General features: G+C 67.0%; 55 protein-coding genes and 1 pseudogene (2 of these 56 only partly in view). 28 read left to right on the top strand and 28 right to left on the bottom strand.

Features of this window, described 5'->3' with window-relative positions:
• On the top strand, positions 1-1,701 hold the 3' portion of the coding sequence (locus AB0I14_RS22670; RefSeq protein WP_358026159.1) for a DNA polymerase III subunits gamma/tau. 333 nt of this gene lie to the left of the window's left edge; the window shows 1,701 of its 2,034 coding nt (coding positions 334-2,034); its start codon lies beyond the left edge, outside the window; the stop codon is at positions 1,699-1,701.
• A 6-nt stretch (positions 1,702-1,707) separates the two neighbouring features.
• On the opposite strand, the gene AB0I14_RS22665 is transcribed toward AB0I14_RS22670, so the two are convergent.
• From AB0I14_RS22665 to AB0I14_RS22650, 4 genes are all read right to left on the bottom strand, one after another.
• Positions 1,708-2,637, bottom strand: a complete 930-nt coding sequence (locus AB0I14_RS22665; protein WP_358026157.1) for an AraC family transcriptional regulator — start codon at positions 2,635-2,637, stop codon at positions 1,708-1,710.
• Between the two features lie 34 nt (positions 2,638-2,671).
• Complete coding sequence (locus AB0I14_RS22660; RefSeq protein ID WP_358026155.1) at positions 2,672-3,421, bottom strand: SDR family oxidoreductase; 750 nt, start codon at positions 3,419-3,421, stop codon at positions 2,672-2,674.
• A gap of 86 nt (positions 3,422-3,507) precedes the next feature.
• On the bottom strand, positions 3,508-4,821 hold the full coding sequence (locus AB0I14_RS22655; protein ID WP_358026153.1) for a class I SAM-dependent methyltransferase: 1,314 nt from the start codon (positions 4,819-4,821) through the stop codon (positions 3,508-3,510).
• Between the two features lie 13 nt (positions 4,822-4,834).
• Complete coding sequence (locus tag AB0I14_RS22650) at positions 4,835-6,226, bottom strand: FAD-binding oxidoreductase (protein ID WP_358026151.1); 1,392 nt, start codon at positions 6,224-6,226, stop codon at positions 4,835-4,837.
• A gap of 65 nt (positions 6,227-6,291) precedes the next feature.
• On the opposite strand from AB0I14_RS22650, the gene AB0I14_RS22645 reads away from it, so the two are divergent.
• Positions 6,292-6,729 (top strand): SRPBCC family protein, encoded by a 438-nt coding sequence (locus tag AB0I14_RS22645; RefSeq protein ID WP_358026149.1) that lies wholly within the window; start codon positions 6,292-6,294, stop codon positions 6,727-6,729.
• Here AB0I14_RS22645 and AB0I14_RS22640 read toward each other — a convergent pair.
• A complete protein-coding gene (locus tag AB0I14_RS22640; RefSeq protein ID WP_358026147.1) occupies positions 6,726-7,511 on the bottom strand; it encodes an Rv3717 family N-acetylmuramoyl-L-alanine amidase in 786 nt (261 codons plus the stop codon). The two genes, AB0I14_RS22645 and AB0I14_RS22640, sit on opposite strands and share 4 nt — an antisense overlap.
• Before the next feature lie 105 nt (positions 7,512-7,616).
• Between AB0I14_RS22640 and AB0I14_RS22635 the strand changes: the two are divergent.
• The 3 genes and pseudogenes from AB0I14_RS22635 to AB0I14_RS22625 all read left to right on the top strand — a co-directional run.
• Positions 7,617-7,922, top strand: a pseudogene (locus AB0I14_RS22635) (YbaB/EbfC family nucleoid-associated protein); the annotation flags it as partial.
• Positions 7,923-7,949: 27 nt separating this feature from the next.
• Entirely contained in the window at positions 7,950-8,561 is a 612-nt protein-coding gene (gene recR, locus AB0I14_RS22630) for a recombination mediator RecR (RefSeq protein WP_358026145.1), read from the top strand.
• A 121-nt stretch (positions 8,562-8,682) separates the two neighbouring features.
• On the top strand, positions 8,683-9,393 hold the full coding sequence (locus AB0I14_RS22625) for an MBL fold metallo-hydrolase (RefSeq protein ID WP_358026143.1): 711 nt from the start codon (positions 8,683-8,685) through the stop codon (positions 9,391-9,393).
• Positions 9,394-9,396: 3 nt separating this feature from the next.
• Here the strand turns inward: AB0I14_RS22625 and AB0I14_RS22620 are convergent, their stop codons facing one another.
• Both AB0I14_RS22620 and AB0I14_RS22615 read right to left on the bottom strand, forming a co-directional pair.
• Positions 9,397-10,104, bottom strand: a complete 708-nt coding sequence (locus AB0I14_RS22620) for a type 1 glutamine amidotransferase (protein ID WP_358026141.1) — start codon at positions 10,102-10,104, stop codon at positions 9,397-9,399.
• The gene (locus AB0I14_RS22615; RefSeq protein ID WP_358026139.1) at positions 10,101-11,321 is read right to left on the bottom strand and encodes a Mur ligase family protein; all 1,221 of its coding nucleotides are present in this window, start codon (positions 11,319-11,321) and stop codon (positions 10,101-10,103) included. Before AB0I14_RS22615 ends, AB0I14_RS22620 begins: the two co-directional genes overlap by 4 nt.
• Before the next feature lie 74 nt (positions 11,322-11,395).
• Between AB0I14_RS22615 and AB0I14_RS22610 the strand changes: the two genes are divergently transcribed.
• Positions 11,396-12,385, top strand: a complete 990-nt coding sequence (locus tag AB0I14_RS22610) for a DEDDh family exonuclease (RefSeq protein ID WP_358026137.1) — start codon at positions 11,396-11,398, stop codon at positions 12,383-12,385.
• Between the two features lie 13 nt (positions 12,386-12,398).
• Here AB0I14_RS22610 and AB0I14_RS22605 read toward each other — a convergent pair whose 3' ends face one another.
• A complete protein-coding gene (locus AB0I14_RS22605; RefSeq protein ID WP_358026135.1) occupies positions 12,399-12,785 on the bottom strand; it encodes an SHOCT domain-containing protein in 387 nt (128 codons plus the stop codon).
• 141 nt (positions 12,786-12,926) lie between these two features.
• On the bottom strand, positions 12,927-14,756 hold the full coding sequence (gene leuA, locus AB0I14_RS22600; RefSeq protein WP_358026133.1) for a 2-isopropylmalate synthase: 1,830 nt from the start codon (positions 14,754-14,756) through the stop codon (positions 12,927-12,929).
• A gap of 261 nt (positions 14,757-15,017) precedes the next feature.
• Here leuA and AB0I14_RS22595 point away from each other — a divergent pair, with 261 nt between their 5' ends.
• Positions 15,018-15,293, top strand: a complete 276-nt coding sequence (locus AB0I14_RS22595) for a hypothetical protein (RefSeq protein WP_358026131.1) — start codon at positions 15,018-15,020, stop codon at positions 15,291-15,293.
• A gap of 16 nt (positions 15,294-15,309) precedes the next feature.
• Here AB0I14_RS22595 and AB0I14_RS22590 read toward each other — a convergent pair whose 3' ends face one another.
• The 7 genes from AB0I14_RS22590 to AB0I14_RS22560 form a co-directional block, all read right to left on the bottom strand.
• Complete coding sequence (locus tag AB0I14_RS22590) at positions 15,310-15,954, bottom strand: XRE family transcriptional regulator (RefSeq protein ID WP_358026129.1); 645 nt, start codon at positions 15,952-15,954, stop codon at positions 15,310-15,312.
• An 11-nt stretch (positions 15,955-15,965) separates the two neighbouring features.
• Complete coding sequence (locus AB0I14_RS22585) at positions 15,966-17,153, bottom strand: FAD-binding oxidoreductase (RefSeq protein ID WP_358026127.1); 1,188 nt, start codon at positions 17,151-17,153, stop codon at positions 15,966-15,968.
• Positions 17,150-18,442: an FMN-binding glutamate synthase family protein gene (locus tag AB0I14_RS22580; protein ID WP_358026125.1), complete on the bottom strand. Its 1,293-nt coding sequence runs from the start codon at positions 18,440-18,442 to the stop codon at positions 17,150-17,152. Before AB0I14_RS22580 ends, AB0I14_RS22585 begins: the two co-directional genes overlap by 4 nt.
• Positions 18,442-19,137, bottom strand: a complete 696-nt coding sequence (locus AB0I14_RS22575) for a protein glxC (protein WP_358026123.1) — start codon at positions 19,135-19,137, stop codon at positions 18,442-18,444. Before AB0I14_RS22575 ends, AB0I14_RS22580 begins: the two co-directional genes overlap by 1 nt.
• Entirely contained in the window at positions 19,125-20,003 is an 879-nt protein-coding gene (locus AB0I14_RS22570) for a glutamine amidotransferase (RefSeq protein WP_358026121.1), read from the bottom strand. Before AB0I14_RS22570 ends, AB0I14_RS22575 begins: the two co-directional genes overlap by 13 nt.
• A gap of 30 nt (positions 20,004-20,033) precedes the next feature.
• On the bottom strand, positions 20,034-21,338 hold the full coding sequence (glnT, locus tag AB0I14_RS22565) for a type III glutamate--ammonia ligase (protein WP_358026119.1): 1,305 nt from the start codon (positions 21,336-21,338) through the stop codon (positions 20,034-20,036).
• Between the two features lie 133 nt (positions 21,339-21,471).
• Complete coding sequence (locus tag AB0I14_RS22560; RefSeq protein WP_358026117.1) at positions 21,472-22,731, bottom strand: ammonium transporter; 1,260 nt, start codon at positions 22,729-22,731, stop codon at positions 21,472-21,474.
• A gap of 188 nt (positions 22,732-22,919) precedes the next feature.
• Here AB0I14_RS22560 and AB0I14_RS22555 point away from each other — a divergent pair, with 188 nt between their 5' ends.
• Genes AB0I14_RS22555 through AB0I14_RS22545 form a run of 3 tightly spaced genes read left to right on the top strand, consistent with a single transcriptional unit; the run spans position 22,920 to position 25,638 of the window.
• Positions 22,920-24,236, top strand: a complete 1,317-nt coding sequence (locus AB0I14_RS22555) for a cytosine permease (protein ID WP_358026115.1) — start codon at positions 22,920-22,922, stop codon at positions 24,234-24,236.
• Positions 24,236-24,919: an isochorismatase family cysteine hydrolase gene (locus tag AB0I14_RS22550; RefSeq protein ID WP_358026415.1), complete on the top strand. Its 684-nt coding sequence runs from the start codon at positions 24,236-24,238 to the stop codon at positions 24,917-24,919. Before AB0I14_RS22555 ends, AB0I14_RS22550 begins: the two co-directional genes overlap by 1 nt.
• Entirely contained in the window at positions 24,916-25,638 is a 723-nt protein-coding gene (locus AB0I14_RS22545) for a GntR family transcriptional regulator (RefSeq protein WP_358026113.1), read from the top strand. Before AB0I14_RS22550 ends, AB0I14_RS22545 begins: the two co-directional genes overlap by 4 nt.
• A 1-nt stretch (position 25,639) precedes the next feature.
• Here the strand turns inward: AB0I14_RS22545 and AB0I14_RS22540 are convergent, their stop codons facing one another.
• Genes AB0I14_RS22540 through AB0I14_RS22530 form a run of 3 tightly spaced genes read right to left on the bottom strand, consistent with a single transcriptional unit; the run spans position 25,640 to position 28,598 of the window.
• Complete coding sequence (locus AB0I14_RS22540; protein WP_358026111.1) at positions 25,640-27,010, bottom strand: alpha/beta hydrolase-fold protein; 1,371 nt, start codon at positions 27,008-27,010, stop codon at positions 25,640-25,642.
• Positions 27,007-27,954, bottom strand: a complete 948-nt coding sequence (locus AB0I14_RS22535; protein ID WP_358026109.1) for a UTP--glucose-1-phosphate uridylyltransferase — start codon at positions 27,952-27,954, stop codon at positions 27,007-27,009. The genes AB0I14_RS22540 and AB0I14_RS22535 overlap by 4 nt, the downstream gene beginning before the upstream one ends.
• A 44-nt stretch (positions 27,955-27,998) precedes the next feature.
• Entirely contained in the window at positions 27,999-28,598 is a 600-nt protein-coding gene (locus tag AB0I14_RS22530; RefSeq protein ID WP_358026107.1) for a nitroreductase family protein, read from the bottom strand.
• Positions 28,599-28,685: 87 nt separating this feature from the next.
• Between AB0I14_RS22530 and AB0I14_RS22525 the strand changes: the two genes are divergently transcribed.
• The 12 genes from AB0I14_RS22525 (at position 28,686) to egtE (ending at position 39,865) form a co-directional block, all read left to right on the top strand.
• Positions 28,686-29,951, top strand: coding sequence for an aspartate kinase (locus tag AB0I14_RS22525; protein ID WP_358026105.1), 1,266 nt, complete (start codon positions 28,686-28,688; stop codon positions 29,949-29,951).
• Position 29,952: 1 nt separating this feature from the next.
• Positions 29,953-30,987, top strand: a complete 1,035-nt coding sequence (locus tag AB0I14_RS22520; protein ID WP_358026102.1) for an aspartate-semialdehyde dehydrogenase — start codon at positions 29,953-29,955, stop codon at positions 30,985-30,987.
• A 40-nt stretch (positions 30,988-31,027) separates the two neighbouring features.
• Positions 31,028-32,119, top strand: a complete 1,092-nt coding sequence (locus AB0I14_RS22515) for a DUF4185 domain-containing protein (RefSeq protein WP_358026413.1) — start codon at positions 31,028-31,030, stop codon at positions 32,117-32,119.
• 99 nt (positions 32,120-32,218) lie between these two features.
• Positions 32,219-32,671: a hypothetical protein gene (locus tag AB0I14_RS22510; RefSeq protein ID WP_358026100.1), complete on the top strand. Its 453-nt coding sequence runs from the start codon at positions 32,219-32,221 to the stop codon at positions 32,669-32,671.
• Between the two features lie 50 nt (positions 32,672-32,721).
• Positions 32,722-33,162, top strand: coding sequence for a Fur family transcriptional regulator (locus tag AB0I14_RS22505; RefSeq protein WP_358026098.1), 441 nt, complete (start codon positions 32,722-32,724; stop codon positions 33,160-33,162).
• Between the two features lie 112 nt (positions 33,163-33,274).
• Positions 33,275-33,802, top strand: coding sequence for a hypothetical protein (locus AB0I14_RS22500; protein ID WP_358026096.1), 528 nt, complete (start codon positions 33,275-33,277; stop codon positions 33,800-33,802).
• Between the two features lie 17 nt (positions 33,803-33,819).
• On the top strand, positions 33,820-34,461 hold the full coding sequence (locus tag AB0I14_RS22495) for a sensor domain-containing protein (protein WP_358026094.1): 642 nt from the start codon (positions 33,820-33,822) through the stop codon (positions 34,459-34,461).
• 74 nt (positions 34,462-34,535) lie between these two features.
• Positions 34,536-35,816, top strand: a complete 1,281-nt coding sequence (gene egtA / locus AB0I14_RS22490) for an ergothioneine biosynthesis glutamate--cysteine ligase EgtA (RefSeq protein WP_358026092.1) — start codon at positions 34,536-34,538, stop codon at positions 35,814-35,816.
• Positions 35,813-37,099, top strand: coding sequence for an ergothioneine biosynthesis protein EgtB (gene egtB / locus AB0I14_RS22485; RefSeq protein WP_358026090.1), 1,287 nt, complete (start codon positions 35,813-35,815; stop codon positions 37,097-37,099). Before egtA ends, egtB begins: the two co-directional genes overlap by 4 nt.
• Positions 37,099-37,791, top strand: a complete 693-nt coding sequence (gene egtC / locus AB0I14_RS22480; protein ID WP_358026088.1) for an ergothioneine biosynthesis protein EgtC — start codon at positions 37,099-37,101, stop codon at positions 37,789-37,791. Before egtB ends, egtC begins: the two co-directional genes overlap by 1 nt.
• Entirely contained in the window at positions 37,788-38,753 is a 966-nt protein-coding gene (gene egtD, locus AB0I14_RS22475; protein ID WP_358026086.1) for an L-histidine N(alpha)-methyltransferase, read from the top strand. Before egtC ends, egtD begins: the two co-directional genes overlap by 4 nt.
• Positions 38,750-39,865 (top strand): ergothioneine biosynthesis PLP-dependent enzyme EgtE, encoded by a 1,116-nt coding sequence (gene egtE, locus AB0I14_RS22470; protein WP_358026084.1) that lies wholly within the window; start codon positions 38,750-38,752, stop codon positions 39,863-39,865. The genes egtD and egtE overlap by 4 nt, the downstream gene beginning before the upstream one ends.
• Here egtE and AB0I14_RS22465 read toward each other — a convergent pair.
• Complete coding sequence (locus AB0I14_RS22465; protein ID WP_358026082.1) at positions 39,862-40,359, bottom strand: hypothetical protein; 498 nt, start codon at positions 40,357-40,359, stop codon at positions 39,862-39,864. The two genes, egtE and AB0I14_RS22465, sit on opposite strands and share 4 nt — an antisense overlap.
• A gap of 55 nt (positions 40,360-40,414) precedes the next feature.
• Between AB0I14_RS22465 and AB0I14_RS22460 the strand changes: the two genes are divergently transcribed.
• The 3 genes from AB0I14_RS22460 to speB all read left to right on the top strand — a co-directional run bounded on the left by AB0I14_RS22460 (position 40,415) and on the right by speB (position 43,559).
• Entirely contained in the window at positions 40,415-40,723 is a 309-nt protein-coding gene (locus tag AB0I14_RS22460) for a hypothetical protein (RefSeq protein WP_358026080.1), read from the top strand.
• Between the two features lie 66 nt (positions 40,724-40,789).
• Positions 40,790-42,376, top strand: coding sequence for a DUF222 domain-containing protein (locus tag AB0I14_RS22455; protein WP_358026078.1), 1,587 nt, complete (start codon positions 40,790-40,792; stop codon positions 42,374-42,376).
• A gap of 148 nt (positions 42,377-42,524) precedes the next feature.
• Positions 42,525-43,559 carry an agmatinase gene (gene speB, locus AB0I14_RS22450; protein ID WP_358026076.1) on the top strand — a complete coding sequence of 345 codons (1,035 nt, stop codon included), beginning with the start codon at positions 42,525-42,527 and terminating at the stop codon, positions 43,557-43,559.
• A gap of 70 nt (positions 43,560-43,629) precedes the next feature.
• On the opposite strand, the gene AB0I14_RS22445 is transcribed toward speB, so the two are convergent.
• Positions 43,630-44,412: a nitrilase-related carbon-nitrogen hydrolase gene (locus tag AB0I14_RS22445; protein ID WP_358026074.1), complete on the bottom strand. Its 783-nt coding sequence runs from the start codon at positions 44,410-44,412 to the stop codon at positions 43,630-43,632.
• A gap of 165 nt (positions 44,413-44,577) precedes the next feature.
• Here AB0I14_RS22445 and AB0I14_RS22440 point away from each other — a divergent pair, with 165 nt between their 5' ends.
• Positions 44,578-46,107 (top strand): amino acid permease, encoded by a 1,530-nt coding sequence (locus AB0I14_RS22440; RefSeq protein ID WP_358026072.1) that lies wholly within the window; start codon positions 44,578-44,580, stop codon positions 46,105-46,107.
• A 13-nt stretch (positions 46,108-46,120) separates the two neighbouring features.
• On the opposite strand, the gene AB0I14_RS22435 is transcribed toward AB0I14_RS22440, so the two are convergent.
• The 4 genes from AB0I14_RS22435 to AB0I14_RS22420 all read right to left on the bottom strand — a co-directional run bounded on the left by AB0I14_RS22435 (position 46,121) and on the right by AB0I14_RS22420 (position 50,441).
• Positions 46,121-47,137 (bottom strand): LacI family DNA-binding transcriptional regulator, encoded by a 1,017-nt coding sequence (locus AB0I14_RS22435; protein WP_358026070.1) that lies wholly within the window; start codon positions 47,135-47,137, stop codon positions 46,121-46,123.
• Positions 47,134-48,153: a polyprenyl synthetase family protein gene (locus tag AB0I14_RS22430; protein ID WP_358026068.1), complete on the bottom strand. Its 1,020-nt coding sequence runs from the start codon at positions 48,151-48,153 to the stop codon at positions 47,134-47,136. Before AB0I14_RS22430 ends, AB0I14_RS22435 begins: the two co-directional genes overlap by 4 nt.
• A gap of 116 nt (positions 48,154-48,269) precedes the next feature.
• Entirely contained in the window at positions 48,270-48,953 is a 684-nt protein-coding gene (locus tag AB0I14_RS22425) for a class I SAM-dependent methyltransferase (protein ID WP_358026066.1), read from the bottom strand.
• A gap of 18 nt (positions 48,954-48,971) precedes the next feature.
• Complete coding sequence (locus AB0I14_RS22420; protein WP_358026064.1) at positions 48,972-50,441, bottom strand: glutamate--cysteine ligase; 1,470 nt, start codon at positions 50,439-50,441, stop codon at positions 48,972-48,974.
• A 72-nt stretch (positions 50,442-50,513) separates the two neighbouring features.
• On the opposite strand from AB0I14_RS22420, the gene AB0I14_RS22415 reads away from it, so the two are divergent.
• Positions 50,514-51,647 (top strand): acyltransferase, encoded by a 1,134-nt coding sequence (locus AB0I14_RS22415; protein ID WP_358026410.1) that lies wholly within the window; start codon positions 50,514-50,516, stop codon positions 51,645-51,647.
• On the opposite strand, the gene AB0I14_RS22410 is transcribed toward AB0I14_RS22415, so the two are convergent.
• A complete protein-coding gene (locus AB0I14_RS22410) occupies positions 51,621-52,340 on the bottom strand; it encodes a DUF5336 domain-containing protein (protein WP_358026062.1) in 720 nt (239 codons plus the stop codon). The genes AB0I14_RS22415 and AB0I14_RS22410 overlap by 27 nt on opposite strands.
• A 15-nt stretch (positions 52,341-52,355) precedes the next feature.
• Entirely contained in the window at positions 52,356-54,074 is a 1,719-nt protein-coding gene (gene eccE, locus AB0I14_RS22405; RefSeq protein ID WP_358026060.1) for a type VII secretion protein EccE, read from the bottom strand.
• A gap of 64 nt (positions 54,075-54,138) precedes the next feature.
• On the opposite strand from eccE, the gene eccB reads away from it, so the two are divergent.
• Positions 54,139-55,638, top strand: a complete 1,500-nt coding sequence (gene eccB, locus AB0I14_RS22400) for a type VII secretion protein EccB (RefSeq protein WP_358026058.1) — start codon at positions 54,139-54,141, stop codon at positions 55,636-55,638.
• Positions 55,639-55,647: 9 nt separating this feature from the next.
• Here eccB and eccD read toward each other — a convergent pair whose 3' ends face one another.
• Positions 55,648-56,636 carry the 3' portion of a type VII secretion integral membrane protein EccD gene (eccD, locus tag AB0I14_RS22395; RefSeq protein ID WP_358026056.1) on the bottom strand. 517 nt of this gene lie beyond the right edge of the window, so only the last 989 of its 1,506 coding nucleotides appear in the window; its start codon lies beyond the right edge, outside the window; the stop codon is at positions 55,648-55,650.

Raw genomic sequence — 56,636 nt, 5'->3', positions numbered from 1 at the left:
TTCACCCCCGCGCAATCCCGCTATCGCATCTTCATCATCGATGAAGCGCACATGGTCACCACAGCCGGTTTCAATGCGCTCCTCAAGATCGTCGAGGAGCCGCCCGAGCACCTGATCTTCGTGTTCGCCACCACCGAACCGGAGAAGGTGCTGCCGACCATCCGGTCGCGTACCCACCACTATCCGTTCCGGCTGTTGGCCCCGCGCACCATGCGCCCGCTGCTCGAGCGCATCTGCGCCGAGGAGAACGTCAACGTCGACGACGCGGTGTACCCGTTGGTCATCCGGGCGGGCGGCGGTTCACCCCGCGACACCCTCTCGGTGCTCGATCAGCTGCTGGCGGGATCCGAGCAGGGTGCCAACGGCAACCACATCACGTATCAGCGGGCGCTGGCCCTGCTCGGCGCCACCGACATGGCGCTCATCGACGACGCGGTCGAGGCGCTGGCCGCCGGGGACGCGGCCGCGCTGTTCGGTGCCGTCGAGGCCGTGATCGACGCCGGTCATGATCCACGGCGGTTCGCCACCGATCTGCTGGAGCGCTTCCGCGATCTGATCGTGCTGCAGGCCGTGCCCGACGCGGTCACCCGCGGTGTCGTGGATGCCCCGACCGACGTGCTGGAACGGATGCGGGAGCAGGCCGCCCATACGGGCGCGGCGACGCTGGCCCGGTATGCCGAGGTGGTGCACGCCGGCCTCGGCGAGATGCGGGGCGCGACCGCGCCGCGACTGCTGCTGGAAGTGGTGTGCGCCCGGCTGCTGCTGCCCTCGGCGCACGACACCGAATCGGCGCTGCTGCAGCGCATCGAACGCATCGAGACCCGGCTGGACATGTCGATCCCGGCAGGCGAGGCGTCGTCATCGGCGGCTCGGTCTGTCGAGTCCGCCGCCGAGCCGTCCAAGACCTTCACCCGCCGCAGCCAGGCTGCCCCGGCCCCCGCCGTCCCCGAAGCCCCCGCCGCTGAGGCACCTACGCCGCCCCCGCCCCCGGCCGCTCCTGAACCTGAGGCTGCGCCGCAACCGGTGGCCGACCCGGAACCGGTCTCCGCGCCGCCCCCGCCGCCCCCGCCGACCCCTGCTCCCGAACCCGAACCCGAGCCCGAGCCACCACTGCCGCCGGAGCCGGACTTCGAGCCCGAGCCGGCCCCGGAACCTGAGCCGGAACCCCAGCCGGCGCAAGCGTCGGCGGTTCCCGGTGGCGAGCCCAACGCCGCTGCGGTGCGCTCGATGTGGACGACGGTGCGGGAGAAGGTGCGCGAGCGCAGCCGTACCACCGAGGTCATGCTGTCGGGTGCCATCGTGCGGGCCGTCGAGGATAAAACCCTTGTGCTGTCCCATGACTCACCCCCGCTGGCCAAGCGGCTGACGGAGTCGCGCAATGCCGACGTGATCCGCGAGGCGTTGAAGGATGCGCTCGGGGTGGACTGGCAGATCCGGTGTGAGGTCGGCACTGCGGAGGCGGCCCCGCCGCCCCCGCCGAAAGCTGCGAAGCCTCCGCCGCGGGTGCCGACCCGGCCGGGCCGCGCCATTCCCGAACCTGAGCCGGTGCCGGATCCGGAACCGCCGTCGTCCCCCGAGGACGAGGAGGAAGAGATGCTCGCCGAGGCTTCACAGGGTGAGGCCGGGCCGCGTCGTGACCCCGAAGAAGTGGCGCTGGAACTGCTCCAGAACGAACTGGGTGCGCGGAAGATCGAGAGCTGACGCTGTTCAGTCCCCGCTGCCGCGGGCATATTCGCGTGGGGAGTGTCCGGTCACCCGGGTGAACGCGGTGGTGAACGCACTGGCTGACTGGTAGCCGGTCCTGGCCGCTATCTCGCCTATCGACAGTTGTTCGGATTGCAGCATGTCCTTGGCCACCGCTACCCGCCACTCCAGCACGTACTGCATGGGTGGCATCCCGATCGTGTTCGCGAAACGTTCCGCGAACACGGCGCGGGACATGGTCGCGGTGCGGGCGAGCTTCTCGACCGTCCAGCGCTCGGCGACGCCGTCGTGAATCTCTCGCAGGACACCGGCGAGCTGCGGATCGGAAAGCCCGGCGATAAGGCCGTGTTCGCCGGCGGTGGGACGTTCGGTTCGGAACCGGCAGGCCTCGATCAGCAGCACCTCGACGAGCCGCTCGAGAATCGGTTCGCGGCACGGACGTTGCGTGATCGCCTCGTCGGTGATGAGTTCGACGATCCGGTTCAGGCGGTCCGAGCCGGATTCGTCGTGGCGGATGAGAATCGTTGGTGGAAGAAGCTTTACCAGCAGCCTGGCGTTGGCCCGATCGAAGCGGAAGTATCCGCCGAGCATCCGCATCGGCTCGGGCCCATCGGCCGGCCCGTAGTGGGAATCGGCGGTCGGATGGAGCTCGACATCGGTCGGTGCCAACGCGGGGTCGCTGGCCATCACGAAACTCGGCGTCTCAGGCAGTAGCAGGAAGTCGCCCGCGAAGAGTTCGACGGGATCGATACCGTCCGGGCTGAGCCAGCAGTTGCCCGCCAACATCAAACAGAACGACGGGTCGGCATACCGCGGCTTGCGGATGCTCCAGTCGCCCGCTCCGCTGACGACCTTCGACAGCACGACCTGGGGGCGCAGCAACGGAATGACCGATTCGAGCGGATCAGCGACGCGGGCGATGTCTGCCGGCATGCCGCCAAGATATCGCCCGCGCCACGCTGATCGCCTAGCTTGCCGTGCTGGCGGCCAGCGCCACCGCGTCCGCGCCGGCCGGGAACCGCAGCCGGCCAGAGGTGTCGGTCGCGGCCTGGTAGACGGTCTCGGCGACATCGGACTCGGCGGTGAAGACGGTGGCCTGGCCGAACGCCGCCAGGATCGGCGCGGCGAACGCCCGATACGGCTCGGGAATCAGTCCGTCCATCCGCGTTGCACCGTTACTGGTGAAGCTCGTCGTCGGCCCGTAGCCCGGCTCGACAAGCTTGGCTGTCACGTTCACCGCGTCGAGCTCGAGTGCGAGGGATGCGGTGAACCCTTCGATCGCCATCTTGCTGGCGGTGTACACCGCGGCCAGCGGCATCGCCGTCAAGGTCACGCTCGATGTCACGTTGACCACCACCCCCGATCCGCGCGCCCGCATCTGCGGCAGCACGGCCTGTGTCATGGCCATCACACCGAATGTGTTGGTCTCGAACACTTCTCGAATCGTATCCATCGGCATGGGCTCGAAGGCGCCGACAACGCCGATGCCCGCATTGTTGACCAGCACGTCGATCGGGCCACTGGCCTCGATCGCCGCCGAGATGCTGTCGGGGTCGGTGACGTCCAATGCCACCAACTGGATTCGGTCCGAATCCGGCAGCAGCCCGGTGCGCGGTGTGCGCATCGTGGCGATGACGTTCCAACCGTTGGCGTGGAAGTGGCGGGCGCTTTCGAGTCCGTACCCTGATGAACAACCCGTGATGAGAACCGTTTTCATGGCTCAACGGTATGAGGCTCGGCGAAGACGATCAATAACGAATAGTCCGAAAAACATTACCAATCGTCTTGCCTGAGCTTACCCTCCTAGGGTGTCCACCACGGCCGCAGCGGCAGGCCGCCATCGTTCCCGCGGTCATCGAGCTTGACCGCCAGGACCTGGTGCAGCTGAACCACATTCGTCTCGAAGCCGAGCCGGGACCCGGCCATGTACAGGCCCCACACCTTGGCGGTGGGCAGCCCGACCTCGGCGACGGCGGAGTCCCAATGCTCGACGAGGTTGGCGCACCAGTCGCGCAGCGTCATCGCGTAGTGGTTGCGGAGGTTCTCCTCGTGCATGACCTCAAGGCCGGCATCCTGCACCTCGGCGATGATCCGCCCGGAGCCGGTCAGCTCCCCGTCCGGGAACACGTAGCGGTCGATGAACCCGCCGGCAACCGCGTTCGTTCGGTTGTCGTGGCGGGTGATGCAGTGGTTCAGCAACAGCGCGCCGGGCCGCATCTTCGACTTCAGGAAACCGAAGTACGACGGGTAGTTGTGTACACCGATGTGCTCGGTCAGGCCGATCGAGGACACCGCGTCGAACCCGGTCTCGGCGATGTCGCGGTAGTCGCCGTGGCGCACCTCCGCCAGGTCCTCGAGCCCCTCTTTGACGATGGCCTCCTGCGCCCAGCGGGCCTGTTCCCGCGACAGCGTCACCCCGAGCGCGTTGACCCCGTGGCGCGCCGCGTAACGCACCATGCCGCCCCAGCCGCATCCGACATCGAGCAGCCGGTCGCCGGGCTGCAGGCGCAGCTTCTCGAACACCAGCCGGTACTTGTTGTCCTGGGCCTCCTCCAGGCCGGCGTCGGCATCCGGGTAGCACGCGCACGTGTAGGTCATCGACGGCCCGAGCACCCATTCGTAGAAGGTGTTCGACACGTCGTAGTGATGGTGGATCGCCTCGGCGTCACGGGTCTTGCTGTGCCGCAATCCTTCTACCGCACGCCGCCACCGCGGCAGCGCTTCTTGCGGCGGAGGCGCGATCGGCTTGAGGTGTTCGATGCCGATGGATCGGACGATATTGGCCAGCACGCGGGCGGGCGGGCGCTTGAACGCCATCTTCTCGGCCAGTGCACACAGCAGCGGGTACGGGTCACCCGGATGTACCCCGTACATGTCCAGGTCGCCGGACACATATGCGCGGGCCAGGCCGAGATCCCCGGGGGCGGTGGCCAGATACGTGGTGCCGCGCGGGGTCTTGAGGTCCAGTCCGAGGGTGGCATCGCTGGGGCCGGAGGTGCTGCCGTCGTAGGCGGTGAATTTCAGGGGTTGGGACCCTGACGCGAAGATCTCCAGGATCTCGGCCAGGTTGAGCTTGTGGTCGGTACTGTGCGTCGAGTGGTCCTTGAAGGTGGTCATCGCTGTTCTCCATTCATCGGCGCAAGACGGCTTTCGAATACAGGTCAAACAGGCGTGAATCGGGGTCGTAGGACTTCTTGACGGTCTTGTAGGCCTCGCCGCCGTAGAGCTCGTCGAAATCCTCACGCGGATAATAAGAATCCGAATACAGGGACTTGTGCCCGTCGAGCTCGCTGACCTTGGTCTCGATCAGCTTGTTGGTGTGGCCTTCGACCGGGCCGACCGGCACCGAAGACCAGAATCCGACGTTGACGTACGTGTGGTGGGGCCGCAGGGGGTACAGGGGCCAGCCTGCGCCCTTGCGGTCGTCGTCGCGTAACCGCAGCGGGCACAGCCAGATCGGTTCGATCGGGACGTTCTCCAAGAACCAGTTCAAGAATGCCGCGCAGTTCTCCAGCGGCACCTCGATGTCCTGCACCACCCGCTCCCGCGGTGGGCGGCCGTGCCGTTTCTCGATCCGGTCGGCGATGTTGAACCGCTGGTCGTAGCCGACGAGCTTCCAGTAGAAGCTGCTGCGGCGCAGCTTGCGCGGCCAGAACCGCCGGATCGTCGGGTTCTGCGCTCCGAATGCCCGTGAACACCAGAACCAGTCGGTGTCCCATCGCCACAGGTAGTCGTGGATGGTCAGCCGGTCGTGCTTTTCACCCTGCGCGTGTTGGATCGAGCGGTAGTAGATGTCCTGGCCGGTGTAGTCGCTGACCGGGCCCGGTGTCGTCGTCTTGAAGCCGACGCACAGATAGCTTTCGTCGGCGCTGAACACGACGCCGTCGAGGTAATCGACCGGCTCGCCGTCGAGCCCGCCGGTCTCGATGATCCTATCCATCGCGGAGACAAGCTCGGTCAGTGAGTGAAAGCGCAGGTGGCGTAGTGCGACAAACGGTGTGACGGGCTCAAGTTCGATCCGCAATCGGGTCGAATAGCCCAGCGTGCCATAGGAATTGGGGAACGTCCGAAACAGTTCGGAGTGTTGGTCCGGTGTTGCGGTGACGATTTCGCCCGCCCCGGTGAGGATGTCCATCTCCAGCACCGATTCGTGCGGCAGACCGTTGCGGAATGACGTCGACTCGATGCCGAGTCCGGTGACCGCACCGCCCAGCGTGATGGTCTTGAGTTGCGGCACGACCAGTGGGGCCAGACCGTGCGGCAGCGTCGCAGCCACCAGGTCCTCGTAGGTGCACATGCCCGCCACGTCGGCGGTGCGGGCTTCGGCGTCGACCGCAATCACGTTGGTCAGACCCGTTACGTCCAAACCTGTGACATCGCTGCGATCGCGCGCGCGGAAGAGGTTCGACGTGGGCTTGGCAAGCCGCACCGTCGAATTGGGCGGTATGGCGCGGTAACTGTCCAGGAGGCGCTGCACGCCCAGGGCATGGGCAGCTTGTGCGTCAGTCGTAACAACAGACACACATATACGCTAGTCGGAGGTTGCCGACGATGCGACCGGAGACACGAGTTAAAGGAGTTTCAGTCATGGGACAGGTCAGTGCGGTCAGCACGGTTCTGATCAACGCCGAGCCGGCCGCTGTGTTCGCCGCGATCGCGGACTACCAGACCGTGCGCCCGAAGATCCTTTCCTCGCACTACCGCGATTACCAGGTGCTCGAAGGCGGTCAGGGCGCGGGCACCGTGGCCAGCTGGAAGCTGCAGGCCACCGAGTCGCGGGTGCGTGACATCAAGGCCTCGGTGGACGTGGCCGGCCACACGGTGATCGAGAAGGACGCCAACTCCAGCCTGGTGACCAACTGGACCGTCGCCCCGGCGGGCAGCGGATCGTCGGTCAACCTCAAGACCAGCTGGACCGGTGCCGGTGGGGTCAAGGGCTTCTTCGAGAAGACGTTCGCACCGCTGGGCCTGCGGAAGATCCAGGACGAGGTGCTGGCGAACCTGAAGAAGGAAGTCGAGAGCTAGCGCGCCGGACTTCCGGCCTGGGTGCCGAGATAGGCCACGACGCCCCGGGCGATGGCCTCGGCGTACTTCTGCTGGCCGTCCGGGGTCTTCATCAGGCTGGAGTCGACCGGGTTCTTCATGTTGCCGCACTCGACGAGGATCGACGGGAACTGCGCCAGGTTCAGCCCGGCGATGTCCGAGCGGGCGTCCAGGCCACCCGAACCGATGTAGGTGGCGGGCGGGATGCCCGACGCGGACAGCTGATCGCGCATGGTCTTGGCGAACTGCACCGACGGTCCGGCCTGCACGTTGTTCAGCGGCGGCGACGAGTAGAGCACGTGGAAGCCGCGACCGTTGGCCGGGCCGCCGTCGGCGTGGATGGAGACGATGGCGTTGGGGCGCAGTGCGTTGGCCATCGATGCGCGTTCGTCGACGCAGGGTCCCAGCGCGTTGTCGTTGCCGCGTGACATCGCGGTGCGCACGCCCATCTGGGTCAGGATGGCGCGGACCCGCAGGGTGGTGTCCCAGGTGAAGGTGTGCTCGGGGAATCCGTCCTCGGTGGACGTGCCGCTGGCCTGGCAGTCCTTGGTGCCGCCGCGGCCGGTCGGTACCTGACGGCTGATCGACCCGTCGTTGGCGCCGTTGTGGCCGGGATCGAGGAAGACGATCATGCCGGCGACGTTCGAGGGGGCGGCGGTGGCGTGGGGGGCGTCGACGGTCGCGGAGGCGGTCGCAGCGATGACCACGCTACTGACAACTGAGGCGCCGACACGCACGCAGACTGGAAGTCGCACGGGCGTCACGCTAGCCCGCGCGACGACTAGGCTGAAAGCTCAAATCGCCGCCGACAGGCGAGAGCAACCAAGTCGAGACCAAGACGCAATCAACACGGCAAGGGGATCCAGTCGATGCAACCCGGAGGCACGCCCGACATGTCGGCCCTGCTGGCGCAGGCGCAGCAGGTGCAGCAGCAGCTCATGGAGGCGCAGGAGGCGCTGGCCAATTCCGAGGTGCACGGCCAGGCCGGCGGCGGACTGGTGCAGGTCACGGTCAAGGGCAGCGGTGAGGTGGTCGCGGTGGCCATCGATCCCAAGGTGATCGATCCGTCCGACCCCGAGACCCTGCAGGACCTCATCGTCGGCGCCCTCGCCGATGCCTCCAATCAGGTGAACACCCTGGCCCAGAGCCGGCTGGGCCCGCTGGCCGGCGGTTTGGGCGGGCTCGGACTTCCGGGGCTGTAAGTGTTTGAAGGCCCGGTCCAGGATCTGATCGACGAGCTCGGCAAGCTGCCGGGTATCGGGCCCAAGAGCGCGCAGCGGATCGCTTTCCACCTGCTGAGCGTCGAACCGCCCGACATCGATCGGCTGACCGCGGTGTTGGGCCGCGTCCGTGACGGCGTCACCTTCTGCGCGGTGTGCGGCAATGTCTCGGATGAGGAACGCTGCCGGATCTGCAAGGACTCGCGCCGCGACGCCTCACTGGTGTGTGTGGTCGAGGAGCCCAAGGACGTGCAGGCCGTTGAGCGCACCCGCGAATTCCGGGGCCGCTATCACGTGCTGGGCGGGGCACTGGACCCGTTGTCGGGCGTCGGGCCCGATCAATTGCGCATCCGTGAACTGCTCAACCGGATCGGTGAACGCGTCGACGGCGTCGACGTGGCCGAGGTGATCATCGCCACCGACCCCAACACCGAGGGTGAGGCCACCGCCACCTACCTGGTGCGGATGCTGCGCGATATCCCCGGCCTCACCGTCACCCGCATCGCCTCGGGCCTGCCGATGGGCGGTGACCTGGAGTTCGCCGACGAGCTCACCCTGGGCCGCGCGTTGGCCGGCCGCCGCGCCATGGCCTGATTCGCGGCTCGCCGCGCCATGGCTTGATTCGCGGCTCGCCGCGGTGGCCTAGCGTTTCGCACCTTTGCGCCGTGAGCGAAGTCGGGACCTGTACGGGCTGCGGCGCCACTAGCGTCGAGTCATGCCCGACCTACTCCAGATCGCGGATTCGCTGTACCGGCTGCGGATTCCCGGCGGCCAGGCGCACCTGCTCAACAGCTATCTGTTTACCGAACCTGACGGCGTGACGCTGATCGACACCGGGTGGCCGGACAGCGCCGAGCTGATCGCCGAGGCGCTCACCGACCTGGGCCTGCGGCGTATTCACGTCAAGCGCATCGTGCTCACCCACTTTCACGAGGACCACTGCGGCGCGGCCGCCGAAATCGCGGACTGGTCCGATGTGGAGGTCATCGCCGGTGCGGGCGACGCCGACTTCGTCCGCGGCACACCGGGTCCGCTGCCGGTGTTGACCGCGGGGGAGCGCACGCTTCGCCCCGATATCGACGAGCCGCCGAACGGGCCGCCGTGTTCGGTGGACCGCGTGGTCGGTGACGGCGATGTCCTCGAATTCGCCGGCGGTGCCCGGGTTGTCGCCGTGCCCGGGCACACTCCGGGTAGCATCGCGCTCTACCTGCCGGCCGCCGATACCGTGCTCACCGGTGATGCGATAGCCGAGTTCAACGGACAGCTGATCCTCGGCGTTTTCAACACCGACCGGGCGGCCGCCTCGCGTGCGGTGGAGATTCTCGCCGCCACGGGCGCGCAGCGCGCCGGGTTCGGCCATGGCGAGCCGATTCTCGCCGACGCCGCAGCACAAATCGGCGCGGCGGTCGACGCTTTCGCGTCCTGACTCCTACACCCGGCGCGGGGCGGCCAGGCGTTCGCGGCGAAGCACATCAACCTCGGGCAGTTCCAGCGGCGGCAGGTCACCGACGACCTGCGAGAGCAGATGGTCGGCCAGCTCCGGATTGCGCGCCAGGCATGGTCCATGGAGGTAGGTGGCCATCACGCTGCCCTGCACGGCCCCGTCGAATCCATCGCCCAAGCGGTTGCCCGCACCCTTGGTCACCGCGGCCAGCGGCCTGGCATCGGGGCCGAGAACCGTTCCGCCACGGTGGTTTTCGAAGCCCGTCAACGGCTGCGAAAGCCCATCCAGGAGAGGCTTCGAGGCCACCTCGCCGATGGTGCGGGTCTCCTGTGGTGAGGTGGTGACGTCGAGCAGCCCGACACCCTCCACCCGTTCACCGGCCGAGGTCTCGTACCAGTGGCCGAGCACCTGGATCGCCGCGCAGATGGCCAGCACCGGCGCCCCCCGCGAAACCGCCTGTTGCAGACCGGGATACCGGATCAGATGCTTGGTCGCCAGCCGCTGCGCATAATCCTCGGCTCCGCCGAGGGTGTACAGATCCAGGGAGTCCGGCACGGGATCGTCCAGCGTGATCTCCACGATCTCGGCGTCGATGCCGCGCAGCCGCAACCGTTGTCGCAGCACCACCGCATTGCCGCTGTCGCCGTAGGTGCCCATCACGTCGGGCAGCACCAGCCCGATCCTCACCGTCATGAGATCCGTCGATTCAGTTGCAGGAATGCGGTGTAGTTGGCGATCACCTCGACGTGCCCGGGAGGGCAGGAGTCGATCGCGGCGACGGTGTCGTGCACCAGTGAGTGTTCGACGCCGGCGTACCCGAGCCGTACGGCCAGGTCGGTGCCGCGCTCACCGGCGGCGACGACGACCGTGTCGTCGAAGTGCTCGAAGCGAACGTCCCACAGCCACGAGAGGTCTTCACCGTCGGGTACCTGCCCGTTGACCGAGATGACAACACCGGCCCCGCGCTTGTCCACCATCGACAGCGCTTCCTGCCAGCCGGCGGGGTTCTTGGCCAGCAGGATCCGGGCGGTGTGCGAGCCGATCTGCACCGTGCGGTAGCGACCGGCGACTTCGTCGACGGTGGACACCGCGGCGACGGCGGCAGCCGGGTCCGCGCCGAGTGCCACCGCGGCGGCGACGGCCTGGGTGGCGTTGCCGCGGTTGACGGCCCCGGGCAGGGCCAGCGTCATCGGCAGCGTGAGACCGTCGGGCCCGTAGATGTGGGTGTCGTCGAACCACCACTGCGGGCTCGGACGCTTGAAGTCGGTGCCCGTCGAGTGCCAGTCCCGCCCGTCGCGCACGATGATCTCGCCGGACCGCGGGCAGCTCACCGAGTCGCCCGACCAACTGCCGCCGGCGGCCACCCACACCACGTTGGGGCTGTCGTAGGCGGCCGAGGTCATCAGCACGTCGTCGCAGTTGGCCACGATCACCGCGTCGCGGTGGCGGGCCAGCCCGCCGCGCAGGGTGCGTTCGATGTGGTTGATCTCACCAACCCGGTCGAGCTGGTCGCGGGACAGATTCAGCAGAACGATCACCGACGGGTCCACGGCGTCGGATACATGCGGGACATGCATCTCGTCGACTTCCAGGGCGGCCAGCTCGGCGTCGCGCGCCGAGGCCAGTGCCGCCACCAGCCCGGCGTCCATGTTGGCGCCCTCGGAATTACTGGCCACCGGGCCGAGTGTCGCCAGGGCGGCCGCGGTCATGCGGGTGGTGGTCGATTTGCCGTTTGTGCCGGTCACGACGACGCTGCGGCGGCCCTGGCCCAGCTGGCCCAGGATCGAGCGGTCCAGCGTCATGGCGACCAGTCCGCCGATCATCGCGCCCGCTCCGCGACCGGTGACCCGCGACGCCCAGCGTGCGGTTGCTCCGGCGGCCAGTGCGGCGCGCCCACGGATGGTCAGCATTCCGGCGATTTTAGGGGCACGACACGCAGGCGCGCCGGGCGACTCTGTCGGGCCTGCGTGCCATCCTGACGAATATGAGCAGCGCGTGGGGCAGGCCGGCGGAGGAGCCGGGAGCGGGCTGGGCGGTCGTCGACGTGGAGACCACGGGGTTCCGGCCCGGACAGGCACGCATCGTCAGCGTCGCCGCACTGGCGGTCGGGGACGACGGCAATGTCGAGCGCAGCGTCGCCTCCCTGTTGAACCCCGGCGTGGATCCCGGGCCCACCCATGTGCACGGGCTGACCACCGAGATGCTGGAAGGCCAGCCGACCTTTGGCGACGTCGTCGGGGAGCTGAGCGACATCCTGCGCGGACGCACGCTGGTCGCGCACAACGTGGGCTTCGACTACAGCTTCCTGGCCGCCGAGGCTGAACTGGTCGGTGCCGAGCTGCCGATCGACAGCGTGATGTGCACCGTCGAGTTGGCGCGTCGGCTGGCGCTGGGTACCGACAATCTGCGGCTGGAGACTTTGGCGGCGCACTGGGGCGTGAGCCAGATGCGGCCACACGATGCGCTCGACGACGCATTGGTGCTGGCACAGATCCTGAAGCCGACCCTGGCGAGGGCGCGTGACCGCAAGGTCTGGCTGCCGCTGCGGGAAGTGAGCCGGCGCCGCTGGCCCAACGGCCACATCACCCACGAAGAACTGCGCCCGTTGAAGGTGCTCGCCTCGCGGCTGCCGTGCGAATACGCGAACCCTGGCATCTTCGTGCCGGGGCGGCCGCTGGTGCAGGGCATGCGGGTGGCGCTGTCGGCAGAGGTGGTGCGTACCCACGAGGAACTCGTCGAGCGCATCCTGCACGCCGGGCTGTCCTACACCGACCTGGTGGACCAGCAGACCTCACTGGTGATCTGCAACGAGACCGCACCCAGTCAGGGCAAGGGCTACCAGGCAGCCGAGATGGGGGTGCCGCTACTCGACGACGAGACGTTCATGGGACTACTGACCCACGTCGTCGGTGGCGCCGATATCGAGGATTTCTGCGACACCCCCGCAGAGAGCGATCAGTACACGCTGTTCTGACTCAGCTCCGATTTCAGCCCAGTGCCTTTGCCTTCAGCCCGTCGAACTCTGCCTGGGTGATCGTGCCGGCATCCAGCAGAGACTTGGCGTCGGCGATCTCCTGAGCCGGGGATCGGCCTGCCGCCTGCTTGATGTAGTCGTCGGTCTCCTTCTTGGCCGCCAGCGCTGCCGCCTGGGCGCGTTCGGACATGCCCTTGCCCCGGGCGATCAGGTACACCAGCGCGGTGAGCCACGGAATCAGGATCAGGAAGATCACCCACACGGCTTTGACGAAGCCCGAGGTCTTGTGGTCACGCCAGAACAGGTCCGTGAGGATCTGGAACAGGACCAGCAGGTAGGCGATCCAGGCGAAGATGATCAGGAAATGCCAGAGGAAATCCCAAGTTGAGCCCCAGTCCATCACTGCTCCTTGCAGTCGAGGGTCACGTAGTGATCTACGTCAGCGTCAGCTAATCACGCCCAACGCCGTCGACAGCAGACACGAGTGCCCGAAGTGATGCACTTGTGATCTACCGCAGGCAGTGCCGAATCGGCGCAGGGTTCAGCGCTGCGCCGCTCGGTTCACCGCGGACACGACGGCCCGCAGTGACGCGGTGGTGATCGACGTCGCGATGCCGACGCCCCAGACGGTCTTGCCGCCGATGGACGCCTCGACGTAGGCCGCGGCCTGGGCTTCCTCACCCGAAGACATGGCGTGCTCGGAGTAGTCCAGCACGTTGATGTCGTAGCCGATCGCGCCCAGGGCGTCGACGAACGCCGCCAGCGGGCCGTTGCCGGCGCCGACGATCTCGCGCTCGACGCCGTCGATCTTCACGATCGCGGTGATGGTGTCGGTGCCACCGTCGACCTCGGAGGCCACCACCTTCTGGCGGATGCGCTCCAATGGGGTGATCGGGGCCAGGTACTCCTCGGAGAACGCGTCCCAGATCTCCTTGGGCGACACTTCGCCGCCCTCTCCATCGGTAATTTGTTGAATCGCCTGGCTGAACTCGATCTGCAGCCGACGCGGCAGCACCAGGCCGTGGTCGGCCTTCATGATGTAGGTGACGCCGCCCTTGCCGGACTGCGAGTTCACCCGGATCACGGCCTCATAGGTGCGGCCGACATCCTTGGGATCGATCGGCAGGTACGGGACCTGCCACAGGATGTCATCCATGTCGGCGTCCGCCTCGTCGGCATCCACCTTCATCTGGTCCAGGCCCTTGTTGATGGCGTCCTGGTGGCTGCCGGAGAACGCGGTGTAGACCAGGTCACCGCCGTAGGGGTGACGTTCGTGCACGGGCAGCTGGTTGCAGTACTCGACCGTGCGGCGAATTTCGTCGATGTTGGAGAAGTCGATCTGCGGATCGACCCCACGGCTGAACATGTTCAGCCCCAGCGTCACCAGGCAGACATTGCCGGTGCGCTCGCCGTTGCCGAACAGGCAGCCCTCGATCCGGTCGGCGCCGGCCTGGTAGCCCAATTCGGCTGCGGCAACACCGGTTCCGCGATCGTTGTGCGGGTGCAGGCTCAGGATGATCGAGTCGCGAGGGGCCAGATGCCGGCTCATCCACTCGATCGAGTCGGCGTAGACGTTCGGGGTGGCCATCTCGACGGTGGCAGGCAGGTTGACGATCAGCGGCCACTCGGGGGTGGGCTTGACGATGTCGGCGACGGCGTTGCACACCTCGACGGCGTACTCCAGCTCGGTGCCCGTGTAGGACTCGGGGGAGTATTCGAAGCGCCAGCGGGTCTGGGGGTACTTCTCGGCCTCCTCGACGCACATCTGGGCGCCGTCGGTGGCGATCTTCTTGACGGCATCGCGGTCGGCGCGGAACACGACGCGGCGCTGCAGGATGGACGTCGAGTTGTAGAAGTGCACGATGGCCTGAGGAGCTCCCGCGCAGGCCTCGAAGGTGCGCTCGATCAGCTCGGGCCGGCACTGGGTCAGCACCTGGATGGTCACGTCGTCGGGGATGGCGCCGTCCTCGATGATCTCGCGGACGAAGTCGTAGTCGGTCTGGCTGGCCGAGGGGAACCCGACCTCGATCTCCTTGTAGCCCATCCGTACCAGCAGGTCGAACATGCGGCGCTTGCGCGCCGGGCTCATGGGATCGATCAGGGCCTGGTTACCGTCGCGCAGGTCGACCGCACACCACATGGGGGCTTTGTCGATGACGCGGTCCGGCCAGGTGCGGTCGAACGGAACCCCGGTGCCGAAGGCCGGGCTGCCGCCCGGGACCTCGTCGGCGAAGCTGCGATAGCGGCTGACGGGCATGGACGATCCGCGCTGGGTGTTCCAGACGGGCTGACCAGGGTTGGGGGTGCCGGCCGGCGTATTGATCGCGCGCACCGAACTGTAGGCATCTGCCGAGATGTCGGGGGTGGTCATGAGTGTTTGCTCCGGGAGTTTGAGTGGGGACTCGACCGGCGCATCGCAAAAACCCGCGACGGGAAGCCGGTCTGGTCAGACCCCGTCGCGGCGTCCGAGAAGGAGCACCCGCTGCACGCGGTCAACTGTACTCCGCGTCAAACGCAGGCCAAAACCCACGGCTGACGTGCACTTCCCCCGATCGGGGGAACGCATCTTCACCCGCCTAGCGGCCCGATCGCCCGACAGACCGCCGGCGGTTTTGGCGGCACTCTTGTCTCAGTGGCCGAACAAGCCGCCAAGGAAATCGAAAAGCCAACTGAGACAGAAGGATTCACGATCATGACGAAGTTCACCAAGGCTCTGGCGCTGCCCATCCTGTCTGCGGGCGCCTTCGGCGCCGTCGCGCTCGGCCTGGCCGGCACGGCCGCCGCGCAGGAGCCGCATGGCTCGGGCAACCTCTACAGCCCCGACACCTACGCCACCCCGGCCCCCGGCATGAAGCCCGGCTGGCACAACCACCATGGCCCGCAGCGGGTGATGGGCATCTACGAGTAGTGACCGAAGAGGTGCCTTACACCTGCGAATCGGGGAAGGCGATCACCGACAGGAACCGGATCGGCAGTTCGATCAGGTCAACCGGTCCGTGAGCGCCTTCCCCGTCGATCTGCAGCGAGTCGCCCGGCTGCAGCCGGTACACCGAGCGGCTGTGGCTGTAGTCCATGACGCCGGAGAGCATGTAGATGAACTCGGTCCCGGGATGCTGGAACAGCGGGTAGGTCTGGCTCTTCTCGGTCAGAGTGACGTGCAGGCATTCGAGCCGCTTGTGTTCGCCGCGCAGGGAGCTGAGCAGCTGGTACTCGTGGCCCTGCTTGGTGCCGTTGCGCACGATCTCCGGACCGGTGCCCGCCTTGACGAACGCCGCCGGGCGTTCGACGTCGGCGCCGCGGAACAGGCTGGTCACCGGGACGTCGAGCCCCTTGGCCAGCAGCGCCAGGGTGGACAGGCTGCAGGAGGTCTGGGCGTTCTCGATCTTGGACAGCATCGCCTTGGAGATGCCCACCCGGTCCGCCATGTCGGCGACGGTGAGCCCGTGCTGCTGACGCAGTTGACGCACATTGCGCCCGATCGCCGCCTCGAACTCCAGTTCCTCGACCGGTGCGTGCGGATCGCGGTCGCGGGCTGTGCCGGCATTGCGGAGCAGCGGCAGGTCGCTCACAGCACTCCCCTCTAACGCATCTCCCCGGCACCGACGTACGGATACCGGCTCTTGAGCAAATTGTCCTCCGCGAACCGGGCCAGCCGGAAATCCGTCTCGGGTATCCGCGGGTCGGAACTGCGGCCCTCGGTGACCAGATCGGCGACGAGTTTCCCGACCGCCGGAGCGAGCTTGAAGCCGTGCCCGCTGAATCCGGCCGCCACGAGCAGGCCGTCGATACCGGTGGCGGAGATGACCGGGTTCCAGTCCGGCGTGACGTCGTAGCAGCCGGCATAGCTGCCCGTGATCGCCGCGTCAGAGAATCCGGGAAAGCGGGTACCCACCTTGTCGACGGTCAGGTCGATGAAGCCGTCGGTGGCCCGGTTCAGGTAGTCGTCCGGGTCGGCCTCCTCGCAGTGCGCCAGGTCGCTGTTGCCGAACAGGATCTCCCCGCCCAGCTCGGGGCGCACGTACTGCAGTGACACCAGGTCGGAGAACACCGGGACCGTTCCGATCGGCACTCCGGGGGCGATCGTGACGATCTGTTCGCGCACTACGCGGATCGGCACATCGACGCCGTAGGGGGCCAGGAACGGCCGGGTCCACGCGCCGGTGGCGACGACGACGGTGCCTGCCGAGATTTCCGTGCCGTCCGCCAGCCGGACGCCGGTGATCCGATCGCCGTCGAGCATCAGCCCGGTCACGTTGGCACCCTGGCGGATTCGCACTCCTGCGGCCCTCGCCGACACCGCGAACGCCTGCGCGGTCTGGTAGGCGTCGCCGTATCCGCCGCGAGACTCCCAGCCGAAGGCCGCGAACGGTTCCAGGTCCGCCCAGGGCCACAGCTCGGCCACCTCGGAGGCATCGATCTCCTCGGTCTGCACGCCGACCTCACGTTGGGCGGCCAGGCTCCTGCGGAGATTCCCGACGTTGTGTTCGCCGACGCCGACGACGTACCCGGTCTGCCGGAACCCGATATCGGTCCCGAAAATCTGCTCGGCTTTCTCGAACACCTCGAGTCCGACGGCGGCCATGGCGGCCAGCGAGCTGACCCCGTAGTGGCAGCGCACAATCCCGCTGGACTTGCCGGTCATGCCGGAACCGACGGTATTGCGCTCCAGGACAGTCACATTGGTGACACCGCGTTGGCTCAGCGCCCAGGCCGCCGCGGCCCCTTCCAGCCCACCGCCGATGATGACGACGTCCGCGGTCGCGCTCACTGGCCAGGGATCCAGTTCGTGCCGGCCAGCGGGACCCGGGCCATCGCGGCGGCCTCGATGGTGACCGCCACCAGGTCTTCGGGCTCCAGATGGCACACATGCGCCTTGCCGCAGGCCCGGGCGATGGTCTGGGCTTCCATGGTGAGCACCCGCAGGTAGTTGGCCAACCGCCGGCCGCCCTCGACCGGGTCGAACCGGGCCGCCAATTCGGGGTCCTGGGTGGTGATGCCGGCCGGGTCGCGTCCGTCCTGGAAATCGTCGTAGAAACCGGCCGCGCTGCCGAGCTTCTCGTATTCGGCGGCGTAACGGGGATGGTTGTCGCCGAGTGCGATGAGTGCGGCGGTGCCGATCGCGACCGCGTCGGCGCCCAGGGCCAGCGCCTTGGCCACGTCGGCCCCGGAACGGACACCACCGGACACGATCAACTGAACTTGTCTGTGAACGCCCAGTTCCTGCAGCGCCTGCACCGCCTGCGGCACGGCAGCCAGCGTCGGGATGCCGACGTGTTCGATGAACACCTCCTGGGTGGCAGCCGTACCGCCCTGCATCCCGTCGACCACCACCACGTCCGCGCCGGCGTGTACGGCCAGCTTCACGTCGTAGTACGTGCGGGTGGCCCCGACCTTGACGTAGATGGGTTTTTCCCAGTCGGTGATCTCCCGCAGTTCGTTGATCTTGATGGTGAGATCGTCGGGGCCGGTCCAGTCCGGGTGCCGGCATGCGCTGCGTTGGTCGATGCCCTCGGGCAGCGTGCGCATCTGGGCCACCCGCGGGGAGATCTTCTGCCCCAGCAGCATTCCGCCGCCGCCGGGTTTGGCGCCTTGCCCGAGCACCACCTCGATGGCGTCGGCCTTGCGCAGGTCGTCGGGGTTCATCCCGTAGCGCGAGGGCAGGTACTGATACACCAGGTTCTTGCTCTGCCCGCGTTCCTCGGGCGTCATGCCGCCGTCGCCGGTGGTGGTCGAGGTGCCCGCCTCGCTGGCCCCGCGGCCCAGTGCTTCTTTGGCCGGCCCGGACAGCGCTCCGAAGCTCATGCCGGCGATGGTGACCGGAATATCCAGGTGTAGTGGATATTTGGCGTTGCGGTCTCCGAGCACGACATCGGTGCCGCAACGCTCCCGGTAGCCCTCAAGCGGGTAACGCGACATCGACGCACCCAAGAACAGCAGGTCGTCGAAGTGCGGAAGCCGTCTCTTTGCCCCCCAACCGCGGATGTCGTAGATCCCGGTTTCGGCGGCCCGTTGGATGTCGGCGATCGTGGATCGATCGAAAGTGGCGGATTCGCGCATCAGTAGGCCCCCGCATGGTCGACGTGGAAGTGGTAGAGGTCTCGGGCCGAGCCGTAGCGGGTGTAGGCGGAGGTGTCGTCGTCAAATCCGCTGGCTGCCAACAGCTCAGCGAGTTCGGCGTGGTGCTCGGGGCGCATGGGCTTGGCGATGCAGTCCGCGCCGAGCGAGGCCACCTCGCCGCGCACGTAGAGGCGTGCCTCGTAGATCGAGTCGCCCAGTGCCTCCCCGGCGTCGCCGCGGACCACCAGGCGGCCGGCTTGAGCCATGAACGCGCTCATGTGACCGATGTTGCCGCCCACGACGATGTCCACGCCCTTCATCGAGATGCCGCAGCGCGCGGCCGCGTCTCCCTCGATGACCAGTAGCCCGCCGTGGGCGGTGGCGCCCGCGGACTGCGAGGCGTTGCCGGTGACGCGCACGGTGCCGCTCATCATGTTCTCGGCCAAGCCGGTTCCGGCATTGCCGTTGATCGTGACCTCGGCGAGTTGGTTCATTCCCGCGGCGTAGTAGCCGACGTGACCTTCAACGGTCACGCGTACCTGTGCGTTGAGCCCGACGGCCACATTGTGGGCGCCGTCGGGGTGGGCGATGACGTAGTCGCTCTCCACACCCGGCTGATGCAATGCCGCGTTGACCTCACGCAATGGTGTTGTGCGCAGGTCAAACCCAACTAACGTGGCTGTTATCTGGTCCATGCGTAAACCACCTCCGGTTCCGGTTCCCAAATGCGTGCCTGCTCGACCCCGGGTAGCCCGGCCAGGGCCCGGTACTCACTGGCCATCGCCACCCAGTCGGCGGTTTCGGCGATCACCGCGGGCTTGCAGGCGATGGCGTCGCGCACCACCGCGAACGAGTCGTGATCGGAGACCAGCAGTGTGTAGAAGCCGTCGAAGGTGGCGCACAGTTCCTTGAGCGCGGTCGCCACATCGCGGCCCGCGGCCAGTTGTTCGGCCACGAACCGGGCGCCCACCTCGGTGTCGTTCTCGCTGTCGAACGCCACACCGGCCCGGCGTAGCTCGCGGCGGATGGTGGCGTGGTTGGCGAAGGATCCGTTGTGCACCAGGCACTGTCCGGGGCCGACGGTGTAGGGGTGGCAGCCCGACGGGGTCACGGCCGACTCGGTGGCCATCCTGGTATGCCCGACGCCCTGCCAGCCCTGGGCCTTGGCCAGTCCCCAGGCCTCGGTGAGCGAGCGGGGATGGCCGACCCCCTTGAGCACGGCCAGATCGGCGCCGAACCCGGAGATCAGTGCGGTCGGATAGGCGGCCCGCGCCAGGCTCAGCAGTTCTTCGGAATCCATGTCGGCCGACAGCAGATAGGTCGAATCAACCTGCACCACATCCACATCCGGACCGATAGCGGATGCTTCCACCCCGAATTCGACGTCCGTCACCGACACGCAGCCCTGCCCGTACGGCGACCACTCCGGGTCCCCGTAGATCGCGATCCCCGCCGAGTCGGCGCCGCGGTCGGACATCTCGCCGAGCATGGCGGCGAGCAGTTCGCCGAGGCGCGGATACAGCTCCGGTGTGCGCAGGTGTAGCCCCACGATTCCGCACATGTTGTTCTCCTTTCCGTGAAAGCCGTTCGGCTAGAACGCCGTCAGGTATTGGTCGATTTCCCACGGCGTGACGGTGCCGTGGTAGGCGAAGAACTCCTCACGTTTGACGTCGGCGAAGTAGGAGGCGACGCCGTCGCCCGCGACGTCGAGTACGCCGGTGACGACGGGATCGGCCTCCAGCGATTCGACCGCGTGCAGCAGGGTGGGCGGCAGCGCGGCCGGGCCCTGGGCGCCCACTGCTCCCGGATCGAGGCTGCGCTTGACGCCGTCGAGTCCGGCGCCCAGCGACGCCGCGATGGCGAGATACGGATTGGCCGAGCCGTCGCCGCCGCGCAACTCGATACGCTGGCTGTCGGGTACCCGGATGTAGTGGGTGCGGTCGTTGCCGCCGTAGCTGGGCTTGCGCGGAGCCCACGAGGCCCCGGATGCGGTCGAGGTGGCGCCGGTTCGCTTGTAGGAGTTGACGGTTGGTGCGACGACGGACTGCAGTGCGCAGGCGTGGTCGAGGATGCCGCCGATGAATGCGTACGCCGTCTCGGACAGGCCGAGGCCCCGATCGTCGGCTTCGGCGGGGAAGACCGGCGTCCCGGCACTGGTCAGCGACATGTGCAGGTGTAGGCCGCTGCCGGTGCGATCGGCGAACGGTTTGGGCATGAAGGTGGCCACCATGTCGCGTTCGGCGGCGATCATCGACAGCAGGTAGCGCAGGGTGATCACCCGGTCGGCGGTGGTCAGTGCGTCGGCGAACTCGAAGTTCTGCTCGAACTGGCCGTTGCCGTCCTCGTGGTCGTTGGCGTAGTTGGACCATCCGAGCGTGTTCATCGCGGTGGAGATCGCGGTGAGGTGCTCATACATCCGGGTGACGCCGCGCGCGTCGTAACAGGGCTGGGCGGCGGTGTCTGCTGCGTCGGCGGTGACGAGAGCGCCATCGGCGTTGCGGCGCAACAGGAAGTACTCGACCTCGGCACCGATCCAGGGTTCGAATCCCGCGTCGGCGGCGCGCTGGATCAGACCCTTGAGGATGACCCGCGGTGCGTACGGCCACGGCGCACCCTGCACGTGGGGGTCGCAGTGCACAAGGGCGAGCCCCTCCTTGATGAACGGGATCGGGGTGAACGAGGCCGGGTCGGGAATGGCGACCAGATCCGGATCCTTGGGTTCCTGGCCCATCGCGCCGACGGCGTAGCCGGCGAAACCGACGCCCTCGGTGGCCAGCTGCTCGACGGATTGGACGGGAACCAGTTTGGCGCAGGGCTTTCCGCGCAGGTCTACGAACAGCGCGAGGATGAACTTGGTGCCGGATTGTTCGGCGAGGGTGGCGAGATCGGAGGGCATAGCACCAGCTCTTTCGTCTCTTGTTATGAATCACTGTATCACGATAGGAAACTTCGAAGGGCTGAAGAAACCCCGGTGACCGGCTGCCGCGAAATCGCTCCGCGGCGGCCGGGCCGGGGAATCATCGTCTCTGTCAGGCGAATTCGAGCTCGTAGGCCGAATCTCGGTGGAATGCGGTGTCGATACCCTTCTCCTCTTCCTCCGGCGAGATCCGGATACCCATGGTCTTCTTGATCACGTAGGCGATGGCGAACGCGACCGCGAACGAGTAGCCGGCCACCGCGCCCGCGGCGATCGCCTGCTTCCACAACTGGTCGAGACCTCCGCCGTAGAACAGGCCACTGACCTTGCTGGGCATGGCGTCGCTGGCCAGGAAGCCGATCAGCAGAGTGCCGATCACGCCGCCGACCAGGTGCACACCCACCACGTCCAGGGAGTCGTCGTAGCCGAGCTTCTCCTTGAGGCCGACAGCCAGGATGCACACGGCACCGGCGATGGCGCCCAGGGCGATCGCGCCGACGGGGGTGACCGCGCCGCAGGCCGGGGTGATGGCGACCAGGCCGGCAATGGCGCCCGACGCGGCGCCCACACCGGTGACGTGGCCGGTCTTGAGCTTCTCGACCGCGATCCAGGCCAGAGTGGCGGCGCAGGTGGCGACAAACGTGGTCACCATGACGATGGCCGCGGAATTGCCTGCGGCCAGGGCGGATCCGCCGTTGAAGGCGTACCAGCCGGCCCACAACATGCCCGCGCCCAGCAGGGTCAGCGGAACGTTGTGCGGTTTGCGCAACTGGCCGAACAGCGCCGACTTGCCGAGCACGATGGCCAGCGCCAGGGCTGCCGCACCTGCGTTGATGTGCACCGCGGTGCCACCGGCGAAGTCGATGGCGTGAAGTTTGTTGGCGACCCAGCCGCCGACGGAGTCCTCCGAGAACGTCTTGTCAAAGGCGAACACCCAGTGTGCGACAGGGAAATACACCAGCACCGCCCACACCCCGGCGAAGACCATCCAGGCGCCGAACTTCATCCGGTCGGCGACCGCACCCGAGATCAGCGCCACGGTGATGGCCGCGAACAACGCCTGGAACAGGGAGAACAGACTGACGGGCAGGCCGTTCACCGAGGTCATCGGCTCGACCAGATTCTTCATGCCGGCGAACTCGGTGATGCTGCCGAGCAGTCCGAGGTCGCCGTAGGAAGTCCCGAACGCCATCGAGAAGCCGAACAGCACCCACAGCACGCCTACCAGGGCGACTGCGCCGAACGTCATCATCATCATGTTGGTCGAGCTCTTCACCGAGACCATGCCGCCGTAGAACAGGGCGAGACCCGGGATCATCAGCGTGAGGCCGATGATGCAACACAGCATGAACGCCGTGGTTCCTGTATCCATCAACATCTCCTGGGGGTGGCGGCCCGGACGGGCCGATCACTGGGAGTTGACGATGTTTCTGTTACGTGGATTCGGTCGTTGTGTTGCGGCGCTGTAAACCTCGCTGCCGCTGAGCGGTGAGCACCCCGTTACGACATGTTCACGGACAGAAATGCCCGGGAAATTCGTATACCGCACGGTATACAGCCATGGATACAGTGCTCGCCGAACAGCATTCGGCGCTTGGTGAGGAGTACGAGAACCAGCCCGTCCCACTGTCCGCGCGCAAGTCACTGTTCTCGGTGTCGGCGGTGTGGGTCGGCTTCCCGATGATCATGACCTCGGCGGTGTTCGCGGGCATCGTGGTCTACAACCTCGGCTTCGTCATGGGCCTGGTCGCGATCGGAGTCGGTGACCTGATCCTGATGGGCTATGTGGGCACGCTGAGCTACCTGGCCGGACGATCGGGCAAGAACTTTGCGCTGACCGCGGCGGATACCTTCGGTACCAGGGGTTTCCGCATCGTCTCGGTCTTTCTCTCGGCACTGGTCATCGGCTGGTTCGCCTTCCAGACCGGCATGGTCGGATCCACACTCAACCTCTCGATGGGATGGAGCGCGCCGTGGCTAACCCTGCTTGCCGGGGTGCTGTTCGTCGCGCTGACCTTCGTCGGGATACGGGCGATCTCCTGGATCGGGGTAGTCGCTTCGGCGCTGTTCATCCCGCTCGGTGTGGTGGCGGTGATCCTGGCCGCCGGTAACGCCGGTGGGATCGGATCAGCCTTCAGCTACGGCGGCGGTGCCGGAGCAGGCGCCTTCGGCTTCGGTGTCGCGGTCACCATGGTGTTCGCCTGCTTCGCCGATTCGGGCACCATGACTGCCGACTTCACCCGGTGGGCCCGCAACGGCAGGGAAGGGGCACTGGCGGCGTTTGCCGCTTTCCCGGTCGCCTACCTGATCGCCCAACTGGCGGGTGCGTTCGTGGTCGCGCTCGGCGCCGCCGCGGCACCCGGCACGGCCGGCGGAGATTTCCTGCACGTCCTGGTGGGCGGCGGTGGCATCCTGGTGCCGCTGGCGATCGTCTTCGTCTTCGTCAACCTCGGCAGCGTGTGCGCACACTGCCTCTACAACGGGGCAGTCGGGTTCGGCAACATCACCGGAAAGACCATGCGTCAGTTGACGATCGTGTTGGGTGTCGTCGGAACCGTTGCCGCCGTCGCCGGGATCTGGTCGTACTTCGCGACGTGGTTGAACATCCTCGGGGTGCTGGTTCCCCCGATCGGCGTCGTGCTGATCCTCGACCAGCTGGTGTTCGCCGGTAGGCGGGCGCCCTCGGCAACGGGCTTGTATTGGAAACCGTTCGCCGCGTGGGGAATCGGGGCCGGGGGAGCGCTGCTGACCCACTTCTACGCCCCGCAACTGTCCGACGCGGTGGTGGCGATGGTGGTGGGCGGCCTGGCGTTCACCGCGCTGACCTATCTGCCGGTGCGCGTGGCGCAGCCCGCCCTGGCCGGTGAGACCGCATGATCACGATTGCGGCCGAGCCTTATGTCTGGCCGTATGACGGCGATATCCCGACCAGTCGAACCGCACTGATCAACATCGACTGGCAGGTGGACTTCTGCGGTGCCGGTGGATACGTCGACACCATGGGCTATGACCTGTCGCTGGTCCGGACTCCACTGCGCCCTGCGCAGGAGGTACTGGCCGCGGCCCGCGCGGCCGGGTTGCTCGTCATCCACACCCGCGAGGGCCACCGCCCGGACCTGTCCGATCTTCCGGCCAACAAACGGTGGCGCTCGGCCCAGATCGGTGCCGAGATTGGATCAACCGGTCCGTGCGGGCGGATCCTGACCCGCGGCGAACCGGGTTGGGAACTCGTGCCCGAGATGGCTGCGCTGCCCGGCGAACCCATCATCGACAAACCCGGAAAGGGCAGCTTCTACGCCACCGACCTGGAACTGGTGTTGCGTCGCAACGACATCAGCCACATCATCTTCACCGGGATCACCACCGACGTGTGCGTGCACACCACCATGCGCGACGCCAATGACCGTGGATATGAGTGCCTCGTCGTCTCGGATGCCACCGGCGCCACCGACTACGCCAATCACGTTGCGGCACTGAACATGATCACCATGCAGGGCGGTGTCTTCGGGGCGCATGCCCGCAGCGTCGACGTCATCGCGGCGCTCAAGGAGCTGCAGTGACCGGCACTCGTGCCGAGCAGCCCGTCTCCCTGCGCGACCGGGTGTACATCGAGCTCGGGAAAAAGCTGATGGTGGGCGAGATCGATGACCGCACCCGGCTGGTGGAGTCCCAGTTGTGCGAGACGCTGCGGGTCAGCCGGACGCCGCTGCGTGAAGCCCTGGTCCGGCTGCACGCTGACGGAATGCTCGAGCGACGCTCGGATGGGTACTACCCGGTGGCTCTCGACATCGCCGGTGTCCGGGACCTCTACGAGCTGCGCATCACGATCGAACTACGCGGCATCGCCCGCATTCTGGAAACCGACGAGTTGCGCTACGACAAGGACCGGCTGGCGGCACTGCGTGCCGAGTGGGTCGAATTGCAGGCCTGCCCGCCACCGGCAGAGGCCGACATGGTGCTGCTCGACGAGTCGTTCCATATCGCGTTGTGCACCGCGTCCGGCAATGCGGCCATGGTGTCCGCGCTGGACAACGTCAACCGCCGGATCCGGCTGATCCGCATGTATGACTTCGTCACCGAGGAGCGGGTGGCCGCGACCATCACCGAACACCTGCAGATCGTCGACCTGCTACTCGACGACGAGCTCGACGCGGGCCGTGAAGCGCTGCACGAGCATGTCGGGGCCAGCTTCGACGTCGTCGAACGGCGCGCTTTGCGGGCACTGAGTGCCCGCGCTCTCGGTCAGTCGATGACGTCCCTCGAGGCACTCTGGGCGTGAGCTACTTCCCGTCCGCCCCGGGCAGGGCACGCGGTCGCACGCCGGGGGTGCCGAGTGTGCTGGCCAACCAGGGCAGTGCCGCGGCGAATGCCGCTCCTGCCGACTCGAAGCTGTGCACGCCCTTGTAACCCACCACCGAGCATTCGACGTTGTAGCCGCTGAGCAGCGCGCACAGCTTGTTGGCGTTGGCGGCGTGCTCCTCGGAGAACGTATCCCAGTCGGCGATCGCGGTCTCGGACGGCGGAGTTGTGCCGGCATCGTGGTGGACGGTCGGAGTGTTCTCGGCGACGCCGAGCCATGCCGCCATGTCGTCGTACGGACCGTGCCGGGTGACGATCGTCCTGGGGTCGAATGCCTCCCAAGCCGTTTCGTCGCCACCGAACAGCCGGGCGACGGTTTGGTCCTTGGTGCCCGCGTTGGGGCCGAGGGTGCCGTCGAGCCAGACGATCGCGCTGAACATTTCGGGGTTGCGGACCGCGGTGGTCAGGGAGCAGGTGGCACCCGAGGACCAGCCGGCCAGTCCCCAGTTCTCGGCCTTCGGGCTGACGCCGAAGCGGGAGATCATGTACGGCACCACATCTTTGGTCAGATGTGAACCGGCGTTGCCGCGCACCCCGTCGACGCATTCGGTGTCATTGTTGAATTTCCCTGAGGTGTCGGGGAATACGACGATCGGTGCGTTGCCGTGATGCAGTGCGGCGAAGTCGTCCAGTGTCTTCAGCGCCTCGGTCGACTGAAACCAGTCGTTGGGGTGGTTGAATTCGCCGCCCATCATGATCACCGCGGGCAGTTGCGGCGGCGGGCTGCTGGCGAACCAGGCCGGCGGGAGGTAGACGGTCTCGGTCCGATGGGCGAAGCCCGATGCTTCTGCCGGGATGTTCACCCGCACCACGGTGCCGCGGGTCGGTAGTTCGCCCTTCTGTTGCAGTGCGGCGAGTTGGGCTTCGTCGATCCATTGCTCGGGCTCGGTTTGCGTTACCCGGAGCCAGGCCGCTCGGACGGTGGGGAAGTACCCGGTCGCGGTGTTGAGTGCGGCAAGACCGCACACCACCATCAACACCACCGACAGCACGGAGGCCAGCCGGCGCCACCACGCACTGCCATTCCAGCCCGCGATCAGCACCGTCGCGGCGAAGCCGAACATGGCCGTCCAGAACACGGTGCCGAACGAGATGGCCTCGGCGGACCAGCCTTGGTCCCTGACGTACAGCCGTGCCGCCGCGGCGATGCCCACGCCCACGAGCACCGCGGCGAGCAGCCACCGCCGCAGCCACTCGCGGGACCGCCCACGGCCGATCGCGACCACGATCGCGATCAAGGCGAGCAGTTGCAGCGTTATCGGGATCAGACCGTTGGTCAGGGACAAATTCATGTAGGTCGGTTCTCCCCGATGTCCCGCGAAAGCTTGTGCAGCAGGGGGCCCTCCAACTCATCGGCCAACCGCCGTAGCACGGGGCCGTATTCGCGATGGGCCAGCGCGAAGGCGAACTGTGCGACCAGATAGTCGGCCGGGTTGCCGGTGTCATACCAGTGCCCCTGGATCACCTGGCCGTAGACGGCGTGGTCCCTGGCGTAGGCGTTGATCGCGTCGGTCAGGTAGATCTCGCCGGGCTGGGTCTGCTCGTACCAGCGCTTCGTCTGCTCACGGAGCTCGTCGATGATGCCCGGTGTGATGACGTAGCCACCGATCGCGGCGTATTCGGAGCGAGCCTCGTGCGGCTGGGGTTTCTCGACGATGCCGGTGATCCGCAGCAGCCCGCCGTCCAGATCCTCATCGATGATCGGCACGCCGTACCGGCGCGAATTCTCGGGAGCCATCGGCATCAACGCCAGCACCGGCGCCGACGTCTGTTCGTAGGCCCGGATCAGTTGTTGGGCGCGCGGCACCTCGGCGACGAAGACGTCGTCGGGCCATAGCACCAGGACCGGCTCGTCACCGAACGAGCGTGAGGCATTGAGCACCGGGGTGCCGTTGCCGTACGGGCCGTGCTGATGGAGGTAGGTGATGTGGCCGCGGGCCGACAACTCGCCGACCTCCTCGACCGCGTCGGCGTACGCGTCCTTGCCGTCCGCGCGGAGTTGGTCGACAAGTGTCGTGTTCGGGCGAAAGTGCTCCTCTATCAAGGTCTTTCCACCGGAAACCACGATCGTGATGTCGGTGATCCCGGAATTGACCAGCTCGCGCACCGTGTGCTCGATGACAGGCTTGTCGCCGACCGGCAGCATCTCCTTGGGGATGGCCTTGGTCAGCGGCAGGAGGCGCGAACCGATACCGGCAGCGGGGATGACGGCTTTGCGAATGGCCTGTCCTGCCATGTGTTCCTCTCAGGGTGCTCCACCGAAACTAGCTGGTGGGCCCGTCATCCGCGCGGAATTCCCCAGCGCTCCCCAAACGCGATCTGCTCCAGCGGTAACCGTTCCCGGGGCCTGCTGTCGCGTTCGATGATCGCCGGGTCGGCCTCGGAGTAGTCACCAAGCGTGCCGACGGCCACCACCGCGATTGGCCGGACCCCTTCCGGAATACCGAATGTCGCCCCGGCACCGTCGACGTCGAAACCGGCCATCGGATGGACGATCAGTCCGCGGGACACCGCCTCGACGGTCAGCTGGGCGATCGCAGCCCCGGCGTCGACGGCCGCATACCGTGCGGTCCTCTCGTCCTCCCCTTCGTCGGCGCACACCAGGATGAGAGCAGAGGCGGCATGGGCGTAGCTGTTGCCGCGTTTGAGCAGGCCGGCCAATGTAACGAAGGTCTCATCGCCGCGCCGGCCGACCACGAACCGCACTGGCTGACGGTGGCCCCAGCTGGCGGCCCAGCGCGCGGCTTCCAGCAGTGCGGTGAGCTGGTCAGCGGTGATGGCGGCGTCGGGGTCGAAGGCCCGGGGGCTCCAGCGGGCCGCTAGGTCGGGGTGGATCGGCACGCTGGTGCTGGCCAGGCGACCGTTCGGCGTGTCAGGCACGTCAGCCAAGCTACCGGCGGGGAAAACCGCGTGCGCGTCTCCCTTATCCTGTGTGGGACTCAATCCAGCTTTCTGAAGGGTTAGACAGTGGCGCTCGTCGTACAGAAGTACGGCGGATCCTCGGTATCGGATGCCGATCGGATCCGTCGCGTGGCCGAGCGCATCGTCGAGACGAAGAAGGCCGGCAACGATGTCGTCGTCGTGGTCTCGGCGATGGGCGATACCACCGACGACCTCCTCGACCTGGCCCGTCAGGTCTCCCCGGCCCCGCCGGCGCGTGAGATGGACATGCTGCTGACCGCCGGTGAGCGCATCTCCAACGCCCTGGTCGCGATGGCCATCGAGTCGCTCGGTGCGCAGGCCCGCTCGTTCACCGGGTCACAGGCCGGCATCGTCACTACCGGCATCCACGGCAACGCCAAGATCATCGACGTCACCCCCGGCCGCCTGCGCGACGCGCTGGACGAGGGCGTCATCGTGCTGGTCGCCGGATTCCAGGGCGTCAGCCAGGACAGCAAGGACGTCACCACCATGGGCCGCGGCGGCTCGGACACCACCGCCGTCGCGCTGGCCGCAGCCCTCAAAGCCGACGTCTGCGAGATCTACACCGACGTCGACGGAATCTTCACCGCCGACCCGCGCATCGTGCCCAATGCCCGCCACCTCGACACCGTCTCTTTCGAGGAGATGCTCGAGATGGCCGCGTGCGGTGCCAAGGTGCTCATGCTGCGTTGCGTGGAATACGCCCGTCGGTACAACGTTCCGATTCACGTGCGCTCGTCGTACACGGACAAGCCCGGCACCATCGTCAAAGGATCGATCGAGGACATCCCCATGGAAGACGCCCTTCTGACCGGAGTAGCCCACGACCGTGGGGAGGCCAAGGTCACCGTCGTCGGTGTCCCGGACGTACCCGGCTATGCCGCCAGGGTGTTCCGCGCGGTCGCCGACGCCGACGTGAACATCGACATGGTGCTGCAGAACATCTCGAAGGTCGAGGACGGCAAGACCGACATCACCTTCACCTGCCCGATGGACAATGGGCCGGGTGCGGTGCAGAAGCTGACCTCGCTGCAGGACGAAATCGGGTTCAGCCAGGTGCTGTACGACGATCACATCGGCAAGGTGTCGCTGGTCGGCGCGGGCATGCGCAGCCATCCCGGCGTCACCGCGAAGTTCTGTGAGGCGCTGGCCGAGGTCGGCGTCAACATCGACCTGATCTCCACGTCGGAGATCCGCATCTCGGTGCTGGTGAAGGACACGGATCTGGATACCGCTGTCGCCGCACTGCATGACGCTTTCGACCTTGGTGGCGAAGACGAGGCCGTGGTCTACGGCGGGACGGGGCGCTGAGATGGTCAACATCGGTGTCGTAGGCGCCACCGGCCAGGTGGGCCAGGTCATGCGCACCCTGCTGGAGCAGCGGAACTTCCCTGCCAGCTCCGTGCGGTTCTTCGCCTCGGCCCGTTCCGAGGGCAAGAAGCTGACGTACCGCGGCCAGGAGATCGAGGTCGAGAACAGCGAGACCGCCGACCCGTCGGGTCTGGACATCGCACTGTTCTCCGCCGGTGCGACGATGTCGCGCGTGCAGGCCCCGCGGTTCGCCGCGGCCGGCGCCGTCGTCGTCGACAACTCCTCGGCCTGGCGTAAGGACCCCGAGGTCCCGCTGGTGGTGTCCGAGGTCAATTTCGCCCGCGACGCGGGGCTACGTCCTAAAGGCATCATCGCCAACCCCAACTGCACCACCATGGCCGCGATGCCGGTGCTGCGGCCGCTGCACGAGGAGGCCGGGCTGACCCGGTTGATCGTGTCGAGCTATCAGGCGGTGTCGGGCAGTGGACTGGCCGGTGTCGACGAACTCGCCTCGCAGACCCGCGCGGTGATCGACGGGGCCGAGCAGCTGGTGCACGACGGCTCGGCGCTGACGTATCCGGCACCGGTGAAATACGTTGCGCCCATTGCGTTCAACGTGATCCCGCTGGCCGGTTCGCTGGTCGATGACGGCTCCGGCGAGACCGACGAAGATCAGAAGCTGCGCAACGAGAGCCGTAAGATCCTCGGTATCCCCGAGCTCCTGGTCAGCGGTACCTGCGTGCGCGTTCCGGTGTTCACCGGGCACTCGCTGTCGATCAATGCCGAGTTCGCCCAGCCGCTTTCGGTCGAGCGCGCCAAGGAACTGCTGGCCGCTGCGCCGGGCGTGAAGCTGGTCGACGTGCCGACCCCGCTGGCCGCCGCCGGTGTCGACGAGTCCCTGGTCGGACGGATCCGGCAGGATCCGGGTGTGCCCGAAGGGCGTGGCCTTGCTTTGTTCGTGTCCGGCGACAACCTGCGAAAAGGTGCGGCGCTGAACACTATTCAAATCGCCGAGCTGCTGGCCGCCGAGCTCTGATCCGCGGGTGAGCCCAGCCCGCAGGTTCGCCGCTGTCGCGATGCTTGCTGCGGCGGTGTGGCAGGCGCCTGCCGCCCACGCCAACCCGGCCTTCGGCGATCCGGTGGTGCCGCCGCTGGCTCCCGGCCAGGTGCTGCGGATCGGCCCGAGCGCCGGAACCGGCACTCCCACTCGTGATTACGGGATCGGTGCCACCGACCTGTGTGAGTTCATGGAGTTCCCGAGCCGGGTGCTCCAGGTGTGCGGTGACAGCTTCGCGGGACAGGCCGTGGGCTTCGGCGGCTGGCACTCGCCGGTGGCGCTGCATGTCGATGCCGATTCGATCGAGGATGCGGGCGGCGTGCGCTACCGCGGTGTCACCGGGGTGGACAAGCCGCTGCTGGCCGACGCCGCGCCGGCGGGTTCGTCGCAGTTGCCCGCGGGCGTGATCTCCATCAACCGCGAGAACTACATGCTGGTGACCACCACCTACAACCTGAAACCGCAGAGTTCTCGGCTGGTGAAAGCTGATGCGGCCCAGCCGAATTGGCCCACGGTGCCGGGTTCGGTACGCGACGCCGGATATCAGGGTGGCGCCCAGACTCAGATCACCGGTTACTACGACCCGGTCCCGGCTCCGGATTCACCGAGTGGGTGGGTGTACATCCTGGCCAACAACTTCGACCGCAGCGGCTCGCCGTTCCTGTACCGGGCCAACCCGAAGAACTTCACCGACCGGGCGGGCTGGCAGGGCTGGTCGAGCACCGGTGGCTGGGGCAAGCCCCCGACCGCGTTGTTCTCCGACCGGGTGGGGGAGATGAGCATCCGGCAGATCGACGGCAAGCCCGTGCTGTCGTACTTCAACGCCACGAACGGAAACATGGAGATGCGGGTCGCCTACGACCCCACCGGTTTGGGCGCCGCACCCGTGACCACGGTGGTGTTCGCCAGTGCGTGGCCGGACCCGGTCGACTCGTTGCCGCCACCGGAGATCAACCAGTTGGCCCAGCCTTACGGCGGCTACATCTCACCGGGATCCACGCTCGATCAGGTCCGGGTTTTCATCAGCCAGTGGAACACCATGGCCCGCGGCGGCACCCCGTACCGGGTCATCCAGTACGCGGTGAACCCGTTCAAGCCCTGGGAGCAGTAGTTCCGGCGGTGCGGACCCAGCCCGCGTCCCCGGGCCTTTCACAGCTGATTCATAGCCAATTCTTGATCAGCACCTCAGCAGCGCTCGCATGCTCGTGTCATGACTGAAACACCCTCCGATCCAGACCCTGCGACCGAGCCGGTGGCCGCACCGGCAGCGCCGCCCGTGGCACCGCCGCCCGCCGAGAACAAGCCGAGCCGGCTCATGCAGGCGCTCGCGTGGGTGGGCATCGCCGCAGGCAGCGTTTTCATCGTCGCCGTGGTCTTCGGCACCGGCTTCTTCCTCGGCGCACATTCCGGTGGCGACGGCCATCACCATCGTGGCGGCATGATGATGTTCCACCACGGCGGACCCGGAGGTGGTCCGGGCCAGATGGGGCCGCGGCACGGCATGATGCCGCCGTGGGGTCCGGGTGGCCCCGGAGGCCCCAGTGGATTCGGTCCGGGCGGCCAGGGCGGTCCCGGATGGGGCCCCGGTGGCCCCGGCGGTCCGGGCAGTGGCTCTGAGCGTCCTGAGACCCCGCCGACACCGGCACCGCCCGCGCGACCATAATCACAGTCCGCTCTTTTGGACTGACTCCAAAGAGCGCGCATACTGGAGCCGTGACCACGGTGCATGAACACGACCCCAAGGCCCTGCTGCGGGCCGCTGGGCTGCGCGTGACTGCACCGCGGGTCGCGGTTCTCCAGGCGCTGGCCGACCATCCGCATTCCACTGCGGACGATGTGGCCGGCCTGGCCCGCGAGAATCTCGGTTCGGTGTCGACCCAGGCGGTCTACGACGTCCTGCGGGCCTGCGTCAACGCAGGCCTGGTCCGTCGGATCGAACCGGCCGGATCCTCGGCCCGCTACGAGACCCGCGCCGGCGACAACCACCATCACCTGGTCTGCCGGGTGTGTGGTGTGGTCGCCGATGTCGATTGCGCTGTGGGGGAGACCCCCTGCCTGGAACCCTCTGACCTGGCCGGCTTCGCCGTTGCCGAGGCCGAGGTCGTGTTCTGGGGAATCTGTGCCGATTGCCAGAAGGCCACCGTCACCACCTGAGACCACTCTGCAGCCCAACGGACGCCCCGGCCACCGCAAGGTGACCGGGGCGCCTTGGCTTTTCGGCCAAGGCGTGGGCGAGGCACTGCGAATCGTGAGATTCTCGCTAACCATGACGTGCAATCGGCTTCTGGTTGCCGCACTGCTGGCAGTGCCGGTGCTGGCCGCCGGATGCAGTGCGGGCGCCGGACCCGAGCGCGGCGCGGTCATGGTCTTCGCGGTCGGCGATTGCGTGAGCGTTCCGGCCGCTACGCCGGCTGCCCCCGAGGTGACCAGGGCCGGCAAGGTGTCCTGCGACGTCGACCCCAGTTACACCGTCGGGGCCATCGCCGACGGCACCGGGGCCTGTCCGAGCGCCGAGTATCAGCACCTGCCTGCCGAGCTCGCCGATCCGTCGACCGCGCGGCTGTGTCTGGTTCCGAATCTGGTCGCCAATCACTGCTACGAGTTGGGTATGCCCGCGGGCACGGTCGAGCTGGCCGATTGCACCGCGCGCACCGATCGCGGCCCGGGTGTGATGGTCCAGGTGACCCAGCGCCTCGACGTGCGCGACGGGTCCGCCTGTCCAGCCGAAACGGGTCACTACGCCTGGCCCTACCCGTCGCCGGCCCGGACCTATTGCACCCGCACGGTCTACTGACTGGCATGATCGACGGCATGCGTGCCCTGACTGTCGGTTTCGGGCTGGCCGGTCTCGCACTGGCTGTGGCTGCACCTGCCGGTGCGCGCCCCTCGGATCCTGGTGTCGTGTCCTATGCCGTCATGCCCAAAGGTTCGGTGGGCAACATCATCGGTGCCCCGATGACGTGGGAGTCCCAGTTCACGGCCCCGTTCCAGGGCTTCTCGGTCGAGAACCCGGTGTGCAACAACTGGGCTGACATCGGCCTGCCCGAGGTGTACAACGACCCGGACCTCGCCTCGTTCAACGGCGCCACCACCCAGACGGCGGGTGACGACCAGAGTCATTACGTCAAGCAGGCCATCGGGGTGTTCGCCAACCCAGAGGCCGCCGACCGCGCGTTCCATCGGGTGGTGGACCGCACCAACGGGTGCTCGGGCCAGACCACCGCGATGCACCTGGACAACTTCGTCACCCAGGTGTGGACGTTCACCGGTGGCCCGGCGAGCGCCACCGACGCGGATTGGGTGAAGCAGGAGGCCGGCACCGACCGTCGCTGTTTCAACACCACCCGCAAACGGGAAAACGTGCTGCTACAAGCCAAGGTGTGCCAGTCCGGCAACGCCGGTCCCGCGGTCAACGTCCTCGCCGGCGCCATGCAGAACACGCTGGGGCAGTAGAAGATGTCGGTCCTATCTGGATGATGGAACAGAACCGAGCCGATTGACACCGGTGACGACCGGGAGGGGTTGCGATGGCAGTACCCGCCAGGGCTGATGCGGCCCAATTACCTCCCGTCGAGTTCACCAGCGCCGAACAGGCCGCGGACTTCATCGAAGCTCACTGCCTGGACGACGGGCCGGTCGGACAGGTGGGCCTGGAGATCGAGGCGCACTGTTTCGATCTCGACGATCTGCTGCGACGCCCGGACTGGGACGAGCTCTCCGAGGCGATCGCATCGGTGCCTGCGCTGCCCGGCGGCAGCCGGATCAGCGTCGAACCCGGGGGTGCGGTCGAATTGTCCGGCCCGCCGACCGATGGACCGTCCGCTGCGATCGCCGCACTGCTGGCGGACCGGGCCGTGTTGTGCGCGGAGTTCGAACGCCGCGGTCTGGGTCTGGTGTTGCTCGGCACCGATCCGGTCCGGCCCACGCAGCGGGTGAATCCGGGCCCGCGGTATCAGGCGATGGAAACGTTCTTCGCGGCCAGTGGGTCGTCAGAACCCGGTGCGGCGATGATGACGTCGACGGCCTCGGTTCAGGTCAACCTCGACGCGGGACCGCGTCACGGCTGGGCCCAGCGAGTGCGTCTGGCGCATGCCCTCGGTCCGACGATGATCGCGATCACTGCCAATTCGCCGATGCTCGGCGGGCAGTTCACCGGGTGGCAGTCCTCGCGGCAGCGGGTGTGGGGCCAGTTGGATTCCGCGCGGTGCGGCCCGATTCTGGGTGCCGATGGTGACGATCCGGCCAGTGACTGGGCGCGCTACGCGCTGCGGGCGCCGGTGATGCTGGTGAACATGCCCGACGAGGGCCGGGCGGTTCCGGTGACCAACTGGGTACCATTCGCCGACTGGGCCGACGGTCGCGCGGTGCTCGGCGGCCGTCGCCCCACCGAAGCCGATCTTGAATACCACCTGACGACGCTGTTCCCGCCGGTGCGGCCGCGGCGCTGGTTGGAGATCCGCTATCTCGACAGCGTGCCGGACGCCCTGTGGCCCGCGGTGGTGTTCATGCTGACCACGCTGCTCGACGATCCCGAGGCCGCCGCGATCGCCACGGAAGCAACGGCCCCGGTGGCCACGGCATGGGACCGGGCGGCCCGGATCGGACTGGCTGATCGACGACTGCAGGAAGCGGCGGTCGCGTGTGTTTCGGCTGCGGCGGAGCGGGCGCCTGCGGAGCTGACGGAATCGATGGAGCAGTTGACGCGTTCGGTCCAGGAGGGACGCTGCCCGGCCGACGATTTCGCCGACCAGGTGGTGGCCCATGGAATCGCTTCTGCGATGAGCCAACTGGTGAAGGGCGAGCTTTGACCACACGCGAGACGCTGGCGCAGCAGCTCACCCGGGCGCGGGAACGTACCCTGCGCCTGGTCGACTTCGACGATGCCGAACTGCACCGCCAGTACAGCCCGATGATGAGCCCGCTGGTCTGGGACCTCGCCCATATCGGTCAGCAGGAGGAATTGTGGCTGCTGCGGGGCGGCAATCCGGACCGCCCGGGTCTGCTCGCCCCGGATGTGGACCGCCTCTACGACGCGTTCGTTCATTCCCGGGCCACTCGCGTCGACCTGCCGCTGCTACCGCCGACGGACGCGCGAACCTATTGCGCGACGGTGCGATCCAAGGCGCTCGACGCCCTGGACGCGCTTGACACCGATGACTCCGCGTTCAACTTCGGTCTCGTGATCAGCCACGAGAACCAGCATGACGAGACCATGCTGCAGGCACTGAACCTGCGGCCCGGCCCGCCACTGCTCGACACCGGCAGCGCCTTGCCCACCGGTCGGGCCGGGGTGGCCGGCACGTCGGTGCTGATCCCGGGCGGAACGTTCGTGCTCGGCGTAGACGAACTCACCGAACCGCATTCCCTGGACAACGAGCGTCCGGCGCATGAGGTCGATGTGGCGGCCTTCCGCATGGGCCGGGTGCCGGTCACCAATGCCGAATGGCGTGAGTTCATCGACGACGGCGGCTATCAGCAGCCCCGTTGGTGGTCTTCGCGCGGCTGGGCGCATCTCCAGGAGGCAGGTCTGACCGCGCCCGAGTTCTGGGGGCAGGACGGCACCCGCACCAGATTCGGCCACCTCGAGACCATCCCGGCGGATGAGCCTGTCCAACATGTCACCTTCTTCGAAGCCGAGGCCTACGCCGCCTGGGCGGGGGCCCGGCTGCCCACCGAGATCGAGTGGGAGAAGGCCTGCGCCTGGGATCCGGTGGCCGGGGCTCGGCGCCGATTCCCCTGGGGCACTTCCGAACCCACCGAAGCGCTGGCCAACCTCGGCGGCGAGGCGCGTCGGCCCGCGCCGGTGGGTGCCTACCCGGCCGGAGCGTCGGCCTATGGCGTCGAACAGATGTTGGGTGATGTCTGGGAATGGACCACCTCCCCGTTGCGGCCGTGGCCCGGCTTCACCCCGATGGTCTACGACCGCTACACCGAGCCCTTCTTTGAAGGCAGTGGGGCTGGTGACTACCGGGTCCTGCGCGGCGGGTCGTGGGCGGTGTCCGCCGACATCCTGCGGCCGAGCTTCCGTAACTGGGACCATCCGATCCGGCGCCAGATCTTCTCCGGCGTGCGGCTGGCCTGGGATTCCTGATGTGCCGGCACATCGGGTGGTTGGGCGCGCCCCGATCGGTGGCCTCGCTGGTGCTGGATCCGCCGCAGGGCCTGCTGGTGCAGTCCTATGCGCCGCGTCGCCAGAAACACGGGCTGATGAACGCCGATGGCTGGGGCGCAGGGTTTTTCGACGACGGTGTGCCCCGTCGGTGGCGCAGTGACAAGCCGCTGTGGGGCGACGCGTCGTTCGCCTCGGTCGCGCCGGCGTTGAGCAGTGAGTGCGTGGTCGCTGCGGTGCGCTCGGCCACCATCGGCATGCCGATCGAACCCTCGGCCTCGGCGCCGTTCACCGATGGCCAGTGGCTGCTGTCGCACAACGGGGTCGTCGACCGTGCCGTGCTGCCGTCGACGGGGCAGGCCGAATCCGTCGTGGACAGCGCGGTGCTGGCGGCGCTGATCTTCGCCCGGGGTCTGGATGCGCTGGGCGACACCGTCGCCGAGGTAGGCGCCCTGGATCCGAATGCCCGGCTGAACATCCTGGCCGCCAACGGTTCTCGTATGGTGGCCACCACCTGGGGGGACACCTTGTCGGTGCTGCGGCTGCCGGATGGTGTCGTACTCGCCAGTGAACCCTACGACGACGATCCCGGCTGGTCCGACATTCCGGACCGGCATCTGGTGCATGTCCATGACTCGCGTGTCGAGCTCACACCCCTGAAAGGTTCGGTATGACGCTCACCCTGTCCAACTATCTGGCCGCCGACTCGGCTGCCACCGCACTGCGCCGCGATGTGCGCGAAGGGCTGGCGCAATCGCCGAAGATGCTGCCGCCCAAGTGGTTCTACGATTCAGTAGGCAGTGATCTGTTCGACCAGATCACCCGGCTGCCCGAGTACTACCCGACTCGGACCGAGGCACAGATCCTGCGGGACCGCTCGCCGGAGATCACCGCGGCCGCCGGCGCCGACACTCTCGTCGAGCTGGGCAGCGGCACCTCGGAGAAGACACGGATGCTGCTCGACGCCATGCGCGATGGTGGGCAGCTGCGCCGGTTCATCCCGTTCGACGTCGACGCCGGTGTGCTGCGCGCCGCCGGCGATGCGATCGGCCAGGAGTATCCGGGCATTGAAATCGACGCGGTATGTGGTGATTTCGAGGAGCACCTGGGTAAGATCCCGTCGGTGGGTCGCCGTCTGGTGGCGTTCCTCGGTTCGACCATCGGCAATCTCACGCCTGCACCGCGCGCGGATTTCCTGGCGTCCTTGGCCGAGACCCTGCAGCCCGGCGACAGCGTCCTGTTGGGCACCGACCTGGTCAAGGACGCCGATCGGCTGGTCAGCGCCTACGACGACAGTGCCGGTGTCACTGCGGCATTCAACCGGAACGTGTTGTCGGTGGTGAACCGCGAGCTCGACGCCGACTTCGACCTCGACGCCTTCGGGCATGTCGCGAAGTGGAATGCCGACGAGGAGCGGATCGAGATGTGGCTGCGGGCTGATGTGCCGCAGCAGGTGAGGATCGCCGCGCTGGATCTCGACGTCGCATTCGGTGCAGGTGAGGAGATGCTGACCGAGGTGTCCTGCAAGTTCAAGGCGGACGGGGTGGTCGATGAACTGGAGAAAGCCGGTTTACGACAGACTCATTGGTGGACCGATGACGCCGGTGACTTCGGCTTGTCGCTGGCGATGAAATGAGCCTCGCGCAGCAGTGGGCCGAGGCCCGCCCCAAGGTCGCCGGACTCCACCTCGACAGTGGCGCCTGCTCGCGGCAGAGCCTCGCGGTGATCGACGCCGTGGCGGCGCACGCACGTCATGAGGCCGAGGTCGGCGGCTATGTGGCCGCCGAGGCGGCAGCACCCGTGCTCGCGGCGGGCCGGGCCGCGGTGGCAGCGCTGACCGGACTCGACGCCTCCGATGTGGTGTACACGTCGGGATCGAACCATTCTTTGGATCTGGTGCTCAGCAGTTGGGCAGGCGAGCGCACGTTGGCCTGCTTGCCCGGTGAATTCGGGCCGAACCTCGCGGTCATGGCGGCCAACGGTTTTCAGGTGCGTGCGTTGCCGGTTGACGGGGATGGCCGCGTTGATGTCGTCGAGGCCGCCCGGCAGTTCGCCGCCGATCCGCCGGCACTGGTGCACTTCACGGCGCTGGCCAGTCATCGCGGGGTGGCCCAACCACTGGCCGAGATGGTCGCGGTGTGCCGGGACGCCGGGATCCCGATCGTGGTGGATGCTGCGCAGGCGTTCGGGCATCTGGACTGCAACGTCGGCGCGGACGCGATCTACTCGTCGTCACGTAAATGGCTGGCCGGGCCCCGCGGGGCCGGGTTCCTCGCGGTGCGGCCGGAATTGGTCGACCGGTTGCAGCGACGCGTGCCACCCGCGTCGTGGGATGTGCCCGTGACGGTGCTGCAGAGCTTCGAACATGGCGAGCACAATGCGGCGACGCGCATCGGATATTCGGTTGCTCTCGGCGAATACCTGGCTGCGGGACCGGAACTCGTCCGGAGCCGGCTTGCCGAGGTGGGCCGTAGCGCGCGGCAGGTACTGGCCGAAGTCCCGGGATGGCGGGTGGTGGAACCGGTGGATGAGCCCACCGCGATCACCACCCTCGAGCCCACCGACGGTGCCGATCCGACTGCGGTGCGAGCTTGGTTGATCGCCGAGCGTGGCATCGTCACCACCGCATGTGAACTCGCGCGGGCACCGTTCGAGATGGCCAAGCCGGTACTGCGGATCTCGCCGCATATCGACACCACGGCCGAAGATCTGGGGCAGTTCGCGTCGGTGCTGCGAGAGGTGCCTTAGCCGGGCCAGGCGGTGACGGCGGCTTGGATGCTCGCCACCCGTTCCGGTGCAATGCCCCACGGCTCCTCGACGCCCACTTGTTTGTCGAGATCCCATAGGACACAAGGCTCGTCGGGGCCGGCGACCAGCGACCAGGCGATGACGGTCCGGCGCAGCTGCTCGTCCTGGCAGTCGTGGGCGGCTTCGACGCCGGCCGGTGCGGCACCGTCGGGATGGTGATGCAGGAACTGCCCGTAGGCGGCGTCGCAGAACGTCGAATACCGTGCGGTGCAGAGGATCAGGCCGTGCCAGGCCTCGTCGACCGCACGTGACGGCATGCCGATCACCTGCCGGTCCCGAAGGGCCGGTGCGCAACACCGCAACCATTGCCGCAACCCGGTCTCGATGAGCTCCCGAGGCTGCCACGGGCACGTTTTGAACACGGCGTCGGGCAGCTCGAGCACTGAAACCGCGGATGTTGCCCTGTCTAAGGGATTGTTGAGCCGACGACGCATATTTCTCACTGTATTCACGCTGCTGCTCTGCTTGTTCGGCCCGTAGCCTGACGCCATGAGTACGGTTGCTGCGGTGATACCTCCCGCACTGACGATCCTGGTGATCGCCACAGTGTGGCTGCTGGTCTGGAGGGCCAAGAGGCGGCGCTCGGAATCGCCGAAGGCGTCCTACCGGCGCGATGCCTCACGTCTCCGACGAACCGCGGCCGGCGGCACTGCCGCCGCCGTGGGGTTGTGGGCGATCGGTTCCGGATTCGACGGCGGCAGCGGCGGCGACGGGGGATCGAGCTGCGGCTCCAGCTGTGGTGGTGGCTCCAGCTGCGGTGGCGGTGGCGGTGGCGGCTGCGGCGGCGGGGGCTGCTGAATCGCTTGTTTTCCTTCACCTGTCGTACCCATCCACCTGTCGTACCCATCTGCAATACTCGAACACATGTTCGATACCGAGTTCGATCCCGCAGCGCCGGGCAGGCTCGTTGATGCTCTCACCTGCGGCGCCCGTGCCGAGGCGCAGTTGATGGCCGCTCGGATGGCGGCGGTGGCGGACTTGTTGGTGCAACGGACCGCCGAGCTCAATGTCGAGGGTGTTCACCCGAACTACATGATCCTCACCGGGTTTGCCCGCGCCAGTGCTGAGGTAGGTGCGGCGTTGAACCTGACAACGGGTGCCGCCAGTCGGCTCGTCGAGCAGGCCGAGGCATTGCGCGATCGGCTCCCCCACTTGGCCGCACTATTGGCTGAGGGCCAGACAGACTGGCGCACAGTGGAAATCGTGCTCGCGCGCACCAGGTTCGTCACATCGAAGGCGATGGCCCAGATCGATTCGGAGCTGGCTGAGCAAGTCCGTGGGTGGCAATGCTGGTCTGACGGGCGCATCATCAGCGCCGTAGATGCCAAGGTGAAATTGTTGGATCCGGCCGCGATCGCTGAACGTGAACACGCCACTGACCGTCGCCGGGTCAGGGTGAGTCCCCGCGGGGACGGCACCGCCAAGATCGACGCCATCGTCACGACTCGTGCCGGATTGACCTTTGACGCAAAGCTTTCGGAAATGTCGGCCAGGCTGTGCCGGAAAGATCCTCGTAGTAGTGACCAGCGGCGCGCCGATGCCATTGAAGCCCTGGCAGAGGGGCGAGAGCTGTCGTGTGAATGCGGCCGTGCCGAGTGCCCTACCCGCTCGGCGGCCCCGCAGTCAGAACCGTCATCGCCACCAGTGGTGTTCAACGTGGTCGCCGAGCGCGACACGGTGTTGGGCGCCGGGGCGACGCCGGGTTATGTGTGTGGCTACGGAGTGATCGATGCCGAGCTGGTCCGCGAACTCGCCGCTGAGGCCACAATGCGGTTGGTGACCGAGCCAGACGTGGATCCTGCCGCCGCACTGCGCTACCAGCCGGGGGTGTCGGTTCAGCGCTGGGTTCGATGCCGCGATCTGACGTGTCGCTTTCCGGGGTGTGAGCACCCGGCTGAGGCCTGCGATGTTGACCATACGGTGCCGTTCGACCACAACAATCCGGCCCGTGGTGGGCTGACGGTGCCGGCCAATCTGAAATGTCTATGCCGTTTTCATCACCGGCTCAAGACATTTGGTGGATGGCGCGACACCCAGTACCCGGACGGCACCGTCGTATGGACGTCGCCGAGTGGCAAGACCTATCGGACCACGCCGGGCGGGGCGGATCTGTTCAACAGCTTCACCCCGGCCCCGTGCGGTCAGCCCGCCCCGGCTCGGCTTCCCAAGCTGAGCCGGGCGGCGCGCGTCGAGCAGACTCGGGCCAAGAACCGGCGGCTGCGGCCGGTCAACGAGGCCTACCGGTACACCCAATCGGGCCGGCGTAAGGAACTTGACCGGCGCCGCAACCGGAACCGGATGCGGGCCACCTTGAAGCTGTTCAAGGGCAATGAGCCCAGCACCAGTCCGTACTGCACCTGGATCAATGATCCATTCGAACCTGAAGAGCTACCCCCGGATTGGGAGCCGCCCCCACCTCCGCCGCCCGATCCTGAGGAGCCGCCGTTCTGAACTGAACGGTGAATTTGACCTGCGCGGGACGGGGTCGGCAGCGGGCGTGAGTACCTCCCTAGACGTCGGTCGAGCCGAGTGCTACGGTCGTGCCGAATCGTTTCGGCACGACATCGCCCCGGCCGATGAACGTCCAAACGGTTTGCCAATGGACGTGCGAGTGTCTGCTCGCGTTGAGAAAAGTGAGGAAACCATGACTGAAGTGACTGCGGGCTCATTCGACGAGACGATGTGGAGCGGGCTCCTGCATGGAGGCCATGGCGGAACCTTCATGGGTGTGCCGAACATCGAACTCGACCGTGACGTGATCAGGGCGTCTGGAACAAAGGCGGTCGTTTACGGATTTCCGTTCGACGCGACGACGATCAGCCGGAGCGGCGCGAACTACGGCCCTCGGGCGATCCGCGAGACTTCGGTGCAGTTCACGAACTTCCAGGCGACCTACGATTTCGACCTGTTCGCGCATCTTCCGCTCGCGGATGGCGGCGACTGCCAGGTCGCTCTCGGCAACACCGTGAAGACCTTCGAGCGGGTGGAGGCTGATATCGCCGAGATCGTCGCGGGCGGAGCGATTCCCGTGGTCTTCGGTGGCGACCATTCGGTCAGCATCCCGGTCGGTAAGGCCGCCAAGCGACCGGGTACGAGCCCGGGGTGGGTGCAGTTCGACACGCACCTCGACGCCGCACCGCACGTCGGGGGCGAGGAGCTGAATCATTGCTGCACCATCACCCGGGCGGTCGACAATGGCTACGACCCGTCGAAGATGGTGCTCGTCGGCATCAGCGGATGGATGAACCCGAAGACAGAGTTGAAATATTGCCGGGACCACGGCATCCGGGTTATCTGGCTGGAAGATATCTGGGAGCACGGCGCCGCCTGGGTGGTCGACCAGATTCTCGAGCGGATCGGCGATGAGGGGTTCTACCTGACGTTCGACGTCGATTCACTCGACGCCGCCTACGCGCCGGGAACCTGCGCTCCGACACCGGGTGGAATGACCATGCGCGAGGCGCTGGAGATCACTCGCGGCATCGCGCCGGCGGGCCTGATCGGCGTCGATGTCGCGGAGGCGCTTCCGGCACATGATCATTCGACCCGAACCCAGCTGATCGCTGCTCGTGTCGTGCTGGAGGCACTCGCATTCCACGCGGGGTCGCCCCGTACGCCGGTAAGAGTCGGCTGAGGTGATGTGAGCGTGTGCGGGTCCGGGCCGAGCAGGCCCGGGCCCGCACACGCATGTGCGCCGCCGGCTCCTACGATTCGTACAGTTCGGGGCGGCGCTGACCGAGCATGTCGATCACGCCGTCGCTGCGCAAACCGACCTCCACCTCGGCAGTTACGCTGCCGGTCTCAACGGAGTCGAGCGCGGCGAGCACGGAGCCGTCCCGGTCGATGATCCGGCTCGATCCGCAGAAGCTGTGCCCTGACTCGCTTCCGACCCGGTTCGCGTATGCCAGCGGGACGCGGTTCTCCAGCGCGCGAGAAGTGCTGGCGATGACATGATCGCGCTCGTAGGGGTGCATGTTGGCCGACCCTGCCACGAGCAGGGTGGCCCCGCGGAGGACGAGTGTCCGGGATACCTCGGGGAACTCGAGCTCGAAGCAGTTCAGGACGCCAATCCTGGTGTCGCAGAGGGTGACCGGTTCGAGCACATCGCCGCTGAGGAATGCCTCGCGTTCGGTCCCGAACAGGTGTGTTTTGCGAATGGGCTTCTCGATGGTGCCGTCTCGGTCGATGGCCAGATAGGCATCGAAACAGCCACCCGGGGCGCGTTCGACGAATCCCGTCAGCAGGGCTGTTCCTGAGGAACGACAAGCATCCGCCAGCCCGGTGATCCTCGGATCGCCAAGCTGCAATGCGATCTCGTCGAGAGCGGTCGTCTGATACCCCGAAAGGAAGAGCTCAGGGAAGACGACCAGGTCTGTTCCGCGCGCAGCAGCAATGCCCTCTGCGACCCGGGAAATGTTGGCTTCGAGATCCCGTGGCCTGGGTGCTTCCTGAATCACAGTGAGGCGCAGTGTGTTCGGCGACGTCATGATGTTCTCCAGTAAGTCTGAGGGTCGGCGGGAACCGGCGGATCCCGAATCGTTTTGATCAACAATCACTCGCTCACCAGCATTCTAACTTGAGTTGCTAAAACGTTTCGGCGACCGTAGTGTGAGCGCCGTTACATGCCTTCACCTGTGAATCAAGGGAGCCCCATGGCCGAGGCGCCGATGGTGATGAAGAGAGAATTCACCACGTTTTCCGCTCTGTCTGTCGCGTTCGCATTCGTTTCGCCCATCGTCGCGGTCTATAGCGTCCTGGGTGTCGGACTGGCTACGTCAGGCCCTGCCTTCATCTGGGGCGGCCTCATCCTCTATGCCGGCCAATTCGTCGTGGTGCTCACGCTGGGCGTGCTTGCTTCGAAGTGGGCGGATTCGGGCGGTATCTATCAGTGGTCCCGGCGGCTCCTGGGATCTCGTTACGGTTGGTTCGCCTCGTGGACCTATATATGGACGCTACTGATCACGCTTCCCGCGGTCGCCTACGCCGGGGCGGTGCTGATGCCGCCCATCTTCGGGCTTTCAGGGGTCGATCACGGGCTCGTCACGTGGTTGGCGGTCGCGATACTCGCGTTCAGCACGCTGGTGAATCTCGCTGGGCGAGTGTTCATCAAGATTCTCGTGGTGGCAGTGATCGTCGCCGAGGCGGTGGGGTCCGTCGGGGTTGCGATCTGGCTGCTGTTGTTCGAGCGTCACCAGAGCCTCGAGTACATCTCACCGACGGCACTACCCGACCACAACGGAGTGCTTTTCGCGGCTCCGCTCGTGATGGCCATCGCGTTCTCGAGTTACTTCGCGATCGGTTTCGAGAGCGCAAGTTCGATCGCCGAGGAAGTCAAGGGCCCGAAGCGGGCCGTGCCCCGCGCGATGGTGGTCTCGTTCTTTGCCATCATGAGCATCGTGGTGTTCAGCACGCTCGCGTTCACCCTCGCGGTGCCGAGCGAGGACTTCCTGCGAAACCCCGAGACCGCCGCAGATCCGGCCGTCGCCATCATGGCTGCCGCACTTCCCGAGCCGGTATTCCGCGGCATCCTCGCCCTTTTCGTCGTCGCCTTCGCCGCCAGCCTCATGACCATTCAGATCACGGTCTCTCGAATCGTCTGGGCGACAGCGCGCAATGGCGAGCTGCCGTACGCCCGTACGCTCACCAGCCTTTCCGGAGCCACCGGGCTACCGCGGAAGGCGGTGGTCGTCACTGCGATCATCGCGGTGCTGCTCTTCATCCCGTTCCAGAGCGAGGGCATTCAGATGGCCCTGATCTCCTTCTCCTCGGTGGGCTTCTTCATCTCGTTCCTCTTTCCGATCCTCGCCCTGGCCATCGCGCGCGTTCGCGGCCAGTGGAGCGAAGAGCCCGGCCTGTTCCTGGGGCGTGCGGGACGCGTGATCGGGTGGATTGCGCTTGTGTGGCTGGTGTTTCAGATCGTGAACGTGGCGTGGCCGCGGGAGACCGGCGGTGGCTGGGCCAGCGACTGGTCGACCATCATCGGGGCTCTGGCGGTCGGACTACTCGGCGTGGTGGTGGAGAACTGGGTGCATCGAAGGAGGCTGCACGCGGCCTCGACGGGGCAGACGATCGTGATCTTCGAGCGTGACGAGTCGGCCGACGAAGAAACGGACCGCGACCCAGAGCCAGAGCCAGGCTGCGACCCGTTGCGAAACTACAGCGCCAGCCCGGAGACGGTGTGAGAAGCCCGTCGACTCAGTCCGCGAGCGTCGATTCTCGAACGGTCAGCGATGTGTTCACGAGTTCGCGGCGGCGGCCGCTCTCCCCGTCGAGTGCCTCAACCAGCAGTTCGACTGCGACCTCGCCCAGCCGAACGGGGTGCAGATCGAGCGCGGTGATGGGCTTCTGCAGGCCGTAGTCGAGGTAGCGACTGTCCGTGAGGCTGACGACCTGAAGATCGTCGGGGACGGCCAGCCCCAGCATGTGCGCGCTGCGCTCGGTGGCGAATGCCAGGGTGTCGAGAGTGGCCAGCACCGCGTCGAAACGGCGATCTGGAGAGGCGAGCGCGGCCCGGATCACCGGCTCGGCCTCATCCACCCGCGGGCCGGGAGAGCGGATGATGATCGGGTCCAGCGAGACGGTCGAGCACCAATCGAGATACGCGGAGAGCTCGTCTCGCACATAGGAGGAACTCGTCTCGCTGAGGAACAGCGCCGTTCGCGAACTGCGTACCGCGTTCAGATGGGCCAGAGCCGTTGTCGTGCCGGTGGAGAAGTCGTTGTCCACCCAGCTGAACTCACCAGAGTTCCGGCCGATGGTGGCACAGGCCAAGCCGGTGCGGGCGACTTGTGCGAGCAATTCATCGTCATCGCTCGGGTCAACGACGATGAGGCCGTCGGCTGCGGAGAGGTACGCCTCCGAGGACAGATGGGACGGGAGCATGGACAGGAGGAACCCGCGCTTGAAGGCCTCAGCGCTGGCCCCGTTGAGGACCCTGAAGTAGTACTCGATGTCCCATTCGGGCTGCAGATCGGTGGTCGAAGACCCTACAGCCATGGGGGAGACGGTCAGCACGAGCGAGCCGGTCCTACCCGCATTCAGGCTCTTGGCGATTCGATTTGCCGTGTACCCCAGTCGATTTGCGACATCGATCACGTTCTGACGGGTAGCCGCGGCGACGCGTCCCTTGCCATTCAGCGACTCTGACGCCGTGGCGATCGAGACGCCGGCTTCATTGGCGACGTCCTTGATGGTGATGCGGCGGGGTTTCACGGAGCTTCCGACTCGCAATCCGTGGTCGAGAACTGGTCAAGATTGGCCAGGACTGTGTTCACCGCGAGGTCGAGTGTCCGGGGTCGCTTCGCCGGGGGCAGCAACGTCCGGGACTCCTCGACCAGAGTGCCGATTCGCCTCGTCGTGTATTGCAGTGTGCGATCCGAACCTGCTTCGTCGGCCAGGATGTTTTGCAGCAATGGGTCTGAGGCGGAACGTGTTTCGCCCAGATCGACGAGGCGCCGATACGCGCTCCACAGAGGCACTGTCGGAACTCCGTTGCGGAGATCGGCCCCGTGATCTTTGCCGAGGTTCAGGGCGTCGTCCCTGACGTCAAGAAGGTCGTCGGTGAGCTGAAATGCGAGGCCGAGCCGCTCGCCCGACTCCCGGAAACGATCCTGGAACGCCGGGTCGTACGAAGCTGCCATGGCACCTAGCTCGAAGGCCGCTCCGAAGAGGGCGCCGGTCTTGAGCGTCGCGTAGTCCTCGATTTCGGGCCGAGCGTCGTCACCCCATCCGAGCGTTGGTTCGAGAAGTTGGCCCCTGCAGAGCTGTCCGAAGGCGCGGGCGAGGGGGGTGACGGCGCGCTCGCCTAGGGCTGCCACGGTTTCGAACGAGACGGCGATGAGCAGATCTGCGATGAGGATCGCGGTGGCCTCGTCCGCGGCGGAGTGCAGCGATGGCAGCCCCCGGCGAAATTGAGACCCATCGATGATGTCGTCATGGACGAGTGAAGCGGTATGCAGCAGCTCGAGGGCGACGGCGGCATCCGCGGCGAATCGTGGATCTGGCCTGCCAAATGAGTGCGCTATGAGGAAAAGGGTTCGGGCGCGCAGGTGCTTCCCTCCGGAGAGGGCCTCGATGACCGTCGATGGATCATCAACCGGGAGCGTGATATTCGCCAGGCGCTCGGAGATCCGAGTCCTGAGACCGGCGGCCACGGATGACACCTGGGCATCGATCGCCTCCGGGGAGAACGGTTCCGCGTCTTGTGCGAGCGTGATCGGCGTCGTCACTCGGGTCCCTTCTCCGGTGGCTACGAGGAATCCAACCAGGATACGGACACGCGTGACGGGTGCCAAATCGATTCGGCACCCGTGTGGCAACCACCGTTCTGACGCGGCGGCTTACCTCAGCCTGCCTTGTGCGCGGTCAGCAGGAACGCCGGGAACTTGATGCGGCCCTTCTCGTCCCGGTCATGCGGCGGCATCTCGAAGGGAACATCCGCGGGTACCGCCATGGCATTGGCATGGATGAAGGCCGGCCGGATGTCGTCGACCTCCCAGTACTTCGACACGGTCGCCCGCAACTCGTCTTCGGAGACCTCGTTGGGCTTGGTCTCCAACTCGGCGGGGAACGCGCCCTTGGCGAACACCAGAATGTAGAGGCTCGCCCCCGGTGCGGAGGCCCGGCGAACCGCCTGCAGGTATCCGTCACGGCCTTCCACCGGCAGGGAGTGGAACAGGGTCGAATCCACGACGGTGTTGAAGCGGCCGTCGTAGCCCGTGAACGAGGTGATGTCGGCCTGGGCGAAACTGGCCGTCGACAGCCCGCGCACCTGCGCGGCATTGTTGGCCGCGGCGATCGCTGTCGGGCTCAGATCCAGCCCGACGACGGTGTAGCCGTCGGACGCCAGTGCCAGTGACAACTCGGCATGCCCGCAGCCCGCATCGAGTACATCGCTCTCGAACTTTCCGGCCCGGTGCAGCGCCGCAAGCTCGGGTTGTGGCTCACCGATATTCCACGGCGGCTGACCCTCGAAACCTGCTTCCCCCTTGTACGCGCCATCCCAGTCCAAGACCTGTCCAGATGTCATTCCTCCAACGTACGCGTCTCAATCCCACGTATGGACAGGCTCATTGCTGTGCATCCGCTGCACATACCGCCGCAGCATCTCGGCCAGCGCCTCGGGCCTGGTCAATCCCTGCGACTGCAGGCCGTGGACCGTCGCGACCTGCCACGTCGACCCGGTCCGGCCGGTCTTCGCCCGGCCTTCGATGACCCCCAGATAGCGGTCGCACACTTCCCCGGCCACACCCCAGCGGCGCAACCCGTCGTGCGCCATCGGCAGCAGCCTGCGCAGCACCAACTCGTCCGGTGTCACCTCGCCCAGACCGGGCCAGTAGAGCCGCGCGTCCAGACCGTGCTGGGCGCCCTCGACGAAGTTGTGGTGGGCCGCGGCGAAGCTCATCTTGGTCCACAGCGGCCGGTCCTCCTCCGACAGCGTCCGCAGCAGGCCGTAATAGAACGCCGCATTGGCCAGCATGTCCACGACGCTCGGGCCGGCGGGCAGTACGCGGTTCTCGACGCGCAGATGGGGGACACCGTCCACCACGTCGTAGACCGGGCGATTCCACCGGTAGATGGTCCCGTTGTGCAGCCGCAGCTCGGCCAGTTGCGGTGCCCGGCCCGCCGCGAGCTCGGCCACCGGGTCCTCATCGGACAGCTCGGGCAGCAGTGACGGGAAGTACCGCACGTTCTCTTCGAACAGGTCGAAGATCGAGGTGATCCACCGCTCGCCGAACCAGACCCGGGGCCGCACGCCCTGGGCCTTGAGCTCGTCGGGACGGGTGTCGGTGGACTGGGTGAACAGCTCGATGCGGGTCTCGGCCCATAGTTGGTGGCCGAAGAAATACGGCGAGTTGGCGCCCACCGCGAGCTGCGGCCCGGCCAGCACCTGGGCGGCGTTCCAGTTGCGGGCGAAATCGGCCGGGGACACCTGCAGGTGCAGCTGCATGCTCGTGCAGGCGGACTCCGGCGCGATCGACGCCGACTGCAGGCTGAGCCGTTCCGGTCCGGAGATGTCGATGGGCATGTCCTCGCCGCGGGCGGTGAAGATCGAGTCGTTGAGCGCCTGATACCGGGTCGACTCGCTCATCCACGGGCCCGAAAGGTGCTCGGGCATCAGGGTGGGCAAAATCCCCACCATCACGATGTGTGCGCCGTCCTCGTTGGCCTTGATCTCGGCGGCATTGAGGCTGAGCCGCACCTCCTCCTCAAGCTCCAGCGCGGCTCGGCCGGGGAGCGGGCGTGGAGGGACGTTGAATTCGATGTTGTAGGCGCCCAATTCCGTTTGATAGGCCGGATCAGCGATGGAGGCGAGCACCTCCTGGTTTGTCATCGCGGGCTGATAATCGTTGTCGACGAGGTTGCATTCGATCTCCATGCCGGTGAGCGGACGCTCGAACTCGAAACTCGACTGAGCCAGCATGGTCTCGAACACGTCCAGGCACAGCTGCACCTTGCGCCGGTACTCCTGCCGGTGCGCGCGGCTGAACTCGGTATTCCTGACCTCTTCACCCACACCGCGATGCAACAACGCGAATGGGCGTGCGCGCAGCAGAATGGCCAAATGACGACGGAGGCGGGCCGACCAATGACGTCAGCGGCCGACGACGATCAGGGCGGGCTCGAGCAGGTCTCGCATGCGGATCGCGTCGCCGCGCTCACCGGGGTGCGCGCGGTGGCTGCGCTGACCGTCATGGGAACCCACGCGGCGTACGGCACCGGTCTGCTCTCGCAGGGATACCTGGGCCTGATGAGCGCACGGCTCGAGGTCGGCGTGGCGATCTTCTTCGTGCTCTCGGGGCTGCTGCTGTTCCGTCCCTGGGTGCAGGCCGCCGCCACAGCCGCCGATGCGCCGAGCACCCGGCGCTATGCGCGAAATCGGGTCCGCCGCATCATGCCCGCCTACGTCGTCACCGTCCTGCTCGTCTACGGCATCTACGAACTCCGGCCCGTGCAACCGAATCCCGGGCACACCTGGACCGGCCTGTTGCGCAATCTGACGCTGACCCAGATCTACAGCGACAACTACTTCGCGGCCTACCTGCACCAGGGATTGAGCCAGATGTGGAGCCTGGCGGTCGAGGTTGCGTTCTACGCGGTGTTGCCGCTGCTGGCCTATCTGTTGCTGGTGGTGTTGTGTCGCAGGCGTTTTCGGCCGGTGCTGCTGTTGGTCGGGTTGGCCGGCGTGGCCGCGATCAGCCCGCTCTGGCTGGTGCTGCTGCACAACACCCACTGGCTGCCGGTGGGCGGTGGGGCGTGGCTGCCGCACTACCTGGTCTGGTTCGTCGGGGGGATGATGCTGGCGGTACTGGCGACGATGGGCGTGCGCTGTTACGCGCTGGCGGCGTTGCCCCTGGCGCTGGCCTGTTACCTGGTGGTCTCGACCCCGATCGCGGGTACCACCACGGCACTGACCCTCGGTTTGGTCGAGGACGTGGCCAAGACCATGTTCTACGTGCTGATCGCCACGCTGGTGGTGGCCCCACTGGCGCTGGACGGCGACGGACTCTACGCGCGGGTGATGGGCAGCCGGCCCATGGTGTGGTTGGGCGAGATCTCCTACGAGATCTTCCTGCTGCACGTGGTCGCCATGGACCTGGTCATGGAGTTCGTATTGGGCTGGAACGTGTACACCGGTTCGGCGACCGTGTTGTTCATCGTGACCTTGGTGGTCACGGTGCCCTTCGCCTGGCTGCTACATCGGTTGACCCGGCCGCGCTGATTCGTCGGCGCGTTGCGGCACATGCGGGACGGGTGACTGGGCCGGTCCGGCTCCGGCGCGCCCCGGTGGGGCGACGGACCCGGTGGGCTGGGCCGGCGCCGCGGCGGTGGTCCGATCGTAATCCTGTTGCGGCGACAGCAGATCGGCGTAATCGCCGTACTGAGGTGCCTGCTGTGTGGCTCGCGCGGCCCCCGCGCCGGTAGCCGGTGCCTGGGCATGGGACTGGCCATAAGCCTGGCCGTAGGCGCTGCGCTGCCCCGAATCCGGTTGTGCCACAGCGCTCTGCTGGTAGTACTGCTGCACGGCCTGGTTGTAGTAGTCGAGATAGGCCTCGTACCCGCCGGTGACAGTGGCCGCCGCCGGCTCCGGTGTCAGCCACAGGACCGCGGCGGCCGCCGCCACCTGTAATCCGTTGAGTATCACGATCGTGGTCAGCACCCACCCCGACTGATCGGTCACGACGCTGGACAGTGCGTCGAGGAAACCCGCAGCGGCCAGGATAGCGGCAAGCCATGGGCGGCCAGTCTGCTTGGGCAGCAGTCCGATAGCGGCGGTCAGGCCGGCCAGGACGGCGAACCGGACGTGCCAGTCGTTGCCGCCACCGGCGGTCGCCGGTCCGAAGCTCACGCAGTAGCCGGCCAGACCCAGCACCACCACCAGGATGGACAGGTTGCGGGGAAGCGGATTGACCACGATCACTCCTTCACATCAGTCGATGCTGTTCGCGGATGCTCTCAGATAACGCATCTCGTCGTCGGTGGCGACCATCGTGACCACCGCCGAGCCGGCCTGGGTGCTGACTCTGACGGTGTCGTGTTCCAGCGAGATCAGGTCGAGCACCACGTCGGCCTGATCGGATGCCCGGGTGTTCGGCGGGGCGACGACCATGGCGGTGACCCCGATCCGCACCGACTGCTCCGGCACACCGTCGAACACCTCGACGGTGTAGTTGCGCTCCGCACCGGCCTGGATGGCGCGCCGGTTGAAGTCGGCAACCCACAGCAGGTCATGGCGCCCGACCACCTCGACCATGTCGCGCCAGAAGGCCGGTCGCCGGCTGTGCACCAGCACCCGGGCGCCCAGCGCCAGCGAGCGCAGCACCACCTGCTGGGCCAGGTGCAGGGTGCCCACGATCTCCACCCGGCGGATCTGCGGACCGAACAGCGGCAGCGCCACCGCTCGCCCCTCCTGGTCTGCGCCGATCACCTGACCGCAGCCCGAGGCGGGCAGCGCCAGCTCACTCAGCGCGTCGGCACGAAGGCCGGACGCCCAGTGCTCGATCTGGCCCGCCCCGGGAACAGCCGGAATCGGCAGGGTGGCGGCCAGCGCCGAGAACTGCTGGCCGTGCAGCGGCGTGAGACCGCGCAGCTGGGTGGGGACGCGGACGTCACTGTCGAAGCGGACCAGTCCGCGCACCTGGACCACGTCCTCTTCGGTGCCGTGATTGGGGGCCTCACGAAGCGACAGACATACCGTGGTGGAGTAGCTGGGCACCGTCCACAACAGTCCCAGGCCCGCGGTGGTCAGCATGTTCGGCTGCACGGCGAAGCTGGACAGGCGGAACTGGCCTTCGCGGCAGTCCTCCCAGGTTTCCTCGACCGTGCCGAGACTGACCCCGTCGCTGAGCTGGTTGGTCGCAGCCGCGATGCCGCTCGCGGAGAGGAACTGGGGCTGCAGGCCCGCCTCGGCCAGGCGATTGGCGACGCGCCGGGTCGCGGTGGTGGCGGCCCGCAGGATGCCGTCGCGGTCGCCACCACGGCGCCGGACCGCCTCTGCGCAGCGTGACGGGTTGAACCGCACGGCAATCCACACGGTGCGCTGCGCGATCGCGGGCAGCGGCCCCAGCACGGAGTCATAGACCGCGGCGACATCGGTGTGGCCGGCCGAGCGGGCGCCCTGGCTGATGATGTCGATGGATTCCAGTGTGATGTCGAACTGGCGTAGGCAGTCCAGCAGGGCCTGCACCGGGACCATCTCGCCGGAAACGGTGACCCCTGGCTCCAAAACCGTCAGAGCCCTGGGGTTTTCGTCGATCTTGAGCAGTGACAGCAAAGTTGTGCCGTTCCAACGGAAACCGATCTGCAGACCGTCGGGTGTCGGAACGTCGAACGGGTCGACAGGCAGGGAACTCGGCGTCGTCTTACCTGTGGCCTTACCGGTGCGCCGTCGTCGGTTGCGCAGAAACCTCCCGCGCAGCGCCAGCGCCCGAGGCGCTGTCGTGCCCCTGGCTATCGGGGCGACGAGCAGCAACGCGATCACCAAACCCGCGACCGCACCCTGCCAGCCGGGCCGGTCCAGCCCCAGCGCGACGACGATGCCGACGACGACGAATATTTGCAGCGCGATCAGGTCGACCAGGGGGACGACCCGCTGCGGGCCGGTATCACCGGCGGTGGTCAGCTTTGCTGCGAAAGCCAATGGACGCATCGCATTTCAAATAGTTGTCGCTCGGCTTCATGTCGAGGTGGTGCGGACGTGCTATACCCTACGCATGCCAGCGCAAGTTACCACTCGCGCCCAGGTGAACGGCTACCGTTTCCTGATCCGCCGGCTCGAGCACGCACTCATCCGGGGCGATTCGCGGATGATCCACGATCCGATGCGGGGCCAGACCCGGGCACTGATCGTGGGAGCGGTGATCGCTGTCCTGATCACCGGGGCGGCGGCCGTGATGGCGTTCTTCAAGCCCGCACCCAGTCTCGGCGACGCGCAGATCGTGCTGAGCAAGTCCAGCGGTGCGCCGTTCGTGCGGATCGGCGACCAGATCCATCCGGTACTGAATCTGGCGTCGGCCCGCCTGATCGTCGGCAAGAACGACAGCCCCAAGCAGGTCGACGACAAATTTCTCGACGCCGTACCGCGCGGCCCCATGGTCGGCATCGTCGGTGCGCCCGCGAGCATCAACCACGGCGACGACATGGCGACGTCGTCGTGGACCGTCTGCGACAACCTGCTGACCCCGGCCGTCACCGAGACCACCGGCGCGCCCAGCCTGCAGACCACTGTGCTGGCCAACGATCCGGTGCTCGATGACGCAATCCGCCTGGTCGATCCCGCCGAGGCGATCCTGACCGAAACCGGCGGCACCACCTACCTGGTCTACCGCGGCGTGCGGGCCCCGATCGACGTGTCAGATCCGGTTCTGGTCAACGGGCTTCACCTCCAAGGTGCCGCCACCCGGCCGATGTCGTTGTCGCTGCTCAACACCTTCCCCCTGGTCGATCCGATCACCCCGGTTCAGATCCAAGGCTCGGGGGAGCCGGGCCCGCTCGGGCCCGACCATCCCGTCGGCGCCATCGTCGAGTCCGTCGACTCCCGCGGCGAACAGCTCTACGTCGTGTTGCGCGAAGGTCTGCAGCCGGTTTCGCAGGCCACGGCCGACATCATCCGGTACGGCGCGTCCGGCGAGGTGGCCACCGGGCAGGCCGCCGAGATCTCCCCGGCGACGCTGGCCGAGGTGCCGACCGTTCACCGATTGCCGATCGACCACTACCCGCTGGTGTCTCCCCGGATCGTGTCGCCCAATCCCGACCGGGTGGCATGCATGGGCTGGCAGCGGTCCAACGCCGACGCCCAGGCCGAGGTGCGGCTGCTGGTCGGGCACCGGCTGCCCACCGCCGAGGGAGCGCAGACGGTCCGGCTGGCCAGTGCCGACGGCAGCGGGCCCGCGGTGGACTCGGTGTATCTGACCCCGGGGGCCGGGGAGTATGTGCAGGCCACCGGCAACGACCCGGACAGCCGCTCGACGGGACAGCTGTTCTACGTCTCCGACACCGGAGTGCGTTACCACATCAAGGATTTGCCGACGGCCGAGGCGCTCGGCGTCGGCGGGGTCAAGGTTCCCGACGGCCCCACCAATGCCCCGCAGTGGGCGCCGTGGCCGGTGGTGTCGCTGTTACCGCCCGGGCCGGAACTGTCTCAGGAGGCGGCGCTCGTCGCGCACGACGGCATGGCGGCAGACCCGGACAGCGCGAAGGTATCAGCCGGCTGACCAGCCGTCCTACAGGCGCATCTCGCGGAAGAACGCGTAGACCCGGATGATCCAGAAACACAGCGGGAAAAGCGATCCGACCGCGATGTATTCGAGTATCTCGACCTGACGCCGCATCACCGGGGAGAACTCGCGCAACGGTGCGGCCAGACCGCACGCCAGGATCAGCACCATCAGCGCGAGCAGCACGACCACCGCGCGGACCTGCCACCCCTCGACGTTCACCGCGGTCTTGAGGACCACGGCGACGGCGATCGTCAACCCGCTGCCGATGAGCGTCGCCGACTGCACCAGGTCATGATGGCCGCGGCCGCGCAGACACAGCACAGTCGCCACCATGAAGGCGAAAACCGTTCCCTGCCAGTAGAATCCATTGCTGACATCCACCGCCAGATAGCAGCCCAGCACGGCGGCCAGCGCTGCGGCGACCAGGATTCCGGTGAGGTGCTGGTTGGCCCGCCGAACCCGGCTGATCAGATCCTCCTCGGTGGGGATGATCTGCTTGCCGATCGCGTTGACGCCCTCGACGGTGGGACCGCCCTGGGTCTCGATGTCATCGAGCGGTTCGCCCGCCGTCGGGACGCGGGGGATCGGCAGTTTCGACAAGGCGATCGTCACCCGCGGTGCGAGGTAGACGACGATAACGGCCACGGTCGCGAGCAAAGCACCCACCGTGCGGATGGGTGGCTGGCACAGCAACATTGCGGCAGAACTGACGCCGCCGAAAACGCACGCCGCGATGATCGCGGTGTACACGGCGGATCCGGTTCCCGAAACCAGGAGCACCAGCAGGGCGCCGAACGCGGTGAGGGCGAAGGCCATCGGCAGGGAGGTGGCGCCGGAACCGTCGGGTACCACGAACAGCGCGCCCGCGAACACCAGCGGCACCGACACCGCGGTGGTCCACGCCGGCGCCGAGGTGACCGCCGACCGGTGCGCGGCCAGGCAGGCCGACAGCATCCCCATCACGCCGAGGGCCAGTACCGCCGCGGGCACCG

This window comes from Mycobacterium sp. NPDC050441 (genome assembly GCF_040655355.1).
Taxonomy (GTDB): domain Bacteria; phylum Actinomycetota; class Actinomycetes; order Mycobacteriales; family Mycobacteriaceae; genus Mycobacterium.
This window is presented reverse-complemented; position numbering and strand designations above follow the sequence as displayed.

Excerpts from the sequence above, each read along its gene's own strand:
- AB0I14_RS22460 (WP_358026080.1), top strand. The coding sequence starts at position 40,415 with ATGAGTACGGTTGCTGCGGTGATACCTCCCGCACTGACGATCCTGGTG.
- AB0I14_RS22575 (WP_358026123.1), bottom strand. The coding sequence starts at position 19,137 with ATGGACCAGATAACAGCCACGTTAGTTGGGTTTGACCTGCGCACAACA.
- AB0I14_RS22665 (WP_358026157.1), bottom strand. The coding sequence starts at position 2,637 with ATGCCGGCAGACATCGCCCGCGTCGCTGATCCGCTCGAATCGGTCATT.
- AB0I14_RS22445 (WP_358026074.1), bottom strand. The coding sequence starts at position 44,412 with ATGACGTCGCCGAACACACTGCGCCTCACTGTGATTCAGGAAGCACCC.
- AB0I14_RS22610 (WP_358026137.1), top strand. The coding sequence starts at position 11,396 with ATGAGCAGCGCGTGGGGCAGGCCGGCGGAGGAGCCGGGAGCGGGCTGG.
- AB0I14_RS22465 (WP_358026082.1), bottom strand. The coding sequence starts at position 40,359 with ATGCGTCGTCGGCTCAACAATCCCTTAGACAGGGCAACATCCGCGGTT.
- AB0I14_RS22510 (WP_358026100.1), top strand. The coding sequence starts at position 32,219 with ATGACTGAAACACCCTCCGATCCAGACCCTGCGACCGAGCCGGTGGCC.
- AB0I14_RS22655 (WP_358026153.1), bottom strand. The coding sequence starts at position 4,821 with ATGACCACCTTCAAGGACCACTCGACGCACAGTACCGACCACAAGCTC.
- egtE (WP_358026084.1), top strand. The coding sequence starts at position 38,750 with ATGAGCCTCGCGCAGCAGTGGGCCGAGGCCCGCCCCAAGGTCGCCGGA.
- AB0I14_RS22580 (WP_358026125.1), bottom strand. The coding sequence starts at position 18,442 with ATGCGCGAATCCGCCACTTTCGATCGATCCACGATCGCCGACATCCAA.
- AB0I14_RS22415 (WP_358026410.1), top strand. The coding sequence starts at position 50,514 with ATGACGTCAGCGGCCGACGACGATCAGGGCGGGCTCGAGCAGGTCTCG.
- AB0I14_RS22500 (WP_358026096.1), top strand. The coding sequence starts at position 33,275 with ATGACGTGCAATCGGCTTCTGGTTGCCGCACTGCTGGCAGTGCCGGTG.
- AB0I14_RS22570 (WP_358026121.1), bottom strand. The coding sequence starts at position 20,003 with ATGTGCGGAATCGTGGGGCTACACCTGCGCACACCGGAGCTGTATCCG.
- AB0I14_RS22560 (WP_358026117.1), bottom strand. The coding sequence starts at position 22,731 with ATGGATACAGGAACCACGGCGTTCATGCTGTGTTGCATCATCGGCCTC.
- AB0I14_RS22455 (WP_358026078.1), top strand. The coding sequence starts at position 40,790 with ATGTTCGATACCGAGTTCGATCCCGCAGCGCCGGGCAGGCTCGTTGAT.
- AB0I14_RS22660 (WP_358026155.1), bottom strand. The coding sequence starts at position 3,421 with ATGAAAACGGTTCTCATCACGGGTTGTTCATCAGGGTACGGACTCGAA.
- AB0I14_RS22515 (WP_358026413.1), top strand. The coding sequence starts at position 31,028 with ATGCTTGCTGCGGCGGTGTGGCAGGCGCCTGCCGCCCACGCCAACCCG.
- AB0I14_RS22555 (WP_358026115.1), top strand. The coding sequence starts at position 22,920 with ATGGATACAGTGCTCGCCGAACAGCATTCGGCGCTTGGTGAGGAGTAC.
- AB0I14_RS22540 (WP_358026111.1), bottom strand. The coding sequence starts at position 27,010 with ATGAATTTGTCCCTGACCAACGGTCTGATCCCGATAACGCTGCAACTG.
- AB0I14_RS22605 (WP_358026135.1), bottom strand. The coding sequence starts at position 12,785 with ATGGACTGGGGCTCAACTTGGGATTTCCTCTGGCATTTCCTGATCATC.
- AB0I14_RS22620 (WP_358026141.1), bottom strand. The coding sequence starts at position 10,104 with ATGACGGTGAGGATCGGGCTGGTGCTGCCCGACGTGATGGGCACCTAC.
- AB0I14_RS22625 (WP_358026143.1), top strand. The coding sequence starts at position 8,683 with ATGCCCGACCTACTCCAGATCGCGGATTCGCTGTACCGGCTGCGGATT.
- speB (WP_358026076.1), top strand. The coding sequence starts at position 42,525 with ATGGACGTGCGAGTGTCTGCTCGCGTTGAGAAAAGTGAGGAAACCATG.
- AB0I14_RS22425 (WP_358026066.1), bottom strand. The coding sequence starts at position 48,953 with ATGACATCTGGACAGGTCTTGGACTGGGATGGCGCGTACAAGGGGGAA.
- egtD (WP_358026086.1), top strand. The coding sequence starts at position 37,788 with ATGACGCTCACCCTGTCCAACTATCTGGCCGCCGACTCGGCTGCCACC.
- egtA (WP_358026092.1), top strand. The coding sequence starts at position 34,536 with ATGGCAGTACCCGCCAGGGCTGATGCGGCCCAATTACCTCCCGTCGAG.
- leuA (WP_358026133.1), bottom strand. The coding sequence starts at position 14,756 with ATGACCACCCCCGACATCTCGGCAGATGCCTACAGTTCGGTGCGCGCG.
- AB0I14_RS22520 (WP_358026102.1), top strand. The coding sequence starts at position 29,953 with ATGGTCAACATCGGTGTCGTAGGCGCCACCGGCCAGGTGGGCCAGGTC.
- glnT (WP_358026119.1), bottom strand. The coding sequence starts at position 21,338 with ATGCCCTCCGATCTCGCCACCCTCGCCGAACAATCCGGCACCAAGTTC.
- eccB (WP_358026058.1), top strand. The coding sequence starts at position 54,139 with ATGCCAGCGCAAGTTACCACTCGCGCCCAGGTGAACGGCTACCGTTTC.
- eccE (WP_358026060.1), bottom strand. The coding sequence starts at position 54,074 with ATGCGTCCATTGGCTTTCGCAGCAAAGCTGACCACCGCCGGTGATACC.
- AB0I14_RS22615 (WP_358026139.1), bottom strand. The coding sequence starts at position 11,321 with ATGCTGACCATCCGTGGGCGCGCCGCACTGGCCGCCGGAGCAACCGCA.
- AB0I14_RS22645 (WP_358026149.1), top strand. The coding sequence starts at position 6,292 with ATGGGACAGGTCAGTGCGGTCAGCACGGTTCTGATCAACGCCGAGCCG.
- AB0I14_RS22495 (WP_358026094.1), top strand. The coding sequence starts at position 33,820 with ATGCGTGCCCTGACTGTCGGTTTCGGGCTGGCCGGTCTCGCACTGGCT.
- AB0I14_RS22440 (WP_358026072.1), top strand. The coding sequence starts at position 44,578 with ATGGCCGAGGCGCCGATGGTGATGAAGAGAGAATTCACCACGTTTTCC.
- egtC (WP_358026088.1), top strand. The coding sequence starts at position 37,099 with ATGTGCCGGCACATCGGGTGGTTGGGCGCGCCCCGATCGGTGGCCTCG.
- AB0I14_RS22535 (WP_358026109.1), bottom strand. The coding sequence starts at position 27,954 with ATGGCAGGACAGGCCATTCGCAAAGCCGTCATCCCCGCTGCCGGTATC.